General features: G+C 66.3%; 62 protein-coding genes (2 of these 62 running past the window's edge). 33 read left to right on the plus strand and 29 right to left on the minus strand.

Features of this window, described 5'->3' with window-relative positions:
* A protein-coding gene (locus ACFEMD_RS04955; RefSeq protein ID WP_394739837.1) for a hypothetical protein crosses the window boundary here: on the minus strand, positions 1-323 show its 5' end (the start). Its footprint begins 979 nt before the window's first position; 323 of the gene's 1,302 nt are visible here — the first part of the coding sequence; it begins with the start codon at positions 321-323; its stop codon lies off the left edge, out of view.
* Positions 324-387: 64 nt separating this feature from the next.
* Between ACFEMD_RS04955 and ACFEMD_RS04960 the strand changes: the two genes are divergently transcribed.
* On the plus strand, positions 388-768 hold the full coding sequence (locus ACFEMD_RS04960; RefSeq protein WP_394739838.1) for a universal stress protein: 381 nt from the start codon (positions 388-390) through the stop codon (positions 766-768).
* A gap of 84 nt (positions 769-852) precedes the next feature.
* Here the strand turns inward: ACFEMD_RS04960 and ACFEMD_RS04965 are convergent, their stop codons facing one another.
* The gene (locus ACFEMD_RS04965) at positions 853-2,361 is read right to left on the minus strand and encodes an MATE family efflux transporter (RefSeq protein ID WP_394739840.1); all 1,509 of its coding nucleotides are present in this window, start codon (positions 2,359-2,361) and stop codon (positions 853-855) included.
* An 87-nt stretch (positions 2,362-2,448) separates the two neighbouring features.
* The gene (locus ACFEMD_RS04970) at positions 2,449-2,850 is read right to left on the minus strand and encodes a universal stress protein (RefSeq protein ID WP_394739841.1); all 402 of its coding nucleotides are present in this window, start codon (positions 2,848-2,850) and stop codon (positions 2,449-2,451) included.
* 148 nt (positions 2,851-2,998) lie between these two features.
* On the opposite strand from ACFEMD_RS04970, the gene ACFEMD_RS04975 reads away from it, so the two are divergent.
* From ACFEMD_RS04975 to ACFEMD_RS05000, 6 genes are all read left to right on the plus strand, one after another.
* Positions 2,999-4,195 (plus strand): DegT/DnrJ/EryC1/StrS family aminotransferase, encoded by a 1,197-nt coding sequence (locus ACFEMD_RS04975; protein WP_394739842.1) that lies wholly within the window; start codon positions 2,999-3,001, stop codon positions 4,193-4,195.
* A 126-nt stretch (positions 4,196-4,321) separates the two neighbouring features.
* The gene (locus ACFEMD_RS04980) at positions 4,322-5,749 is read left to right on the plus strand and encodes an NAD-dependent epimerase/dehydratase family protein (protein ID WP_394739843.1); all 1,428 of its coding nucleotides are present in this window, start codon (positions 4,322-4,324) and stop codon (positions 5,747-5,749) included.
* A 296-nt stretch (positions 5,750-6,045) separates the two neighbouring features.
* Positions 6,046-6,282, plus strand: coding sequence for a hypothetical protein (locus ACFEMD_RS04985; protein ID WP_394740495.1), 237 nt, complete (start codon positions 6,046-6,048; stop codon positions 6,280-6,282).
* Positions 6,279-6,632, plus strand: a complete 354-nt coding sequence (locus tag ACFEMD_RS04990; RefSeq protein WP_394739844.1) for a type II toxin-antitoxin system PemK/MazF family toxin — start codon at positions 6,279-6,281, stop codon at positions 6,630-6,632. The genes ACFEMD_RS04985 and ACFEMD_RS04990 overlap by 4 nt, the downstream gene beginning before the upstream one ends.
* Before the next feature lie 261 nt (positions 6,633-6,893).
* Positions 6,894-7,139: an AbrB/MazE/SpoVT family DNA-binding domain-containing protein gene (locus tag ACFEMD_RS04995; RefSeq protein ID WP_049896611.1), complete on the plus strand. Its 246-nt coding sequence runs from the start codon at positions 6,894-6,896 to the stop codon at positions 7,137-7,139.
* 53 nt (positions 7,140-7,192) lie between these two features.
* Positions 7,193-7,519 (plus strand): PIN domain nuclease, encoded by a 327-nt coding sequence (locus ACFEMD_RS05000; protein WP_394739845.1) that lies wholly within the window; start codon positions 7,193-7,195, stop codon positions 7,517-7,519.
* Positions 7,520-7,883: 364 nt separating this feature from the next.
* On the opposite strand, the gene ACFEMD_RS05005 is transcribed toward ACFEMD_RS05000, so the two are convergent.
* Positions 7,884-8,672, minus strand: a complete 789-nt coding sequence (locus tag ACFEMD_RS05005) for an NAD(P)-binding domain-containing protein (RefSeq protein WP_394739846.1) — start codon at positions 8,670-8,672, stop codon at positions 7,884-7,886.
* A 217-nt stretch (positions 8,673-8,889) separates the two neighbouring features.
* On the opposite strand from ACFEMD_RS05005, the gene ACFEMD_RS05010 reads away from it, so the two are divergent.
* Positions 8,890-9,249: a winged helix-turn-helix transcriptional regulator gene (locus tag ACFEMD_RS05010; RefSeq protein WP_394739848.1), complete on the plus strand. Its 360-nt coding sequence runs from the start codon at positions 8,890-8,892 to the stop codon at positions 9,247-9,249.
* Between the two features lie 305 nt (positions 9,250-9,554).
* Here ACFEMD_RS05010 and ACFEMD_RS05015 read toward each other — a convergent pair whose 3' ends face one another.
* Together ACFEMD_RS05015 and ACFEMD_RS05020 are read right to left on the minus strand one after the other, a co-directional pair.
* On the minus strand, positions 9,555-9,881 hold the full coding sequence (locus ACFEMD_RS05015) for a chorismate mutase (RefSeq protein ID WP_394739850.1): 327 nt from the start codon (positions 9,879-9,881) through the stop codon (positions 9,555-9,557).
* Entirely contained in the window at positions 9,878-10,747 is an 870-nt protein-coding gene (locus ACFEMD_RS05020) for a shikimate kinase (RefSeq protein WP_394739852.1), read from the minus strand. Before ACFEMD_RS05020 ends, ACFEMD_RS05015 begins: the two co-directional genes overlap by 4 nt.
* Positions 10,748-10,884: 137 nt before the next feature.
* Between ACFEMD_RS05020 and ACFEMD_RS05025 the strand changes: the two genes are divergently transcribed.
* Positions 10,885-11,316 carry a DUF5796 family protein gene (locus tag ACFEMD_RS05025; RefSeq protein ID WP_394739853.1) on the plus strand — a complete coding sequence of 144 codons (432 nt, stop codon included), beginning with the start codon at positions 10,885-10,887 and terminating at the stop codon, positions 11,314-11,316.
* Positions 11,316-11,561 (plus strand): DUF7508 domain-containing protein, encoded by a 246-nt coding sequence (locus ACFEMD_RS05030; RefSeq protein WP_394739855.1) that lies wholly within the window; start codon positions 11,316-11,318, stop codon positions 11,559-11,561. The genes ACFEMD_RS05025 and ACFEMD_RS05030 overlap by 1 nt, the downstream gene beginning before the upstream one ends.
* A gap of 42 nt (positions 11,562-11,603) precedes the next feature.
* Here the strand turns inward: ACFEMD_RS05030 and ACFEMD_RS05035 are convergent, their stop codons facing one another.
* Positions 11,604-11,738, minus strand: coding sequence for a DUF7128 family protein (locus ACFEMD_RS05035; RefSeq protein ID WP_005559003.1), 135 nt, complete (start codon positions 11,736-11,738; stop codon positions 11,604-11,606).
* A 106-nt stretch (positions 11,739-11,844) separates the two neighbouring features.
* Between ACFEMD_RS05035 and ACFEMD_RS05040 the strand changes: the two genes are divergently transcribed.
* Positions 11,845-14,046: a CDC48 family AAA ATPase gene (locus ACFEMD_RS05040; RefSeq protein ID WP_394739857.1), complete on the plus strand. Its 2,202-nt coding sequence runs from the start codon at positions 11,845-11,847 to the stop codon at positions 14,044-14,046.
* 164 nt (positions 14,047-14,210) lie between these two features.
* Complete coding sequence (locus ACFEMD_RS05045; RefSeq protein ID WP_394739858.1) at positions 14,211-14,423, plus strand: hypothetical protein; 213 nt, start codon at positions 14,211-14,213, stop codon at positions 14,421-14,423.
* A 9-nt stretch (positions 14,424-14,432) separates the two neighbouring features.
* Here the strand turns inward: ACFEMD_RS05045 and ACFEMD_RS05050 are convergent, their stop codons facing one another.
* The 4 genes from ACFEMD_RS05050 to ACFEMD_RS05065 all read right to left on the minus strand — a co-directional run bounded on the left by ACFEMD_RS05050 (position 14,433) and on the right by ACFEMD_RS05065 (position 20,735).
* Positions 14,433-15,173: a protein sorting system archaetidylserine decarboxylase gene (locus tag ACFEMD_RS05050; protein ID WP_394739859.1), complete on the minus strand. Its 741-nt coding sequence runs from the start codon at positions 15,171-15,173 to the stop codon at positions 14,433-14,435.
* 126 nt (positions 15,174-15,299) lie between these two features.
* Positions 15,300-17,327, minus strand: a complete 2,028-nt coding sequence (locus ACFEMD_RS05055; protein WP_394739860.1) for a PAS domain-containing sensor histidine kinase — start codon at positions 17,325-17,327, stop codon at positions 15,300-15,302.
* A gap of 81 nt (positions 17,328-17,408) precedes the next feature.
* Positions 17,409-20,234: a DEAD/DEAH box helicase gene (locus ACFEMD_RS05060; RefSeq protein ID WP_394739861.1), complete on the minus strand. Its 2,826-nt coding sequence runs from the start codon at positions 20,232-20,234 to the stop codon at positions 17,409-17,411.
* Between the two features lie 78 nt (positions 20,235-20,312).
* Positions 20,313-20,735 carry a hypothetical protein gene (locus ACFEMD_RS05065; protein WP_394739862.1) on the minus strand — a complete coding sequence of 141 codons (423 nt, stop codon included), beginning with the start codon at positions 20,733-20,735 and terminating at the stop codon, positions 20,313-20,315.
* 245 nt (positions 20,736-20,980) lie between these two features.
* Here ACFEMD_RS05065 and ACFEMD_RS05070 point away from each other — a divergent pair, with 245 nt between their 5' ends.
* Together ACFEMD_RS05070 and ACFEMD_RS05075 are read left to right on the plus strand one after the other, a co-directional pair.
* The gene (locus tag ACFEMD_RS05070; RefSeq protein ID WP_394739863.1) at positions 20,981-22,021 is read left to right on the plus strand and encodes a PGF-CTERM sorting domain-containing protein; all 1,041 of its coding nucleotides are present in this window, start codon (positions 20,981-20,983) and stop codon (positions 22,019-22,021) included.
* 106 nt (positions 22,022-22,127) lie between these two features.
* Complete coding sequence (locus ACFEMD_RS05075; RefSeq protein WP_394739864.1) at positions 22,128-22,394, plus strand: hypothetical protein; 267 nt, start codon at positions 22,128-22,130, stop codon at positions 22,392-22,394.
* Positions 22,395-22,404: 10 nt separating this feature from the next.
* Here the strand turns inward: ACFEMD_RS05075 and ACFEMD_RS05080 are convergent, their stop codons facing one another.
* Positions 22,405-22,752, minus strand: coding sequence for a thioredoxin family protein (locus ACFEMD_RS05080; protein WP_394739866.1), 348 nt, complete (start codon positions 22,750-22,752; stop codon positions 22,405-22,407).
* A 235-nt stretch (positions 22,753-22,987) separates the two neighbouring features.
* Between ACFEMD_RS05080 and ACFEMD_RS05085 the strand changes: the two genes are divergently transcribed.
* The 3 genes from ACFEMD_RS05085 to ACFEMD_RS05095 all read left to right on the plus strand — a co-directional run bounded on the left by ACFEMD_RS05085 (position 22,988) and on the right by ACFEMD_RS05095 (position 25,182).
* A complete protein-coding gene (locus ACFEMD_RS05085) occupies positions 22,988-23,290 on the plus strand; it encodes a hypothetical protein (RefSeq protein WP_394739867.1) in 303 nt (100 codons plus the stop codon).
* Between the two features lie 179 nt (positions 23,291-23,469).
* Positions 23,470-24,825: a type I glutamate--ammonia ligase gene (glnA, locus tag ACFEMD_RS05090; RefSeq protein ID WP_394739868.1), complete on the plus strand. Its 1,356-nt coding sequence runs from the start codon at positions 23,470-23,472 to the stop codon at positions 24,823-24,825.
* 66 nt (positions 24,826-24,891) lie between these two features.
* Positions 24,892-25,182: a hypothetical protein gene (locus ACFEMD_RS05095; RefSeq protein WP_394739869.1), complete on the plus strand. Its 291-nt coding sequence runs from the start codon at positions 24,892-24,894 to the stop codon at positions 25,180-25,182.
* Positions 25,183-25,188: 6 nt separating this feature from the next.
* Here the strand turns inward: ACFEMD_RS05095 and ACFEMD_RS05100 are convergent, their stop codons facing one another.
* The 5 genes from ACFEMD_RS05100 to ACFEMD_RS05120 all read right to left on the minus strand — a co-directional run bounded on the left by ACFEMD_RS05100 (position 25,189) and on the right by ACFEMD_RS05120 (position 29,879).
* Positions 25,189-25,470, minus strand: coding sequence for a hypothetical protein (locus ACFEMD_RS05100; RefSeq protein ID WP_394739870.1), 282 nt, complete (start codon positions 25,468-25,470; stop codon positions 25,189-25,191).
* Positions 25,471-25,508: 38 nt separating this feature from the next.
* The gene (locus ACFEMD_RS05105) at positions 25,509-25,994 is read right to left on the minus strand and encodes a molybdopterin-dependent oxidoreductase (RefSeq protein WP_394739871.1); all 486 of its coding nucleotides are present in this window, start codon (positions 25,992-25,994) and stop codon (positions 25,509-25,511) included.
* 66 nt (positions 25,995-26,060) lie between these two features.
* Complete coding sequence (locus ACFEMD_RS05110) at positions 26,061-26,852, minus strand: metallophosphoesterase (RefSeq protein ID WP_394739872.1); 792 nt, start codon at positions 26,850-26,852, stop codon at positions 26,061-26,063.
* A gap of 7 nt (positions 26,853-26,859) precedes the next feature.
* On the minus strand, positions 26,860-28,608 hold the full coding sequence (locus tag ACFEMD_RS05115) for a hypothetical protein (protein WP_394739873.1): 1,749 nt from the start codon (positions 28,606-28,608) through the stop codon (positions 26,860-26,862).
* A complete protein-coding gene (locus tag ACFEMD_RS05120; RefSeq protein WP_394739874.1) occupies positions 28,605-29,879 on the minus strand; it encodes a Single-stranded DNA binding protein in 1,275 nt (424 codons plus the stop codon). Before ACFEMD_RS05120 ends, ACFEMD_RS05115 begins: the two co-directional genes overlap by 4 nt.
* A gap of 126 nt (positions 29,880-30,005) precedes the next feature.
* Between ACFEMD_RS05120 and ACFEMD_RS05125 the strand changes: the two genes are divergently transcribed.
* Positions 30,006-30,215: a hypothetical protein gene (locus ACFEMD_RS05125; RefSeq protein WP_394739875.1), complete on the plus strand. Its 210-nt coding sequence runs from the start codon at positions 30,006-30,008 to the stop codon at positions 30,213-30,215.
* 21 nt (positions 30,216-30,236) lie between these two features.
* Here ACFEMD_RS05125 and ACFEMD_RS05130 read toward each other — a convergent pair whose 3' ends face one another.
* Both ACFEMD_RS05130 and ACFEMD_RS05135 read right to left on the minus strand, forming a co-directional pair.
* Entirely contained in the window at positions 30,237-30,725 is a 489-nt protein-coding gene (locus ACFEMD_RS05130) for a hypothetical protein (RefSeq protein WP_394739876.1), read from the minus strand.
* Positions 30,725-31,018 carry a UPF0175 family protein gene (locus ACFEMD_RS05135; RefSeq protein ID WP_394739877.1) on the minus strand — a complete coding sequence of 98 codons (294 nt, stop codon included), beginning with the start codon at positions 31,016-31,018 and terminating at the stop codon, positions 30,725-30,727. The genes ACFEMD_RS05130 and ACFEMD_RS05135 overlap by 1 nt, the downstream gene beginning before the upstream one ends.
* A 306-nt stretch (positions 31,019-31,324) precedes the next feature.
* On the opposite strand from ACFEMD_RS05135, the gene ACFEMD_RS05140 reads away from it, so the two are divergent.
* Positions 31,325-31,990, plus strand: a complete 666-nt coding sequence (locus ACFEMD_RS05140; protein WP_394739878.1) for a 2,5-diamino-6-(ribosylamino)-4(3H)-pyrimidinone 5'-phosphate reductase — start codon at positions 31,325-31,327, stop codon at positions 31,988-31,990.
* Between the two features lie 45 nt (positions 31,991-32,035).
* Positions 32,036-32,569, plus strand: coding sequence for a peptide-methionine (S)-S-oxide reductase MsrA (gene msrA, locus ACFEMD_RS05145; RefSeq protein ID WP_394739879.1), 534 nt, complete (start codon positions 32,036-32,038; stop codon positions 32,567-32,569).
* 129 nt (positions 32,570-32,698) lie between these two features.
* Here msrA and ACFEMD_RS05150 read toward each other — a convergent pair whose 3' ends face one another.
* Complete coding sequence (locus ACFEMD_RS05150; RefSeq protein ID WP_278291909.1) at positions 32,699-32,938, minus strand: DUF7127 family protein; 240 nt, start codon at positions 32,936-32,938, stop codon at positions 32,699-32,701.
* Positions 32,939-33,119: 181 nt separating this feature from the next.
* On the opposite strand from ACFEMD_RS05150, the gene ACFEMD_RS05155 reads away from it, so the two are divergent.
* Positions 33,120-33,350, plus strand: a complete 231-nt coding sequence (locus ACFEMD_RS05155) for a CBS domain-containing protein (RefSeq protein ID WP_394739881.1) — start codon at positions 33,120-33,122, stop codon at positions 33,348-33,350.
* A gap of 357 nt (positions 33,351-33,707) precedes the next feature.
* Entirely contained in the window at positions 33,708-34,403 is a 696-nt protein-coding gene (locus tag ACFEMD_RS05160) for an ABC transporter ATP-binding protein (protein WP_394740496.1), read from the plus strand.
* 37 nt (positions 34,404-34,440) lie between these two features.
* On the opposite strand, the gene ACFEMD_RS05165 is transcribed toward ACFEMD_RS05160, so the two are convergent.
* Positions 34,441-34,797, minus strand: a complete 357-nt coding sequence (locus ACFEMD_RS05165) for a helix-turn-helix domain-containing protein (RefSeq protein WP_394739883.1) — start codon at positions 34,795-34,797, stop codon at positions 34,441-34,443.
* Between the two features lie 97 nt (positions 34,798-34,894).
* Between ACFEMD_RS05165 and ACFEMD_RS05170 the strand changes: the two genes are divergently transcribed.
* From ACFEMD_RS05170 to ACFEMD_RS05185, 4 genes are all read left to right on the plus strand, one after another.
* Positions 34,895-35,578: a cob(I)yrinic acid a,c-diamide adenosyltransferase gene (locus tag ACFEMD_RS05170; protein WP_394739885.1), complete on the plus strand. Its 684-nt coding sequence runs from the start codon at positions 34,895-34,897 to the stop codon at positions 35,576-35,578.
* A 94-nt stretch (positions 35,579-35,672) separates the two neighbouring features.
* Positions 35,673-36,563, plus strand: a complete 891-nt coding sequence (phaZ, locus tag ACFEMD_RS05175) for an intracellular short-chain-length polyhydroxyalkanoate depolymerase (protein ID WP_394739886.1) — start codon at positions 35,673-35,675, stop codon at positions 36,561-36,563.
* Between the two features lie 120 nt (positions 36,564-36,683).
* Positions 36,684-36,893 (plus strand): hypothetical protein, encoded by a 210-nt coding sequence (locus ACFEMD_RS05180; RefSeq protein ID WP_394739887.1) that lies wholly within the window; start codon positions 36,684-36,686, stop codon positions 36,891-36,893.
* Positions 36,894-36,941: 48 nt separating this feature from the next.
* The gene (locus ACFEMD_RS05185) at positions 36,942-38,534 is read left to right on the plus strand and encodes a cobyric acid synthase (RefSeq protein ID WP_394739888.1); all 1,593 of its coding nucleotides are present in this window, start codon (positions 36,942-36,944) and stop codon (positions 38,532-38,534) included.
* Here the strand turns inward: ACFEMD_RS05185 and ACFEMD_RS05190 are convergent.
* A complete protein-coding gene (locus ACFEMD_RS05190) occupies positions 38,531-38,902 on the minus strand; it encodes a CopG family transcriptional regulator (RefSeq protein ID WP_394739889.1) in 372 nt (123 codons plus the stop codon). The genes ACFEMD_RS05185 and ACFEMD_RS05190 overlap by 4 nt on opposite strands.
* A gap of 119 nt (positions 38,903-39,021) precedes the next feature.
* On the opposite strand from ACFEMD_RS05190, the gene ACFEMD_RS05195 reads away from it, so the two are divergent.
* Together ACFEMD_RS05195 and ACFEMD_RS05200 are read left to right on the plus strand one after the other, a co-directional pair.
* Complete coding sequence (locus ACFEMD_RS05195; RefSeq protein WP_394739890.1) at positions 39,022-39,273, plus strand: MTH865 family protein; 252 nt, start codon at positions 39,022-39,024, stop codon at positions 39,271-39,273.
* 161 nt (positions 39,274-39,434) lie between these two features.
* Positions 39,435-41,414 (plus strand): bacterio-opsin activator domain-containing protein, encoded by a 1,980-nt coding sequence (locus ACFEMD_RS05200; protein WP_394739891.1) that lies wholly within the window; start codon positions 39,435-39,437, stop codon positions 41,412-41,414.
* A 160-nt stretch (positions 41,415-41,574) separates the two neighbouring features.
* On the opposite strand, the gene hutH is transcribed toward ACFEMD_RS05200, so the two are convergent.
* A complete protein-coding gene (gene hutH / locus ACFEMD_RS05205) occupies positions 41,575-43,191 on the minus strand; it encodes a histidine ammonia-lyase (protein ID WP_394739892.1) in 1,617 nt (538 codons plus the stop codon).
* Between the two features lie 92 nt (positions 43,192-43,283).
* Here hutH and ACFEMD_RS05210 point away from each other — a divergent pair, with 92 nt between their 5' ends.
* Complete coding sequence (locus ACFEMD_RS05210) at positions 43,284-43,637, plus strand: hypothetical protein (RefSeq protein ID WP_394739893.1); 354 nt, start codon at positions 43,284-43,286, stop codon at positions 43,635-43,637.
* A 92-nt stretch (positions 43,638-43,729) separates the two neighbouring features.
* On the opposite strand, the gene hutI is transcribed toward ACFEMD_RS05210, so the two are convergent.
* From hutI to hutU, 3 genes are read right to left on the minus strand one after another with little or no spacing between them, the layout of a single operon-like run.
* Entirely contained in the window at positions 43,730-45,007 is a 1,278-nt protein-coding gene (gene hutI / locus ACFEMD_RS05215) for an imidazolonepropionase (RefSeq protein ID WP_394739895.1), read from the minus strand.
* Complete coding sequence (hutG, locus tag ACFEMD_RS05220; protein WP_394739896.1) at positions 45,004-45,990, minus strand: formimidoylglutamase; 987 nt, start codon at positions 45,988-45,990, stop codon at positions 45,004-45,006. The genes hutI and hutG overlap by 4 nt, the downstream gene beginning before the upstream one ends.
* Positions 45,987-47,738 (minus strand): urocanate hydratase, encoded by a 1,752-nt coding sequence (hutU, locus tag ACFEMD_RS05225; RefSeq protein WP_394739897.1) that lies wholly within the window; start codon positions 47,736-47,738, stop codon positions 45,987-45,989. Before hutU ends, hutG begins: the two co-directional genes overlap by 4 nt.
* A gap of 85 nt (positions 47,739-47,823) precedes the next feature.
* On the opposite strand from hutU, the gene ACFEMD_RS05230 reads away from it, so the two are divergent.
* From ACFEMD_RS05230 to ACFEMD_RS05245, 4 genes are all read left to right on the plus strand, one after another.
* Positions 47,824-48,474: a helix-turn-helix domain-containing protein gene (locus tag ACFEMD_RS05230; protein ID WP_394739899.1), complete on the plus strand. Its 651-nt coding sequence runs from the start codon at positions 47,824-47,826 to the stop codon at positions 48,472-48,474.
* A 196-nt stretch (positions 48,475-48,670) separates the two neighbouring features.
* Positions 48,671-48,988 (plus strand): RPA12/RPB9/RPC11 RNA polymerase family protein, encoded by a 318-nt coding sequence (locus ACFEMD_RS05235; RefSeq protein WP_394739901.1) that lies wholly within the window; start codon positions 48,671-48,673, stop codon positions 48,986-48,988.
* 384 nt (positions 48,989-49,372) lie between these two features.
* Positions 49,373-49,678 carry a hypothetical protein gene (locus ACFEMD_RS05240; RefSeq protein ID WP_394739902.1) on the plus strand — a complete coding sequence of 102 codons (306 nt, stop codon included), beginning with the start codon at positions 49,373-49,375 and terminating at the stop codon, positions 49,676-49,678.
* Positions 49,679-49,758: 80 nt separating this feature from the next.
* Complete coding sequence (locus tag ACFEMD_RS05245; RefSeq protein WP_394739904.1) at positions 49,759-50,571, plus strand: zinc metalloprotease; 813 nt, start codon at positions 49,759-49,761, stop codon at positions 50,569-50,571.
* A gap of 23 nt (positions 50,572-50,594) precedes the next feature.
* Here ACFEMD_RS05245 and ACFEMD_RS05250 read toward each other — a convergent pair whose 3' ends face one another.
* The 3 genes from ACFEMD_RS05250 to ACFEMD_RS05260 all read right to left on the minus strand — a co-directional run.
* Positions 50,595-50,942 carry a winged helix-turn-helix domain-containing protein gene (locus ACFEMD_RS05250; protein WP_394739905.1) on the minus strand — a complete coding sequence of 116 codons (348 nt, stop codon included), beginning with the start codon at positions 50,940-50,942 and terminating at the stop codon, positions 50,595-50,597.
* A gap of 139 nt (positions 50,943-51,081) precedes the next feature.
* A complete protein-coding gene (gene otsB / locus ACFEMD_RS05255) occupies positions 51,082-51,933 on the minus strand; it encodes a trehalose-phosphatase (protein ID WP_394739906.1) in 852 nt (283 codons plus the stop codon).
* A gap of 1 nt (position 51,934) precedes the next feature.
* On the minus strand, positions 51,935-53,488 hold the 3' portion of the coding sequence (locus ACFEMD_RS05260) for an alpha,alpha-trehalose-phosphate synthase (UDP-forming) (RefSeq protein ID WP_394739908.1). Its footprint extends 96 nt past the window's final position; the window shows 1,554 of its 1,650 coding nt (coding positions 97-1,650); the start codon falls outside the window, past its right edge; the stop codon is at positions 51,935-51,937.

The raw sequence follows: 53,488 nt of genomic DNA on the forward strand, positions 1-53,488 counted from the left end.
TCGGGCTCGAGATCGGTCACCGCCGCCCGGTGGCGGAGCAGTTCGGAGTCGCCGAACGGGTCGACGTCGCTTCGGGCACTCGATTGGGGACCGTCGTCGGCTGCCAGCTCGACGGAGACGCCGTCGGGGTTGTCCGCGTCCTCGAGCCACTGCAGCGTGATCGCGCTTGTCGGATCGCGTCCGCGCCACGTTGCGATCAGCGTCGACAGGTCGCTCGTCGGCGTCTCGTCGTCGCCGAACTCGAAGCTCGCACAGCCGGCGGCGCTGACGACACCGAGCCCAGCGACCCGGAGCACTCGACGGCGCGTGTGGTTCGCTTCCATGTGGAGACGAGGACGCTACGGCCGCCGCGCGTAACTTCTTTACTCGGCATCGCCCAGAACCGGTATGCGACTGCTCGTCGGTACCGACTCCGTGCACACGACCGCAGCGATCTGTGACTACCTCGAGCCCAGACTAGCGGAGACCGACGAGGTTCGAGTCGTCGCGACGGCCGAACCAGGCGACGGGACGGCCGAACGTGACGGGAGGGAAGCGCTGAACGTTGCTCCCGTTCGACTGGCCGCGGCCGGAAGCGTCGAGACCGAGTTCCGGGATGGGGGGACCGTCCAGGAGCTGCTCGAGGCCGCCGCGGCCGTCGAGGCGGACGAGATCGTGATCGGCGCAAGCAGCGCCGATTCGGAGGCGGCCGTCGGATCGACGACGCGAACGCTGCTCGAGCGAACCTCCCGTCCGGTCGTCGTCGTTCCGGTGGCCTCCCTCGAGTAACTCATACGGTTTACTGTACGTCAGTACCGGCGCAACCGCCGCACGGGTCGCGGTTGCGCCGGTACATCGTTACAGCAATCCGTATCAGTCGTCGCTGGGCGCCGCGCCCGGACGATACCCCCGACTGATCGCCTTCCAGCGCCCGGTCGAGAACCGGTAGTAGTTGATCGCGGCGGGCGCGGCGGTTTCGGCGATGAACGCGAGGTACAGTCCCGTCAGCCCGAGCGCGGGGATCGAGATTCCGGGCGTCGCTACACCCAGGACCGGGATCGTCACGGCGGGGATCGTCAGCCCTGCGGCGCCCAGATACGCAAGCGGAATCGCGAGCCCGAACATCCCGACGAGCTGGCTGTAGAACGGCCACCTGGTGTCGCCGCTGGCCTTGAGCGCGCCCTCGGCGCCCGTCGAGATCCCCTTGAGGACGATCGCCAGGCAGGCCGCGTAGATCAGCGCGACGGCGGTCGGGACCGAGAGCTCGGCCGGATCGTCGGTGAACAGGAGGACGATCGGTTCGGCGAACGCGAAGACGATCGCCGCCGCGACGACGTAGACGGCGACGGCGAAGAGGACGATCTCACGGCCGTAGCGCTCGGCGGTCCCCTCGCGGCCGTTGCCAAGCTCCTGGCCGACGAGACTCGAGGCGGCGAGGCCGAAGCCCCAGCCGGGCGTGTTCATCAGTCCCCAGATTCGCCGGGCGATGACGTAGGCGGCGACGACCTGCGGGCCGAACAGCGCGACGATCGCGAGCATGGGGAACTCGGCGACCGTCCAGACGGATTTGGTTCCCATGACGGGGAGGCCGATCGAGGTCAGATCTCGGATGGTCTCGCCGTCGAAGTAGCCGCCGAACGGATCGACGCTGAACGGGAAGGTCCCGATTCCGGGGAGCCACCCTGTAGTGAGCCCGACCGCGAACGTCGCGGTGACGACGACGTTCGCCAAGACGGTCCCGAGGGCGGCGCCCGCGACGCCGAGTCCGAGTCCGAAGATGAGGACGGCGTTGAGCACGATGTTCGCGGCGGCGCCGCCGGCCCGCACGACCATCGGCGTCCAGGCGTCGTCCATTCCGACGAACGTTCGACTCCCGATGAGGTTCAGCCCCGCGAAGGGCACGCCGAGGCCGACGATCTGGAGGTAGGTCGCGCCCTTGGAGATCGTCTCGGGATCGTTGCCGATGATCGAGATCAGCTCGGTCGGGTACGTCCAGAACAGCGCCGTCACCGGGAGCGTCAGCAACACGACCAGCACGGCGCTCGAGCGAACGGCCTGTCCGAGCGAGTCGAAGGCCTCGGCGCCGTAGCGCTGAGAAACGAGCGCGATCGTCCCGCCGGCGATCCCGCCACCGATGGCGAAGGCCAGCCCCCAGAACGGAGCGGCGAAGCCGACGCCGGCGATCGCCGTCGAGCCGACGGCGACGCCGACCATCGCGACGTCGACGGCGTTTTTCGACATCCGCGCCAGCCCGGTGAGGACGCGGGGCCAGGCGAGGTTCGTCGTTCGGCGCGCTCGCTCGGAGCTGATGAGCCCGAACCGGGCGAGCGCCAGCCCGATCCAGAGGATTACCAGTCGGATCGGATTCGGAGACCGGACCACGAGAATCTATTATCCGTAGCCGACTGCGGTAAAAGTGCTTTCTCGACGCGGCAGGGGGAACCGCTTTCGAATGCGAGGGACTAACGCTCACTCGACGACGAGCACCGGTCTCGTCGAATCGGTCGCGACCCGATCGGAGACGCTCTTTCGGAGGAAGCGATCCAGTCCGCGGTTGCGACCCATGACGATGAGATCGACGTCGTGGTCGTCGGCGTACTGGAGGATCGCCCTGTGTCGAAGGCCGTGTGTCACCGTCGTTCGGACGTCCTCGAGACCCGCGTCGGCGGCCCGCTCGGCGACGTAGTCGACGGCCTCCTCGCCGGCGACCTCCAGATCCTCGAAGTTCATTCCCGGCGCGATCGCGGTCGAGTTGACGACGTACAGCGCGTGAACGGTCGAGCCGTGGACCCGGGCGAGCTCGATCGCCTCGTCGATCGCCCGATCGGTGTTCTCCCGGCCGTCCGTCGGAACCAGTATCGAATCGTACATGGGCGACGGTTCGGTCAGGACGACCAAAAACGGTCGGTCGGCTCGGGCGTCGAGCCCGAGCGGGAGCCGACGGTCGTCGACCGAAACGACCCCGTTCGATCGGGTAGTGAACGGCTACTTACCTTTCGGGTTCCCGAACCGGTTCGCGATGAGCGACGACATCCCGCTGTTCGAGATCGCCTGGGACGAACACGACGTGCAGAACGCCGTCGACTCCATTACGCGGGGCTCATACTGGGCCAACGGCCCCTACGTCGAGGCGTTCGAGGACGGCCTCGAGCGCTACCTCGGCGTCGAGCACGTCGTGACGGTCAACTCGGGGACGACAGCGCTGGTCGCGGCCCTTGAGGCCCACGGGGTCGGCGAGGGCGACGAGGTCGTCGTCCCGGCGTTTACCTTCATCGCGACGGCCAACGCCGTTCGTCTCGTCGGCGCCGAACCGACGTTCGCCGACATCGAACCCGACACCTACGGGCTCGATCCGGGGGCGGTCGCCGACGCGATCACCGAGCGGACGGCCGCGATCGTTCCCGTCCACCCCTACGGCGCGCCCTGTCGGATCGCCGAGATCGCCGCGGTCGCGGCCGAGGCGGACGTTCCGGTGATCGAGGACGCCGCCGAGGCGTTCGGGAGCGCCTACCGGGGGAAGGCGGTCGGGACGATCGGCGAGACCGCGGCGCTGAGTTTCTGTCAGAACAAGATCCTGCCAACCGGCGAGGGCGGCGCCGTCGTCACCGGCGACGACGACCTCGCCCGCCGCCTCGAGCGGTTTCGCTCCCACGGGCGAGCCTCGGCGGAGTACTTCGACTCGGCCGCGAGCGGCGACTACGTCGGGCTCGGCACGAACATCCGAATGTCGGATCTCGTCGCCGCGGTCGGCTGTGCACAGCTCGAGAAGGTCGACGAACTGATCGCCGAGCGCCGACGCGTCGCCGAGCGGTACGCCGCTGGTCTGTCCGGAATCGACGGCGTCGAACCCCACCCTGAGCCGGCCGAGGGGCGCCACGTCCGCCAGCTCTACACCGTGACGCTGGCTCCGGGCGTCGACCGCGAGGCCGTTATCGAGACACTGGCCGAACGCGGGATCGCCTCGAAGATCTACTGGGACCCGCCGGTTCACCTGACCGACGCGTACCGGGACCGACACGAGCCCGGTTCGTTGCCCGTAACCGAGGCCGTTAGCGGGTGCGTTCTCTCCCTACCGATGTCTCCCGTTCTCGACAACGACGCCGTCGGCCGGGTCGTCGACGGCCTCAAGTCGGCTCTCGAGTCGCCACGAGTCGCGGGCGTCGCCGATCGACGCGGGTCCCGAACCACCGACGACGGTCTCGAATCCGGACGGTAACGGAGTGCCGACTGTCGTTCCAGCCGACGCATAACAAAGGCCGTTATTCCGATTTGACGATAGTAGGCGCCGACCCGTCTCTCGGACGAGGACCGATCGTGACGGGGGCGCACCGAACTCGCAACTATGAGATGGGTACCAATCACGAGCGACGGGACGTCGATCCGGGAGGCGATCGCCCGCATCGATCGCATCGACGGACGCGGCGTCGTCGTCCTCGACGACCGGGATCGACTCGTCGGCTCCGCGACGCACGAACGACTCAGGGCGGCGCTGTTCGACGGGACGACGCCGAACGCACCGGTTTCGTCGGTTCTTGACGAGCCGACAGGATCGACCGCCGAAGCGGCGTCGGCTCCCGCACTCGAGGACGGTCGGAGCATCGACGGAGTACTGAAAGAGGTTACGAACGGAAACGAACCAACTATCGGATCGAACGCAGAGGCTGTCGAAACCGTGCTCGTGGTCGGCGGCGCCGGCTACGTCGGCTCGGTGTTGTGCCGACGGCTGCTCGAGGACGGCTTCGCCGTCCGCGTCCTCGACCCGCTCATGTACGGGAACGTTGGTATCGCCGCGCTCGAGGATCGCGACCGGTTCGCGCTGTACCGCGGCGACGCCCGCTCGGTCGGCGACGTCCTCGAGGCGATCGAGGGGGTCGACGCCGTCGTCCACCTCGGTGGGATCGTCGGCGATCCCGCCACCGCGCTCGAGCCCCGAAAGACCCTCGAGTACAACCTCCACTCGACGCAGCTGCTGGCGTCGATCTGCAAGTACCACGGGCTTAACCGGTTCCTGTTCGCCTCGACCTGTAGCGTCTACGGACGGACCGACGGGACCGGGCGGTGTACCGAGGACGACGCCCTCAACCCGGTTTCGCTGTACGCGCGGGCGAAGATCCAGTCCGAGCGGGTCCTCCGGGAGCTCGCCGACGAGCGGTTCGCCCCGACGATCCTCCGGATGGCGACGGTGTACGGCTACTCGCCGCGGATGCGCTTCGACCTCGTCGGGAACGTGTTGCCCGCGAAGGCCCACGAGGAGGGCGTCGTTCCCGTCTTCGGCGGCGACCAGTACCGCCCGAACGTCCACGTTGAGGACGTCGCGCGGGCCTACCGGGCGTGTCTGACCGCCCCCTTCGAGGACGTCGCCGGGGAGACGTTCAACGTCGGCTCGAACGAGCAGAACTACCGAATCGACGAACTCGCGACCGTCGTCGCCGACGCCTTCCCCGACGCCAGCATCGAGTACCACGACGATCGAGCCGACGAGCGCAGCTACCGGGTCGAGTTCGAGAAGCTCCGCTCGAGGCTCGACTTCGAGCCCACGCGAACGATCCGCGATCACTGCCTCGAGCTCAGGGCCGCCTTCGAGGCCGACGCGTTCGGAACGCCGACGGCGACGAGATACAGCAACTGTGCGACCCTCGAGAGCGCGCCGTCGTACGAGGAGACCGACGCGGTGATCGAGGGCGTCGAACCGCCCGTCCTTGAGGAGCGAGACGAGTCGGTCCCGCTCGAGGCGGAGATCGGGGAACGGCGGTCCGGCGGAACTCGCTGAGTCCGCCGAGGAAGACGCGACGGGATCGACTATCGATGCGGTCCACGCAGCGATTGCGGAACCACGTGGTATGGGCGCGCTCGCACCGGAGCGAGACGACAGGACCTCGAGGTGGAACGAGTCCCGCTAGAATCGGCTGCTGAATGACGTAGCAGTATTTCCGCCGCGTGCTACCGATTCGTATGATGTTCGACCTGGTTCAGGTAGATGAAATCCATGGTGCAACTCGCAGAAAACAGCTACTGTGGGTAATAGTGGGCAAACTTATTCCAGAGTGGGCCGTAGTAACTGCTATCATGAAAGTTGACGCCAACGACCTGCGAACGAACGAGACCGACGACCGGGGTCGAATCTATCTCGGAACGGAGTATGCGAACAAGCGCGTGACCGTCGCCATTGTCGAGATAGAACCCGACCGCCCCGACGAGGACGAACTGGCTGCCGCGTACCGTGAGGCTTCCGAGAGTGCGGAAGCGCTGGCGGAGGAGTGGGATGAAGCGTCAGACGAGGCGTGGAACGGACTGGATGGATGAGCGAGGATACGGAGGTTCGGCGCGGTGATGTCGTAATCGTCCGATTCGACCCCGCTGAAGGACACGAAATGAAGAAAACTCGTCCTGCGGTGGTTGTACAGAACGATATCGGGAACGAAAATTCCAGCACGACTATCGTCGCACCCGCGACAGGAACGTACAGAGGGTACCCCTTCGAGATACTGGTTGAAGCAGCAGAATCGCCGTTCGAGAAGGATTCTTCGGTCCGCCTCGACCAAATTCGGGTCGTCTCTATCGAGAAACGGATTCACTCGGTGATCGGGAGTCTCGACACAGAGACGATGGAAGCAGTAGACGAAGCGTTGAAACTGAGTCTCGGACTGGACTAACGTACATCGTGTACTCTCCCGAAGAAATCCCGTCGTTCACGACGGGATTCTCTCGCTGCAAGAAGATAGCGGTCGGAAGATCCCCACTCCCGATCACTCGATACGAGGGGTGAGAACGCCAACTTCGACTAGCGATTTTCCCGCTGCTCTACTTTGTTCAGATAGACAATATCCAATGTGCGAACAGATGAAACACTGGTGACTTACCATCAATTTCCTATTGGTGGTGAGATTCTTTGTCTATGCACCATAGTCATATCTATGTCAGCAGAAACGGACGGACAGGGGAGGCTGTACATCCCCAAAGACGTACGAGAAAAATACGGCGAGAAGTATCACATCGTCACATACGAGGATAGAATCGAACTCGTTCCGGTCGCGGACGACCCGCTCGCTGCAGTCCGCGAGGCGGCAGGTGAATTGCGTGACGCGTCCACCGAAGATATTCGAGCAGACATCGAAGCGGAAGCGAAAGCGGAAGCCCGCGAGAAAGGGGACGATAGATGACGGTCTACGTCTAAACCGACTTTTTACTCGCTCTCGCCAAAGACTCAGACTGGTTGCAGCAATCAGCAGAAGAAGCACTCGACGAGTATGACGTAGAAACGTCGGCCTTCTCCTATCTCGAACTCCTTCTCGCCCGAGAACGGTACGAGTTTGATTACGTTCCACTTGTGGCAAATCTGCTCGAACTCGTCCCTGTCCGGGACGAGGAAGAACGACAAATCGTTCTGAAGACCGTCAACTACTACGACGAGGGAATGACGGCGTTCGATGCGTTCCACGCCGCGACTGCAGAAACACGGACGCTGAACGTACGCTCATCAGAGAAAGACTACGAAGACATCGAGGTGGAACGAGTCCCGCTAGAACCGGCTGATGAATGACAATATCTCTATCTTGTGCTACCGATTCTCGCGCTGCTCGACCTTGTTCAACTTAACAAAATCCACCATACATTCGCACGAACGATAGTTGTCAATCAAGAGGCTGGCTTGACATTCACCGATCAGCACAGGTGAAAGCGTTATCGGAGTAGCCATCCACCTGTCCGATAGTTGTTAAACTCAGATAATAACTGATTATTAGTGGCTGGAAATAGGTTCCAATCAAGCTATTGATTGATGAGTTGCTCCGTTCCTTGCCGAAAGTGTTATAGGATTTTCAATTCACTCATATTCAGTTCATTGGCCAGTTCGGCTCTGGTGAATCCCATGACGGCATAGACTTCAACCGGAGAGCTTGTGAGTCTTAACTAAAGGGGAATGACTTAACATATTGGCTGATAAGTTGTTCTGTCCCCTGATTAAGATGTTCTGAGAGAGACTCTTCACTCATGTCTAATTCATTAGCTAGTTCTTCGATTGTGACTTCCTGCGAAGGGCTGTAATAGCCGTGTTCATATGCAGCCACAGTCGCTTTGAGTGTCGCTAACCGTGTCCGTGCCTCACTCGCGGTCAGTGAGCCAGTATAGATCGGCGAACCCGGTTCTATGTGACGGCCTCCCTCAGTAAGTGGACCTGTATCCACAGGAGTGAATCCAATATCTTCGATAAGACTCGAAACTACACTTTTCGCCTCATTATCATCCCCAGCGATAAATATCGCAAAACGATCATTCGGATCGGCCTCAAGCCGTTGTCCGTCTCGAAGGTTTTCCCAATAAATAGAATTGAATGCCTTGATGACTCTTGAGTCTTCGAGATGATCCGCAATGAGGTCCGTATGTGTCTTCCCTACGTCGGTTAGTCCATCACGCCCCGGATAATAATTTGAGGCACTGATAACGATCTTATCACTGAGAGTGTCCGCAGGGAGGGATTTGTATGCATTGAACGGAATCGCCTCCATGACGACTTCGCCGAAATCGGCTGCCTCAGAGACGGTCCCCGCATGAGCGTTGCTTCCCAGATCGTCAACGAGATCGGTGAGTGTTTCTGGCCCCCGAGAATTGCTAATCATAACCTCGTGGCCTGCTTCAACGAAGTTCTGAGCGGCTGTACTCCCGACATTCCCTGCGCCAATCATTCCGATTTTCATCAATGGTCTCCCGTTCCAGCCTATGAGTGGGGACGTGAAAAGCTACCAAGTTAGGAGTCTGGTTGCTACTACCGAGAGTGGAAGTGAGGGGATCAACGTATCAATCCATACCCGTCTCAATTGAAACCTGAAGTACGTAGCTCGCTCCTCTCGTAGTATCCCAACTGAGGATACTCCTCTTCGGAACCTCTATCACTACGAATTTCGTAGTGGTGCTATGAGTAAGGGCAAAGGAAGTCAAGGGTCAAAACGGGGGGAAGGGGTTGATGAGAGTACGCTCTTCTCACTGCTTGGGAAGGCACATACCTTAGCAATCCTCAATGAAATTGTCACTACAGACAAGCAGTCGATCCGTTTCGGTGAACTCCAAGATTCGCTCGAACTTTCACCGAATACACTCTCTCGACGACTCGATGAACTTGTCGAAGTTGGATTTCTTGAACGTACACAGTACGACGAAATTCCTCCACGAGTAGAGTACGAAGAAACAGAAATGGTAAACGACCTCACGCCAGTTTTTCGAGGACTAGAGATATGGATGGAACGGCACGGATCAGATCAACTTGAGTGTTCCTGAGAATCAATAGTTCATAAAGCCGTTAGCTAAAGCCTGTTCGGGACTCAATGTAATAGAGTGAGACGTATATATGGCCATTCTTCCAGCTAGATTGTCTTGCCCAATACATAACCTACGCTTAGTACGGTCCGGTAGACACTATCGAAAACCGGTAGGAACCTTGGCAGTCAATACGCACGTGTAGTGTCCGCTGGTTCTGGTGATCGGTCTACTGCTCAATCCGTTCAACACGAACCAACTGAACAGCAACCGGAAGATTTCTAATCACTTATTGGCGCTACACGCGCTTAGAAACCCGATTAGTGCTATCTGGTACTCCTTTGCTCAACCTTGTTCAACTCGATCAGCAGCCGGAAGATCGCCTTCACGAGGTTCGCGTCGACGTCGAACTGCTCGGCGTTGTGGCCCGCCCGCTCCATCACCTGCTCCTCCTGTTTCTCGTCGGTCGTCGGCAGCCCCTTCTCGTCTTTGACCGCCGCGATCGTGTCCGCGACGTAGGTTCGCTGGGCGATCAGCTCGACGATCTCGCGGTCGATCGTCTGGATCTCCTCGCGGAGTTCGTCGAGGTCCATCTCTTCGGGCGTTCGATCCGTCGACTCGGTTCCGTTCGCGTCGGTATCGTTGGGTGTCATGTGGTTCGTGTCCCGTCGGTTCGCGTCGCCAGTAATCGTGTCGTTCCGTTCCGTTCGTCCCACCGCTCTCGGATCTCCTCGAGCGTCTCCCGATCGCCGACGGCCACGTAGCTCGGTCCCGTTCCCGACAGCGAGACGCCGGCGGCGTCGGGCATCGCCTCGAGCATCGGTCCCGTCGGGAACTCGAGGGCGCCACAGAACGCGAAGCCGTTGACCGTCATGGCCTCGCCGTAGCGGCCCTCGAGGGCCAGTTCCTCGACGAGTTCGGCCATCGGCGCGATCCGCTGGCAGGCCGAGACGTCGGCGTCGGCGCTGTAGGCCTGCTCCGGCGGGGTGTAGACCAGCGCCTCCCAGTCGACGGGTTCGCGGGCGAGCAGCTCGTCGTTCGTGTTGTCGGTGACCGTCATGCCGCCGAGCATGCTGGCGCTGGCGTCGTCGAACGCGCCCGTTGCCGTGACGCCGGCGTCGCGGGCCGCCCGCACGCCGAGCCGGCAGGCGTCGATCCGGTCGACGGCGTCGGTGATCTCGAGGGCGTCGAGGGTCGCGAGCACCGTCGCGTTGGCCGCGGCGCTGGAGCTCTTGAGCCCGGCGGCCATCGGGATCTCGCTTTCCGTCCGGACCCGAGCGCCGACGTCGCCGGTGAGCCCCGCTGCGTCGGCGTACTCCTCGAGCGCGAGTTCGACGCAGCGCTCGACGAGCCCGGTGTCGGCATCGGGCCGCTCGGCGACGGTGCCGACGACCTCGCCGTCGGTCGTCAGTTCGACCGACGCGGTCGTCTCGAGATCGATCGCGAACGCCGATCCGCGACCGGTCGCGAGCGCGTTCAGCACGGTTCCGGCCGCCGGCGCAACAGCCCGGCCATCCATACCGATCCCTCTCGCCCGGGCCGTATTTAGGCTGGCGATCACGGCGAGTAGTGGCTCCGGTCGAGCGCGGGCACGCCTCGGCGTTCGGCCGGGACCGCGAACGCACCGTTTTTCTCCGGCCCGGTCGAACCGGACGTATGAGCCAGCGCAGCAACGTCGCACCCAGCACGATCGGCGTCGACTTCGTCGAGGGCGGCGTCGTCGTCGAGTACCTCGACGGACGGGACGTCTTCTACCACGGCCCGCCGAAACCCGTCGAGCGGACGGTGAAGACACCTCCCGGAAAGGAGGTCCACGTCCTGGTCACGGATCCCGACGGCGTCGAGGGCGTCATGACCTACGTCAACGACCGCAACACCCAGGCGGAGATCCTCGAGTCGACCGGCGTCGGGCGGGTGATGCTCGAGGGGGACGACGAGGAGGTGCTGTTCCCGGGCGTGACGGTATCGACGACGGCCTACGCGATCCAGGTCGAGGCGGAGCCGTCGGCGGTCGACGGCCGCGTCTTCGTCTTCGCCGAGGACGAGATGAGCGAACACGCCTACGAACTCGTCGAGGCGGTCGACTGATGCCCCTACAGAAGTCCTGGCGGGAGCTGGATCGGGACGCCGTCGCCCGGGCGCCCGACCGCCCCGGCGTCTACGAACTCGGCGACGGCTCCGGGGCCGTTCTCGCGGTCGATCACGGCGTGTTGCGGGACGAACTCAAGACGGCGCTCGCCTACGGGGACGGCGACCGCGTCCGCTGGACGGAGACGCACACCCTGGAACAGGCTCGAGAGCTCGCGGCCGACCACCGCGACCGCCTCGAGTAGCCGACCCTCGCCGTCAGCGGCTCGGGCGGACGCCAGTCCGGTTTACTGGATGTATGACGGGTCGCTGCCGTCGCAGTGTTTCTCGTGTTCCGTCGCGTCGGACTGCTCGTCGAACAGCAGTCCGCAGGTTTCACACTCGAACCAGGTGGCGTCGTCCCGTTCGGTCTGGACCACCATGCCCGAATCTGTGATACGGACCCCCAAAGGCGTTTCTCCGGCATCGGTCGACGGTTCCGTCGGCTCGAGGACAATTCTCAAGAGCACGGACGCGAAATCACCCTTCATGAGCGGGTCCGACGCTGACGCAGTGGGGCTATCGGTTCGGGCGGCCGAGAAACGCGACGCCGGTCGGGGCGTCGCGCGGATCCCCGAACGCGCACGCCGGGAGCTGGGGGTTTTGAGCGGCGACACGGTCGTGATCGAGGGCGAGAAGACCACGGTCGCGAAGATGTGGCCCGCCGATCCGTCGGTCCCCGAGACCGCGATCCAGATCGACGGCGACACGCGCGCGAACGCCGGCGTCCACGTCGGCGACACGGTCGCGGTTCGTCCGAAGGATACCTCGACGATCCAGGAGGCGACGCGGGTCACGTTGTCGCCCCCGCCGTCGATCACCGACGGGGAACGGCAGGTCGCCGAGCGCGACGCTGCCAAAAAGCTCCGGAACCGGCCCGTCCGAGCCGGCGAGCAGATCCGGATCGAGGGCGTCAGCCAGAACCCATTTACCGTCGTCGACACGACGCCCACCGGCGACGTCCGGATCTCGAGTACGACCACGGTTCGGATCGTCGGCCCCGACGCACGGGCGAGCGCGGCCGGCGACAGTTCCCGAAGCGCGAGTTCGAACGCCTCGAGCGAGAGCGCGGAGGGCGACTCGGTCTCGACGGAGGGAACGACGGGACCGACCTACGAGGACATCGGCGGGTTGGACGAGGAGCTCGAGCAGGTCCGGGAGATGATCGAACTCCCGCTGTCCGAACCCGAGCTGTTCCGGCGACTCGGCGTCGAACCGCCCTCCGGGGTGTTGCTGTACGGTCCGCCGGGAACGGGAAAGACGTTAATCGCCCGCGCGGTCGCGAACGAAGTGGACGCGTCGTTCGAGACGATCTCGGGACCCGAGATCATGTCGAAGTACAAGGGCGAGAGCGAGGAACAGCTCCGGGAGGTGTTCGAGCGGGCCCGGGAGAACGCGCCGACGATCATCTTCTTCGACGAGATCGACTCCATCGCGGGCGCCCGCGGCGATGACGAGGGCGCCGAGAACCGCATCGTCGGCCAGCTGCTGACGCTGATGGACGGGCTCGACGCCCGCGGCGAGGTGATCGTCATCGGCGCGACGAACCGCGTCGACGCGATCGACCCCGCCCTGCGACGGGGCGGTCGCTTCGACCGCGAGATCCAGATCGGCGTTCCCGATGAGACGGGCCGCAGGGAGATCCTCGAGGTCCACACCCGCGGGATGCCCCTCGCCGACGACGTTAGCGTCGACACCGTCGCCCGCCGAACGCACGGGTTCGTCGGCGCCGACCTCGATGCGGTCGCCAGCGAGGCCGCGATGGCCGCGATCCGCGAGCGACCCGCCGACGCAGACGACCGCGAGGAGTGGAACCGCGATCCGAAGGTAACGAGGGCCCACTTCGACACCGCCCTCGCCTCCGTCGAGCCCTCCGCGATGCGCGAGTACGTCGCCGAGTCGCCCGATACCGACTTCGAGGACGTCGGCGGGCTCGAGGACGCGAAGGAGACGCTCCGGGAGTCGGTCGAGTGGCCCCTGACCTACGATCGACTGTTCGAGGAGACGAACACCGAACCCCCTTCGGGCGTCCTGCTGTACGGCCCGCCCGGAACGGGGAAGACGCTGCTGGCCCGTGCGCTCGCCGGCGAGACCGACGTCAACTTCGTCCGGGTCGATGGCCCCGAGATCGTCGATCGCTACGTCGGCGAGTCCGAGAAGGCGATCCGGAAGGTGTTCGAGCGGGCTCGCCAGGCCGCGCCGTCGATCGTCTTCTTCGACGAGATCGACGCCATCACCGCAGCCCGGGGTGCGGGCCAGAACGAAGTCACGGAGCGGGTCGTCTCCCAGCTGCTCACGGAACTCGACGGGATGCGCGAGAACCCGAACCTCGTCGTGCTGGCCGCTACGAACCGCAAGGACCAGATCGATCCCGCTCTCCTCCGACCGGGTCGTCTCGACACGCACGTGCTCGTCGGCGAACCCGATCTCGAGGCCCGCGAGAAGATCCTCGCGGTCCACGCCGGCGACAAGCCCCTGGCCGACGACGTCGACCTCGCGGAGCTGGCCGCCGAGCTCGAGGGGTACACCGGCGCCGACCTCGAGGCGCTGGTTCGGACGGCGTCGATGAAGGCGATCCGCGAGGTCGCGACCGCCTACGACCCCGAGGAGGCCAACGAGCGGGCCGACGAGGTGCTGATCGAGCGTCGCCACCTCGAGGCAGCGCGCGAGGAGACGACCGCGTCCGGCTGAGGCCGTGTTCGATCCGCCGACGCCCCGCCGAGACGCTCGTCATCGTTGCGGCATGACCGGAAAACGCTCCCCGTTTTATATCGCCTGGAATAGCCGAAAGGATCGTTTTCCCGCTCCCTATCGAATCGGTACAATCGTGATGATCGATCAAGAGGGCGATCGTGATGACTGACTCGGAGAACGGAGTCGAACGGGCAGCGGCGATCTGCGAGCGCTGCGGGGACGCTATCGCGGTCCGGATCGACGCCGACGGCGAGATACGGCCGATCGGAAACGAGAAGGGGGAGTGCTGTTCCTGCGCGGAACCCGACCTTCGCACCATGAACGACGCGACGGAGGTTCTGGACGATCCGCGGTCGACCGAGCGTTCGGAGTAGCCGTTTTCGCTACGGGGGTGCGGCCGCGGCGTCGCCGTCGTCGGGTTCGTACTCCGAGCTCTCGAGTCCCGTCTCGAGCAGCGCGTCCTCGGCCGGTTCGACGACGACGGTTTCGCCGGCAGTCGTCGAGTCGCCCGGCTCGACAGTGATGTCCTCGCGATCGACGCTCGGGGGGAAAACGAGGTCGACGCGGCTGCCGAAGGCGATGTGGCCCAGACGCTGTCCGCGCTCGAGGTCGTCGTCGGGTTCGACGTAGGGGAAGATCCGGCGGGCGAACGCGCCGGCGACGAACGTAACCGTCGACGCCGCCCCGTTCCGGTCGGCACTCGAGTCGGTGTCGTCGGCGACCTCGAGATCGGGGAGGTGGGGCGAGTCGGCTTCGAACTCGACGTGGACCCGCTCGTTTCGTTCCGACTCCTTCGAGAACGCCGGGCGATGCGCGCCGGAGACGTGTTCGACGTCGGTCACTCGACCCTCGAACGGCGCCCGGACGACGTGGACGTGCCAGACGTTCATGAAGATCCCCAGGCGAACGCGTTCATCCTCCTCGCGCAACACCGAGACGGTCCCGTCTGCGGGGGCGACGACACCCGTCGGCGGCGGGTTTCGGTCGGGGTCGCGGAAGAAGGCGAGCGTCGCGACCCCCGCGAGGAGGGCTGCGACGCTGGCCGCGACGCTGAACAGCAACGCGAACGGTGCGGCGAGAAGGGGCGGAAGCGCGTACTTCCAGGCCCCGGGAGCGACGTTCATACCTCGAGCCATGCGAGCGAGTCGTATGGTCGTTACGGACGGGTCATACGGTTTACTGTACGTCAGTTCCGGCGCAACCGCGACCCGGGCGGCGGTTGCGCCGGGACATCGGTACAGCAATCCGTATCAGGATTCGGTCGCGGGGAGCGTGAAGGCAAACGTCGCGCCCTCCCCGGGCTCGGAGTCGACGCGGATTCGCCCGCCGTGGCGCTCGACGATCCGACGACAGATCGCGAGCCCGATCCCCGTCCCCTCGTACTCCTCGTGGCCGTGTAGTCGCTGGAACACCTCGAAGACGCGCTCCTGCTCGGCGGGGTCGATCCCGATCCCTTCATCGCGAACGGAGAGTCGCCACCGATCCCCGTCGCGGTCGGCGCCGACGTGGACGCGGGGCGGTTCGTCCCCGCTGTACTCGATCGCGTTCGACAGGAGGTTCTGGAGCAGTTGCCGAAGCTGGCTAGCGTCGCCCTGCACGGTCGGCAGCGACTCAGCCGTGATCTCGGCGCCCTGTCGCTCGGTCATCATCTGTAGATCCGTCAGCACGTCCTCGAGGACGGTCTCGAGCTCGACCGGTTCGAACGGATCGCCCTGCGAGTCGATCCGCGAGTACGCGAGCAGCCCGTCGATCATCTCGCGCATCCGATCGGCGCCGTCGACGGCGTACTCGATGAACTCCTCGGCGTCCCCGTCGAGATCGTCCGCGTAGCGGCTCTCGATCAGTCCGAGGTAGCTCGAGATCATCCGTAACGGCTCCTGGAGGTCGTGGGAGGCCGCGTAGGCGAACTGTTCTAAGCGCTCGTTCGAGGCCTCCAGCTCCCGAACCGTCTCGTTGAGCCGACGCTCGTAGCGCCGACGCTCGAGGGCGGTCGCCAGGATCGTCGCGACGCTGTCGAGGAAGTCCACGTCGTGATCGGCGAACTCGCGGGGACGGTCGTCGTAGGCCGCGAGGACGCCCCACGAGTCGGCGATCGGTCCGATCGCCGCGCCGATGCCGCTGTGGAGGTCCGGATCCGAGAGCAGCGGTGTGCCGTCGAAGCGATCGTCCGTCTCGAACGCCTCGACGACGATCGGTCCGTCACCCCCGCGTGCGGCGGCCGCCAGCGAGTCGGCCGGCGACGCCGACGCAGTTTCGCCCTCGGTGAGCGCGTCGCCGCAGCCGGTGGTGGCCCGGACGCGGAAGCTCGCGTCGTGACTCCGCGAGCCGGTCGCGTCGGTCTCGAGGACGGCACAGCACTCGACGTCGAGCGCCGCGGCGACGAGGTCGGTCGCCTTCGCGAGCAGTTCGTCGATCTCCCCGTTTTCGAGGGCGTACCGGCTGAGGTACGCGAGCGTCTCCAGCTGGGCGACTTTCGCCGTCAACGCCTCCTCGGCCTCCTTTCGGGGCGAGACGTCCCGGAAGAGGCCGACGAAGTACCGATCGCCGTCGTGGAAGAAGTCGTTGAGCGAGACCCCGAGGGGGATCTCGTGGCCGTCGCTGTGCTGACCCGGGAGCTCGACGTAGGTCCAGTCGAGGTTTCGCTCCCCGGTCTCGAGGTAGCGCTGGAGGGCGTCGAGATGTCGCTGACGGAGGCGGGAGGGGATGATCTCGACCTTGCTCGCGCCGACGAGCGCTTCGGGGTCGTAGCCGAGGATCCGTTCGACGGCGGGGTTGGCGTACCGGATCTCGCTGTTCGTATCGAGGACGATGATCCCGTCGGGCAGCGCGTCGGCGAGCGCCTCGAACGTCCGTCCGTAGGTCGGCTCGGCAGTCGCCTCTTGTGCCGGGCGCGGATCGATGATCCCGATCGCACTCGGTTCCGAGTCGGGATCCTCCGTCGGCAGTCCCTCGAGGTGAATCTCGGCGTCGACGACGGTATCCGAGCGGGTTTGCACCGAACCCATCGTCGACAGGGACGCTCCACTCGGCCCCGCTAGCACCGTCTCGAGCGACGCGCTCCCCTCGTCGAGAAGCGCCGAAAACTGCCGCCCGACGAGTTCCGATCGATCGTAGCCCGACAGGGAAGCGAACGCCTCGGTGGCGTCCTCGATCGTTCCCGCCGGACTCAGTCGGATGCTCGGAACGTCCGCGGCCTCGAGCAGCGAGAGTCGAGTACCGGCCGACCGCATCGGCTGCGTCGCGTTCTCGACGGGATCGTCGGGAGGCCCCGAGTCCATAGACGTGGAATCAAGCCGGTTCACGGATAAGGCCGTTGCCGGAAACGGACGACCGGTTCGATGCCCGCGAGTCTCGGGCGCTCAGTCCCAGAACGACTGCGTGCGGGCGTACTCGCGTTCCTTCGAGAGGATGTCGCGGTAGAAGTCGGCCTCGTTCTCCCGGAGCTTGCTGATGATCCGGGCCGCGTTGTGCGGACCGACCCCGCGGGCGGCCATCGCGATCACGGCTTGCTTGCCGTGACTCTGGACCAGACTCGCGCTGTGGAACGCCCGTTCGGTCATCTCCTCCTGCTCCTCGTCCTTCTCCTCGGCCCGAACCGCCTGCACGACCTCGTCGGCCCACGGGTTCAGCGACGCGATCCGGGTCGAGCCACAGTCGGGACACTCGGGCTGGTCGGCGACGCGGCCGACCTTCGTCTTCACCTTCCACTCGTGGCAGTGCGTACACAGCAGGATGACCCGGTCGTCCCGAATGCGCTCCTTGACCGTCTCGATCACGCTCGCGTCGGCGTTCTCCGGCGCGAGCAGCTCCTTGCCGGACGAGCGACCGCCCATCCCGATGGCGGTGTGGCCGCGATGGGTGGCCAGCTCGAGTTCGTCCGACTGGATCGCCTCGAGCACGCGTCCCGCGTGCGCGACGTCCAGGTCCTCGTGGAACACCTCGCGGATCGACTCGTCGTACATCGGAGTGTCCTCGAGAGCCTTCAGCAGCCGTTCGTTCGACGTTCGGCCCGATCCCTGCCAGCGCTTGAGCGCGCCGAACTTCGCCGAGACCTGTGCGAGCCGGAACGCCAGCGCGTCCGACCCCTTGAGTCCGAGCTCGACGATCGTTCCGACGTGGTCGGGGTCGGTGTCCTCGAGCACCGCCAGCACGTCGCTCGTCGCGATCGACGTCGGCACCTCGACCTCGATTCGGTACGGATCGGTCTCGAGACCCACGGAGGAGCCGGCCTGCTGGCCCAGCAGCGACGAGAGCACACGGCCGAGCGTCTCGTTTGTCTTGTGGCCGAACGGGGCGTTGAGCACGATCGTTCGGCCCTGACGCTCGAGCACGAGTCGGTCGGCCGTCGGCATCGGCGCTTCGCTCTCGACGTGGTCCGCGAGCTGCGAGCAGGCCTCGGTGAGCGTGTGCTCGTCGGCGGGATACCGACCCGCGAGCTCGCGGCCGACCGCGGCGGCATCGGCGCCCTGCCGAAGCTGCGGTTCGGCCACGGCGCGAATCTCACCGACCTCACCGGCGACCGCAGCGGGAACCGGAATCTCCTGTCCGATCCAGGACGGCACCTCGCCGGCGGGATCCTCGATCGGGCTCACCTTCACCCGGCCCTCGTCGTCGTCGATCTCGGCGATACGCCACATCTCGCCGCGCTGGATGAACACCTCGCCGGGCTGGGCGAAGTTGACGACGAACTGCTCGTCCAGGGTGCCGATCTGGCTCCCCGACGCGATGTCGTGGACCTCGTAGGTCTCCTCGTCGGGGATCATCGAGAGGTTCGCGTAGACGTACTGCCAGGTGCCGCCGGTCGTCTCGATGCGGTCCTCGCTCTCGTCGAACCAGACGATCCGGTTGCGGTGGAGTTCGCCGAGGATCTCGCGGATCGTCGCCTCCGTGACGTCCCGGAACGGGTAGGCGCGGGTGATCGTCTCGACGGCGTCCTCGAGGCGGGTGTCGCCGCGGCTCTGGACGAACGCCGGCAGCTGGTTGGCGACGACGTCGAGGCTACCCTCGTGGATCGCGGCGGGTTCGACCTCACCGTCTCGAGCGCGCCGAGCGATCGACAGCGCCTCGAACGTGTCGTCGGGACGGGTCGTCACGATCGTCCCGCTCGAAACTTCGTCCTGGCGGTGGCCCGCGCGCCCGATCCGCTGGAGCAGGCGGGCGACCTGGCGCGGGCTCTGGTACTGGATTACGTGGTCGACCCGGCCGACGTCGATTCCCAGCTCCATCGAGGAGGTACAGAGCAGCCCGTCGAGCTCGCCGGCTTTGAACCGGTCCTCGACGTCGATTCGGGCCTCCTTCGAGAGCGAGCCGTGGTGGATTCCGATCGGCAAGTCGAGTTCGGTAAACCGCGAGCCAAGCGCCTCGGCAGTCTGGCGCGTGTTGACGAAGATCAGTGTCGACTCGTGTTCGTCTACGAGGTCCCGGATCAGTCGGACGTGACTCGCCGTCGAGGCGTCGGTAACGAGCTTGCCGGACAGCTCCTCGTCCTCCTCGGTGATTTCGGGATTGCGGACCGTGACGTCGACGTTACTCCCGACGTCGATCTCCCGGATCTCGCAGGCGCGCCCGCCCGTCAGGAACCGCCCGACGGAGTCGGGATCGCCGACGGTCGCCGAGAGCCCGATCCGCTGCATGTTGCCGGCGAGATCGTGTAGTCGCTCGAGTCCGATCGCCAACTGTGCGCCCCGCTTGGAGGCCGCGAGCTCGTGGACCTCGTCGATCACGACGTGGGAGACGTCCGCGAGCGCCTCCCGCAGTCGCTCGCCGGTGAGCATCGCCTGGAGGGTCTCGGGCGTCGTCACCAGGATATCGGGCGGATCTTCGGCCTGCTTGCTCCGCTGGTACTGGGTGGTGTCGCCGTGGCGGACCGCGACCTCGAGGTCGAGGTACTCGCCCCACCACTCGAGGCGCTCGCGCATGTCGCGGTTGAGCGCCCGCAGCGGTGTGACGTAGAGCGCGCCGAACCCCTCGGGACGGTCCGCAACGAGATGGTCGAAGACGGGCAACATCGCCGTCTCGGTCTTGCCGCTCCCGGTCGGCGCGATCACGAGCGTGTTCTCGCCGGCCGACAGCGGCGGGATCGCCAGCCGCTGGGGTGCCGTCGGCGTTGAGAACCCGCGCTCGGAAAGCGCCCCGCGGACCGTCGAGCCGAGGTGCGTGAAGGCGGCGACGTCTCCCTCAGTCATCGGCGCGTCTACGGACGTAGGGCGGATAAGCGCCACGTTCTTCGTCCTCGTTGGCGGTCGGACGGCCGACGACCTCCCTCACTTCTCCCGATCGTCGTTCCGGAGCTCCTCGGCGAGATCCTCGTCGAGGGAGAGCTCCCCGGGCGTCGCCGGCTCCTCCTGGACGTTCTCGGTCGCCCACTCGTCGATCGCCTCGCTCGAGCGTCGCTCGTCGGCGACGCCCGCGTTCAGCCGATCGTCGTCGATTGGTTCGGCTTCGCCGTCGGTCCGCTCCGACGAGGATTCCCCTCGAGGCGTCGACCGCCCCCGACGGTGCCGTACACGGTCGGCGACGGCGGACGGCGCGTTCGACTCGAGACGCCGGGCGATCGCATCGGCGGCCAGGACGGCCCCGACGCCGACGATCGCCAGCCCGACGGCTCGAGCGCCGAGCGATCGGTCGGCCGCGGATGGCTCCGGTCGCTCGTTCGACTCCGCTCTGCGAAGCTGTCGAAGACTCATCGAGTGTTCTATTGGGGGTATCGGCAAGTCGGTTCGGCCCGCGAGAGCAAGCCCGCTAGCAGCCTGTTAACCCGCTGTATCAGGCAGTTAAGGCCAGTTTAGGGACTGAATAGTATACAGGCATCACCGATACCATCTGTTTAGATGAAATTCAGTAAATCAAGAATATCTCGTCTAGGTATGTTTTCCCGTTCGACGATCGACTCCGAAATGGGATCGAGCGGACGGCGAGAAGGGGGTAGCCAATGAGCCGCGACGGCCGAACCGTCGTCGTCCTCGGCGTCCTTGCAGTACTCGCGGGCGTCCTCACCGCGACGCTTTTCGTCGGCGGAACCGCCGCCGTCGGCTCCGACGACGCCTCGAGCGGGGGCGCCCTCGAGACGAACGCAGTGCAGTCTTCGACGACCGCCGTCTCCGAGCCCGCCGCCGACGTGCCGGTTCCGGAACCCGGCGATGAGTACTACGAGGCGGCCGCGCCCGACGGAAGCTGGATCAGCTACATCAATCCCCGAGACGAGTACCGAAGTCCGTATCTCGGCGACGGCTCCGGGAAGATCTGCGTGACACTCGTCAACGAGGCGGGCGAACCGGTCGTCGGCGAGAGCGTCCCGAACACGACCGCGACCGTGCCGACCGGCGACGAACTCGAGTGGCACTCGGGGGCGGACCCGATGGTCGTCGAGTACTCGCTGACCGACAACTACGATCAGCCGCTCGATTCGGATCAGTTCGGAACCGTCTCCGAGCTCCCGCAGGGTGACGGCTACATGGACTCTCACTGCATCGAGATGCACGGTCAGCCCGAGGACGGAACCATCGAGTACGGCGAGGTCGAGATCGACGGCGAACACGCCGACGACGTCGAGGTCGTCGGCTACATCCAGCAGGCACACGAGGCCTGGGACACCGACGTCGATCCGCTCGAGGACGCCGAGTCCTACGAGGAAGCCGGCGGCGGCTGGACGTACAAGACCGACGGCTCGCACGGACAGGCCGTCGTCGTGCTCCAGCTGGCAGGCGAGGTCGACGGCTCGAGCGACGAACCTGAGGAGCGGACCGAGTCGACTACCGAGAACAGCACCGAGTCGAACGAGTCGTCCGAGGACGATGCCGGCGTCGACGACGACGACGGTGTCAACGGAGACAACGAGACGGACGACGACGCGAGCGACGGCGGCACTGGCGACGACGGAAGCGACGACGCCGACGGACTGCCCGGCTTCGGCGTCGGCGCCGCCGTGGTCGCGCTGGCTGCGATCGCCGTCGCGGTCTCTCGACGTCCGTAGTCCCGGTCCGAAACCCACGCCACACGCAGCCGCCCTCGAGCACGCTCGATCGGCGACACGCACTCCGTGTCATTTACCGCCTCCGACGACCGATCTCGAGGTAGCGATGACCGACGACAGCCCCGAATGGATGCACCCGGTCGACGAGGAGCTCCTCCGACTGCTCCGGGACGAGGAACTCTTCATGCCCGACCAGCTCGCCGAGGAAGTCGAGCCCCGCGCCCCCCAGGTCGCCTACCGGTGTCGCGAGCTCGCGAAGTACGGGCTCGTAACGAAACACGCGATGGGCATGTACGACATCAGCGACCTCGGCGAGCGGTATCTCGCGGACAAGGTCGATCCGAACGAACTCGAACCCCAGGACGACTCGTAGCTTCCCGGCCTCACTCCGCGACGGTCTCGGGAACGCGCTCCTCGAGGAAGGAGACGACGGCGTCAGTCTGTACGAATCCCTCGGCGAGCCGCCCGATCTCATCGCCGTCTTCGAACAGGACGAGCGTCGGCACGGATCGAATGTCGAAGCGATCGACGAGCGTGATGTCGTTGCCCGGGTTGAGCAGGGCGATGGAAACGTCGGTGACGCGAGTGACGTTCCCGAGCACCGGGACCATCGCGTTGCACCGCTCGCACCCCTTCGTGTAGAACTCCACGAGGGCGACGTCGTGCTCGTCGACGAACGCCTCGAGGTCCTCGCCGTCCTCGAGGCGCGCGGGTTTCGCTGACTCGTCCATACCCTAGGTACGGTCCCGCGACTGAAACCGGTAGCGCCGACGCGCGACGGGTGTTTTTGGCCGAAACGATCGAACCTCCTCCTGACCGTTCGAGCAGAGAAAGATATTTTATGTGGACACACGTCATCCAAAATTCCGAATGAAGGCGTTATTGTGTGACTAACTCCCTCGGATCAGTGCGAGAAACGATCATTGAGAAAAGGGGCTTTACGCGTCGATCCCCTACTGACTCGCAATGAGTATCAGTCACGACCGCAAGCCGCCCGACGGGGGGAAGACGACGCTGTACTGCTGGGGGTGTGACCACGCGAGCCCCGTCGGTGGTGACTGGGTTCGCGAACCGCGAGGCGAGGAGATCGCGCTCGTCTGTCCGGACTGCGAAACTGTTCTCGACGAGCGACCCCGCGGGAACGACGATCCCAGCCCCGTCGAGGCGTGGAGCCGGGTCGTCAGGACCTCGGTCTCGGTCTGGCGGGCGAGCGTCGGCGTCAGAGCGCGGGCCTCGGCGGGGCCTTCGCAACACCGCAAGGACCGATGATCGTCGGTATCGGTTCGACGTTCGAAGCTTTTCTCTCCGATTCCCCGCCGTCTTTCGACCCGATCCCCGTCTGACGATGGACTGAATTTATGATTGTCCAACTCTGCTTCGGCTCGAGTATATTCGCCCACAACAGTAGAGCTTTAATAGTGGGATCCGTTGGAGAAGTCGAGTAGAAAATGTCAGATGGGAACCTGACCACAGCAGAGCAGGACGTACTGGATCAGATCGAATCGAAGGGCGTCGACTTCCTTCGCCTGCAGTTTACGGACATTCTCGGCACGGTGAAGAACGTCTCCGTTCCGGCCCGCCAGGCCGAGAAGGCGTTCACCGAAGGAATCTACTTCGACGGCTCCTCGATCGAGGGCTTCGTCCGCATTCAGGAGTCGGACATGCGCCTCAAACCCGACCCCGAGACGTTCGCCGTCCTCCCCTGGAGGGACAAAGAGGACAGCGCCGCCGCACGGATGATCTGTGACGTGATCGATACCTCGACGGGCGAGCCGTTCGAGGGCGATCCGCGGTACGTCCTCAAGCAGGCGCTCGACCGCGCCAACGAAATGGGGTACACCGTCAACGCCGCCCCCGAGCCCGAGTTCTTCCTGTTCGAGGAGGACGAGGACGGCCACGCGACGACCGAGACCAACGACCACGGCGGCTACTTCGACCTTGCACCAAAGGACCTCGCCCAGGACGTTCGCCGCGATATCATCTACGGCCTCGAGGACATGGGCTTCGAGGTCGAGGCGAGCCACCACGAGGTCGCGCAGGGTCAACACGAGATTAACTTCGAGTACGACGACGCCCTCACCACCGCTGACAACGTCGGAACGTTCCGGACCGTCGTCCGGGCGATCGCCGCCCAGCACGGCTACCACGCGACGTTCATGCCGAAACCGATCCCGAAGGTCAACGGCTCGGGCATGCACACTCACATCTCGCTGTTCACCGAGGACGGCGAGAACGCCTTCCACGACGAGGACGACGAGTTCAACCTGAGCGACGAGGCCCACGCGTTCACGGCCGGTGTTCTCGAGCACGCGCCGGCGATCACGGCCGTCGCGAACCCCACGGTTAACAGCTACAAGCGTCTCGTTCCCGGCTACGAGGCCCCGGTGTACGTCGCCTGGTCGGACCGCAACCGCTCGGCGCTGATCCGCAAGCCGGCCGCCCGCGTTCCCGCGGCCTCGCGGGTCGAGCTCCGCTCGCCCGACCCCTCGTGTAACCCCTACCTCGCGATCGCGACCATGATCCACGCGGGTCTCGACGGGATCGAGAACGATCTCGAGTGTCCGGACCCCGTCCGCGAGAACATCTACGACTTCGACGAACAGAAGCGCGAGGAGTACGGCATCGAGACGCTGCCGTCGAACCTCGGTGCTGCCGTCGACGCCCTCGAGGAGGACGAGGTCGTCTACGACGCCCTGGGCGAGCACATCGCCGAGAAGTTCGTCGAGGCCAAGCGCCAGGAGTTCGAGGAGTACCTCATCGACGTCTCCGACTGGGAGCTCGAGCGCTACCTCGAGAAGTACTGAGCGACGACGACCCGCCGACGATCGATTCTTCGCGTTTTTTACGTTCGCGACCGAACGGGTCCGACGATGGAGCCGTCCGACAAACCGACGCCGCCGGACGACCTCGAGCCGGAGCTACGCGCGGTCCTCGAAGCGCTCGCCGACTCCGATCCAGAGACGATCCGGTCCGTCGCTGATCACGCCGACGCGCTTGCGAACTGGGCGGAATCTCGCCCGTCTGACAGAGACGACGACACGTACCCGAGCGGCGTCCCCGAGCGCGCGACGGTGTCCACGATGGCGGTCGACGGCGAGGAGTATCGCTACTACCAGTGGCGAGAGGGCGACGAGATCAGATCGAAAACCGAACGCGCGTGAGCGGCCCTACTTGTCGTCGACCCGAACCGTCGTCAGCGTCTCCCGGTCGCCGAGCAGTTCGAACGTGAAGCCGGCGTCGTCTCGCTGGACCTGAACGTCGAGTTCGGTGACGTCGGCCGTCACCTCCTCGCTCCGGGAGACGTCTCCGTTGCGATCCGGCGCCTCGACGTCGAAGTCGTCGTAGGAGACGTGGGTCGACTCCGCGATCAGTTCCTCGCTGTCGTAGACGTCGGCGTCGAGACCTGTATCTGACTCTCGGACCTCGAGTCGGTACGTTTCGAGCGACATACGCCACCCTTTCCGGGGACGAGGGATGGCGATTCGGCCTACATGCGCTGGCCGCCGGAGTGCTCGTCCGCCGACTCCCCCCATCGTTCGTATGAGTCGGGATCCTCGCCGGGAGCGAGCGTCGCCGCCTCGACGCGCGCGACGCCCTTGACCGTCCGGACGCCGTCGACGCCGGGCGCGACGAACCGCGTCGCGTGGTCGCCGACCATCGAGAGCGGGCGGCCGCCCTTCGCGACCGCGAGCAACCCCTCGAGGGCGTCCTCGACGGCAACGCAGGCTCGGAGCCCGTCCCGGGAGTCGACGAGCAGGTGGGTCGTCTCCGGCGAGGGCGCAGCCGACTCGAGCAGGGTCGGAACCGGCACGCCCCGCCAGCGTTCGGTGAACCGGTCGCCCGTGGCACAGACGATCTCGATCTCTCGGCTCCGGTGTTCGAGCGCGGCGAGGTCGGTCCCGTCGAGGGTCGTCGTTCGGGTCCCGACGAGACGGATCGGTCGCTCGAGCGCTCGGGTAGCAGCGTCGCTCATAGCCGTCGTTTGCGGCGGATCGGTACTACCCGTTCCGGGCGTTCCCAGTCGCTGGGATCGGCGTTGCTAGAGGTCGCGGTAGGGGCCGAGTCGGGTGCCGTCCAGCAGGTACGCCTCGCCCGCCGCGAGCCCGTCGGGGAGAAACGGCGAGAGAAACGACTGGCCCGGAACGTTCACCCACGTGCCGCCGACGAGATCGTTGAACGCCGGCAGCACGATCACTCGCGGGGGCGTTCCTCCGTCGAACCAGGAGAGGGCCGCGTACTCCGCTCGGTCCCGAAACGGCTCCGGATCGAGCCGACCGCGGAGCCACACCGGTTCGACTTGGCTGCCGCCGACCTCGTCCTCGAGGCGCACGCAGGGGTGTTCGTGGCCCAGACAGAGCACGTCGGTCTCGAGGGCCGACGGCGCGGGCCAGGTGTGGCCGTGGCAGACGCCGACCGATCCGATCGCCGTCCCGGCACCCGGAACCACCGTCGCGTTCCCGACCCAGTCCTCGATCCCGCCGTCGTGGTTCCCCTTCACCACCGTCGCCTCGACCGTCGACGGGAGCGACTCGAACAGCACCTCGAGTTCGCCGCGCTCGGCGCCGCCGGGATCGCCGATCGAGTGCATCAGGTCGCCGAGAACGACCAACCGGTCGACGCCGGTTCGCTCGAGCAGTGCGAGCAGTCGCTCGCGGCGCTCCGGCGCCCGGCTGGGGATGTCGACGCCGCGCTCGACGCGCAGGCCGGCCTCGTAGCCGGCGTGGTAGTCCGCGAGCAACAGCGCGCGCTCGTCGCCGACCGTCGCGACGGCGGCCGGCTCGCCGGGAACGGGTTCGACGGTCGGCTCCGGGCGGCTCGCGTCGTCCCCCATCGTCCGGTCAGATCGCCTTCAGCGTCCCGTCTGCGGGCTCGTAACACTGCCCGCCCATCAGGGCCTCCTCGATGGCATCCTCGACGGCGCCCTCGTCGACGCCGGTCTCGGACGCGACGGTTTCGACGACCGTGGATCGGTCCGCGCCGTCGCCGTCGTCCAGTTCGGACATCGTCTCGACGACCGCCGCCTCGAGGTCGACCGACGCCGGCTCCTCGTCCTCGTCGTCCGTGTCGGTCTCGTCGTCGGCGTCCGGCTCGTCGGCGCTCGAGACGGCATCCGTCTCCGGTTCGGGCTCGGGATCCGGTTCGGTCTCCGACTCGAGGTCCGAGGCCTCACCGAGTTCCTCGCCAGTCCCGGCGTCGGCGTCAGTGTCCGGCTCGGGGACATCGATGTCGTTCTCGCCGGGGTCGTCGACCTCCGTTCCGGTCGCGAACTCGGCGCCGAACTCCTTCTCGAGCTGTTCGCGTTCGTCGTCGTCCATCTCGTACATCCCGCCGCCGTCGAAGTCGCCGAGCTCCTCGTCGTCGCTCTCGTCGGCCGCGGACGTCGATTCAAGCTCGTCGTCGGCTCCGAACTCGTCGGGCTCGACGTCGTCGAACTCGAACTCATCGGTCTCGGTTGCGGTTTCGGTTTCCGCGGACGGGTCGTCGTTACCGATCTCGGTCTCGCCTTCGACGCTCGTCTCCGCGTCAGCCGGAACCTCCTCAGCGGCGGCGAACTCATCGGCAGTCGCCGTCGTCATCGACTCCGGCTCGTCCTCGCCCGCAGTTACCTCGCTCGGGTCGGGAGCGTCGGTCTCGGTGGACACCACGTCGGACTCGTCGGCGTCGAATGCCGGGTCCTCGCCGGCGGCGTCGGTCGGAACGTCCTCGCTCGCGGTGAACTCGTCGGCCGTGGCCGTCGCCACCGGTTCCGGCTCGTCCTCGCCCGCAGTTACCTCGGCGGGGTCGGGAGCGTCGTCCTCGGCAGCGGTCGCGACGGCGGATTCGTCGGGCTCGATCGAACCCAGGGCCGCCAGCGAGTCGAACGTCGCCCCGTACTCCGGGCTCGAGCCGTCGGGGTCGAGCGCGAGGCCGCTCACCTGGTCGCGCTCGCCCGCGACGACCTCGCAGGCCTCGAGCGCGCAGTCGCGGAGCGCGGCGAGGTAGTCCGGCGTCGTCCCGTAGTGGTCCATCGCGAGCGGGATGCCGTCGGCGAGGCCGGACTCGACGCCGTCCTCGGCAAGCGCGTCGGCGAGGGCGTCGCCGTCCGCATCGAAGGACGTCGCGGCCGCGTAGGCGCCGATCCGCTCGAGGGTCTGCTCGGCGGCGCTGACGACCCAGCGGTCGCGGGTGTCGGCGTCGACCGTCGCGATCGACTCGGGTCGGATCGAGGTGTAAACTCGGTCGGCGTCGTCGGGCTGAAAGGTCCTGGCCTTGCCCGTCACCGCGACGAACGCGGGCGGCTCGATCGACTCGAGGGTCGCCAGCTCGTCGGGCTGGTACTGGCCGGCGTAGACGACGAACGCGCCCGTCGGGTCGACGACGCGGGCTCGGACCATCTCGTCGTTGACCGACGTGACCTCGGTGAGCGTGCCGGCGACGAAGACGCGGTTAAGCCGTGCGCCTGTCGGCGTGATCACGTAGTTGGGTGCTCGCTCCTCGTCGCTTTCGGCATACGAGAGCGAGGCGTCGTCGTACTCGGCGGCGAACAGGCGGTAGGCGATCTCCCGTCCGGGGATCTCCTCGCCGTTCTCGTCACCGTTCGCGCTCACGCGTCCACCTCCTCGAGGAAGGCCGTCGCACGCGCGGCCGGGTCGTCGTCGCTCTCCTCGAAGGTCTCGGCGTCGAGATTGGCGCCGTACTCGTCGACCGAGAGGTGACCCCGCACGCGGTACTCGCGGCCGACGACGTTCTCACGGATCTCGTCGGCGACGACCTCCTGGTCCATCGCCTCGCGGGCGGCCTCGAGGGCGTCCTCGAGGTCCCCGCCGTAGACCTGCTGTGTCAGCTCGTCGTCGAGGATGGCCGTGACGGTGCCCGTGCCGTCGTCGAGGATCGCCTTCACCCGCAGGTCATCGATCCCGTCGACGTCGCCGTGGGTTCGACACTGGCCCTTCTGGATCACACGATAGCACTCCGGACAGCGCTGGATGAGTCCCGAGCCGTCCCGGATCGCGATCGCGTTGCCGACGAGTTCGACGTCGTAGATCCCGCCCGTGCGGACGGCCTCGCCGACGTCCATCGTCGTCGCGTCGCTGCCGACGTCGATCTCTCGATCGAGCGCGGAGACTCGCGAGAACTCCGAGACGTTGACCTCGGGGACGCCGCGGAACTCCTGGACGTAGGCGTTCTCGATGCGGACCGACGCGCCTGCCTCGATTTCGGGAACCGGATCCCAGTTCGTAAAGGGTAGTCGACCGCTCTCGTCGCCGAGGACGCCGCTCAGGATCTCCGTCTCGCCGTCGCGGCCGTCGATCGTCCGGCGCTCGCACTCGAGAACCGCGACCTCGAGGGTGCGCGCGCGGTCGCCCGCCTCGAGGTCGGTGAGTTCGGCCTCGCCGCCGCTTTCGTAGGGAACCTCGAGGGAGTCGCTCTCGAAGGAGAGCGCGGTGCTCTCGCCCACGTTGAGTTCGGGTTCGCCGTCCCACTCGCGGACGCCTGCGTTGCCCGCGGTGATCGTGTCACCTGCCTCGAAGCCGAAGTCCTCCCAGGCGGTGTAGTCGATCCGTCCGGTCTCGTCGGCCAGTTGGCCCTCCACGATAACGTGGTCGCTTCCCTGGTAGCGGATCGAGCGCTTCCCCGCCGTGAGGACGGTTCCCGTGACGGTCACTGAGCCGTCCTCGGGAGTGATGTCGGCGACGTTCTTCGCCGAGGGGGTTCCGCCCCCGCCGCTCGAGCCGTCGCCGTACTTTCGGCGCAGACTCTGTTTTGCCTCGTCGACCGGGACGCTGTACTCCACCAGGTTCTGCAGGTCCGATTTGACCTCCTCTTTGTCGACACCGAGGTCGGAGGCGAGCTCCTCGGCATGATCGTCGAGTTCCATCACCGGCACTTCGGTCGGGGGCTTAAAAAGCGTTCCCGGAACGCGCCGGAAGTGAAATCCGGATGGGGGACCCTCGAGACGGTGAACAAACGGTACGTTCATCCCGTCGGTTCGTGAACGACGGGTATGGAACGCATCGGCTCGGCGCTGGGCGGACTCGCCTTCGTCGCCCTGATCTTCGGCGGCCTCGTCGCCGTCCGAATCCTCACACGGGCGCTGTACGCCGTCATTTGGTTCGCCGAAACCGTCGCCACGTTCGGATTCGCGTTGCTCGTGGGGTACGTCGTGTACCGGATTCTGCTCGGCTCGAGCGACGATCCGCGGCGGGACGTGTGACGGACCGGTAGCGGGGGACGGTCAGTCGCCGAGCTCCTCGAGTTTCTGCTGGACCTGCGCGTACACCTTCGGATGGAGGTTCATCCCCTGATCGACGAGATCGTACAGGACGCCGCTGGCTTCGGTTGCGGATACCGTTCCGTCCTTCGCACACTTGAGCAACAGCGTCGTCACCCACCAACAGTCGACACCGTGCGTTCGGGCGACGTCTATCAGCCCCTTGTCGTTGGCGAGCAGGATCGAGTCGTCGTCGCCCGCGAGCAGGATCACCGATGCATCGGCGACGGCGACCCCTTCGAGGGACGCCACGTCCGCAGCCTCCGGCGGTGTCTCGGAGATGGAACCGTCCTCGAGGAACGCCTCGAGCGCAGCCGTTCCGCGTTTCCCCTCGATGAGCACCTCGGCTCGGACCGCCTCGGTCGTCCGTATCTCGTCGAACGTTGCGGAGATGAGATCGAGACGCCCGACCCACGCGAGCGGGATGAGTGCGGAGGAATCGACGACAACCATTAGATTCGATCGAGGTCCCGCTCGAGATCGTCGGTCGTGTACCCGACGTCGATCCCCTCCTTGCCGGCGATCGACAGCATTTCGACGTAGGTCACGTCCGCGATCTCGGCCGCCCGACGGAGCGTTACCTCGTGGTCGCGAAGCTGCTCGAGCGCCCGCTCTCTCCGCCAGTCCTCGAGTCCCTGTCGGATGAGCCGACGGAGCACCTCCGAGCGATCCGCGGTCAGTTCGGCCTCGAGTTCGGCGAGGAGTTCCTCGTCTTCTTCAGGGATCCGCGTAGTGACCGTCTTCATCGTGACGAGCGTGTACGTTACGATACGGGGTAAGCGTAACGGGGAGTCGTCGAAGTAGTTCTCACCAACGCGGTACGGAATTTTCGCGAGCGGAGCGAACGGAGAGCTCTTAGTCCAGTCGCTCGCGCCTACCAGTTCGCCACACAACCGAGTCACACCCACCTTTTGTACCTATTGTAGCTTCCTTGGGTGAACCAGCTCAGATAGGTGCCTATTGTACCGTATCTTCCGTCACTCCCATCCCGGCTCGAGTGCTCCGCCACGCTCACCCACGCCTTCTTTAGGACCCGTCTCCCAGCAGACGGTATGCACGTCGTCGTCAACGCCGCCATGAGCGCGGACGGGAAGCTCTCCTCGAGACGCCGCGAACAGATAGCCATCAGCGGCAACGAGGACTTCGCGCGGATGGACCGCCTGCGGGCCGACAGCGACGCCGTCGTCGTCGGCGTCGGCACCGTCCTCGCCGACGACCCCCACCTCACCGTCAAGGACGAGGCGCTGATCGCCGACCGACGCGACCGGGGCGACCCGGCCCATCCCGCCCGCGTAGTCGTCGACTCGACGGGACGGACCCCGCTGGACGCGGCCGTCCTCGACGACGCGGCGACGACCTACGTCTGTACGAGCGAGCGGGCGACGATCGACGATCGGATGGACCTCTCGAAGCAGGCGGAGCTGATCACGGCCGGCGACGACCGGGTCGACCTCCTGCGGGCGTTCGCGACGCTGCAGGGCCAGGGCCTCGAGCGAATCATGGTCGAGGGCGGGGGCGAGCTCATCTTCTCGCTGTTCGAGGCCGGGCTCGTCGACGAGCTGCGGGTGTTCGTCGGCCCGAAGGTCATCGGCGGGCGGGACGCCCCGACGCTGGCCGACGGCGATGGGTTCGTCGCGGAGTTTCCCACCCTCGAGCTCGAGGGCCTCGAGCGCGTCGGCGAGGGGGCGCTGTTGACCTGGCGAACGGCCGAGCGCTAACCGGGTCCCGTCAGGTCTTTGCACGCTCGTTCCCTACGGCCGTCTATGGAACGAGCCACGTTCGGCGGCGGCTGTTTCTGGTGTGTCGAAGCGGCCTTCGAGCAGCTCGAGGGCGTCGAATCCGTGACCTCGGGGTACGCCGGCGGTCACACCGAGAACCCGACCTACAGGGCGGTCTGTTCGGGATCGACGGGCCACGCGGAGGTCGTCCAGCTCGAGTACGATTCCGAGACGGTCGCCTACGAGGACCTGCTCGAGGGCTTCTTTACGATCCACGACCCGACCACGAAGGACCGCGAGGGGCCGGACGTCGGCAGCCAGTACCGCTCGGCGATCTACGCCCACGACGACGACCAGCTCGAGACCGCCCGAGCCTTCGCCGAGGAACTCGAAAAGGAGGGGCTCTACGAGGGAATCGTCACCGAGATCGAACCGCTCGACACCTTTTACGAGGCCGAGGAGCACCATCAGAACTACTTCGAGAAGAATCCCAACGACGCCTACTGCTCGATGCACGCGGCGCCGAAGGTCGAGAAGGTCCGTGAAAAGTTCGCCGCGAAGGCGACGCCCGAGAACTGATACGAATTGCTGTAGCGATTTGCCGGCGTAACCGCGACTGGGCGGCGGTTACGCCGGAAATGGCTCCAGTAAACCGTATGAAACTCGAGCGACGCGGTCGCTGGGGAGACGCCGACCATCCGCAGCCCGTCACTCGGAGATCGTCAGGATCCCGTTGTTCGCGGACACCTCGGTCGCGCCGGCGGGCAGATCGAACTGGAACTGTCGATCGTCCATGACGACGATCACCGTCTCGTCGACGACGTCGACGGACATGTCGGCGGCGTCGGAGCCGAAGTCGACGGTGATCACGTTGCCGTTCTCGTCCTCGATTTCGCGGACGACCGCATCCTCGGTGTGACCGTCTCGGAGCTGTTTTGGGACTCGCATGGTCCGGCTAGGCACCCACCAACCGTAAGCACTACCCCCGCAGCATCCGGCCGTCCGATCCGACGTGTTTCGCCGGTCAACCGCCGGAAACAGAGGGCCGCCAGCCGCTCCGTACCGCATCGGTCTTGCGCCCACTCGAATGCCGTGGCGTCACAAGGACTGGCGGCGTGAGTCGACCCGTATGTCAGTCGGCAAACTCGTTCCGGGAAACGTCGTAACCGCACGGCCAGACAACGACCTCGAGAGCGTCGCCGAACGCTTCGCCGAGGAGCACGTCGGCGCCGTCGTCGTCACCGAGGACGGCGAGCCGACCGGGATCGTCACCCTCGACGACCTCGTGGCGACGATCGGCGAACAGCTCGAGAACGTCTCCGAGACGATCGAGGTCCAGTCGCCGGGCTACAGCCTCTGACGCCCTCCGACGACTGACCACGTAGGCTCTCACGCTGCACCCGTGTCACGTCGCCGTCGACTCCGGTTCGTTCTCGACCGCGGTTGCACCAGGTAGGGACTCCCTTCGGCTCGATGCCCGCAGTTTTGGCCACCGAAGGCACCGCGTGGCGGCGTCTCCTCTCCGCTCGGCGACTGTTCTCGAGAGCCGAGGGAACGTCCGCCCCGGGGCGATAAACTCGTCCTTGCGATATAGAAACCGCACCGAAACAATGTGGCGCGGCACCGTCGACCTCTGCGAGACTCCGTGACGATCAGCAACCGAGCGCTTCGAGAGACCGCATCACCGACACCGAACCGCGCCAATGAGAGCGAACCGATGGCGGCCGTTCGGCTCGAGGGCGTGGGCCACGAGTACGGGACCGGGGGCGGGTTCCGCGCCCGGTCGGATCGAACGGTGACGGCACTCGAGGACGTCTCGCTGTCGGTCGAGGCCGGCGAGATCGTCGGCCTCGAGGGGCCGAGCGGGAGCGGAAAGTCGACGATCCTCCACGCCGTCGCCGGACTGCTGGTGCCGACGGCGGGGACGGTCGCGCTACACGGAACCGACGTGGCGTCGCTGTCGGACCGTCGGCGGACCCGCCTCCGGCGCGAACGCGTCGGGATCGTCTTCCAGCGGTTTCACCTCCTCCCCGCGCTGTCCGCGCGGGCGAACGTCGCGCTCCCGCTGGTGCAGGCCGGGGTCCCGAAGGGACGACGACGCGAGCGGGCGAGCCGGCTGCTCGAGCGAGTCGATCTCGAGGACCGGACGACGCACCTGCCGGGCGAACTGAGCGGGGGCGAGCGACAGCGGGTCGCGATCGCGCGGGCGCTGGCGACCGATCCCGACGTGATCGTCGCCGACGAGCCGACCGGCGAGTTAGACACCGCGACCGGGGAGACGGTGCTCGAGGCACTGACCGATCTCGGCCGCGAGCGGGCGATGCTGGTCGCCTCGCACGACACCGAGACCCTCGCTGTGGCCGATCGGGTGGTCACGCTCCGCGACGGGCGAGTGGTCTCGGGCGAGCGATGACGCTCTCCGAAGTCGTTCGAAACGGTACTCGATCGGTTCACGAATCCTGGGTCCAGAGGCCAACCAGCGGGTTGCTCGAGTTCTCGACGTCGACCCGGAGCAATCGGTCGTCGTCGAGCCCGATCGCGACCCGATCGAAGTCCGCGACGTACCGGGATTTCCGGCTTCGGCTCCGGCCGACCCCGACTGTCTCCCTGACCAGTCCCGCCTCGGTCAGTCGATCGAGCTTCCGGTAGGTCGTCGAGAGGGGACGGTCGATCTCCTCGGCCGTCTCCGCGACCGTCCGTGGCTCCTCGAGAGTCGCGATGATCGCCCGACAGTCGTCGTCGGTCAGCACGCCGAAGACGTGCTCGCGCGAAGGGGCGTCGTCCGGCGAGGAGAACTCGAGTGGCATACGGGTACACCCGGCTTGGAAGCGGAGCCTAAAGACACGTTTGGTCGGCTACCTGCGATGTGGTAGCTACATGTAGCCGGCGCTCCAGAGCCAGCGTATGAGCGACGACTCTGAGAACGTTCTCGAGAGCACGCCGGGAGCGGGTCGGACTCCCGAAGCCGAACGCATCGAACCCGCGGCGCCCGAGGAGTTCGGGCTCGTCCAAGTCTGGTGGGGCGACGGCAAGGGGAAGACGACCGCCACGCTCGGGATGGGGATGCGCGCGGCCGGCCACGGCTACCGGGTTCACCTGCTCCAGTTCATGAAGGGCGGCGCCTCGAGCGTCGACGCGGTTCGAGGCGAGTACAACGCGATCGAAGCGCTGTCGGGGATGAGCTACGAGAACCTCGGCCACTACGGCTGGCACGGGATGGCCGACGGCAGCGAGGACGCCGACCACCAGGCGGAGGCCGAAGCGGGTCTCGAGCGCGCCCGCGAACTGCTCGCGGCGGCCGACGACGCCGACCTCTCGGCGCCCCTCGACCTCGGGGCCGACCCCGAGGCGGGCGTCCACATGCTGATCCTCGACGAGGTGCTGTACGCGGCCGATCGCGGACTGATCGGCGAGAACGACGTCCTCGACTTGGTCGACGCCAAACCCGACGGCCTCGAGCTGGTGCTGTCGGGCAGCCACGAGGAACCGACCTACCTCGAGGACCGCGCGGACCTGATCACGAACGTCCGGAAAGTCAAGCACCCGATCGAGGACGGCCAGCGCGCGCGGCAGGGAACCGAGTACTGAGCCCTCGCCGTCTGCCGATCGCGTGGGCGGGTACGCGTCGTCCTCCTCGAGGGGCGCCAGTGTACTTATCTTGTTCATCGTACAGTAGCGGCGTATGGCAGTCACCCTCGAGACCGTCGACCTCCCGAACGGCGAGACGATCGGCTACCGCGAACGCGACGGCGGATCGGTTCCGGTCGTCCTGCTCCACGGGAACATGACCTCGTCGAAACACTGGGACGTCGTCCTCGAGGCGATGGACGACCGATACGAGCTGTACGCGATGGACATGCGCGGGTTCGGCGAGTCGAGCTACGAGGAGCCGATCGACTCGCTGGCAGACTTCGCCGAGGACCTCGCGCTGTTCGTCGACGAACTCGGCCTCGAGCGGTTCCACCTCTGGGGGTGGTCGACCGGCGGTGGGGTCGCGATGGAGTACGCCGCCGCCCATCCCGACCGGGTACGAAAGCTCGTCCTGCTTGCGCCCGCCAGTACGCGGGGTTACCCGATCTATCGAAAGGACGAGAACGGGGATCCGACCGACGAGGTGCTGACGACCCGCGAGGAGATCGCAGCCGATCCCGTCCAGGTCGCGCCCGTCCTCGAGGCCCACGAGCGGGAGGACGCGGCGACGATGAAGGCCATCTGGAACCAGCTCATCTACGTTAACGACGAGCCCGATCCCGAGCGCTACGACGAGTACGTCGCGGACATGTTCACCCAGCGGAACCTCGTCGATGTCGACTACGCGCTCACCCGGTTCAACATGAGCGACGAGCACAACGGCGTTACAGAGGGCTCCGGACGGGTCTCCGACATCGAGGCCGACACGCTCGTTCTGTGGGGCGAAGACGACTTGGTTATCACCGAGGCGATGATCGAGGAGACGCTCGCGGATCTCGGCGAGACGGCGACGTTCGTCGAACTGGAAGGCTGTGGACACTCGCCGCTTATCGACGACCGCGAGCAGCTACTGCGGGAGGTCAAGTCGTTCCTCGGGGACTGAGTTAGGACGGTGGTCATGGATCGGGTTCGACCCGTCGATCCGAAAACCTGTCAGGTGCGCCGAAAGCGCCCTTCGCCTGCAAGGACAGGGAAAACTGACCACGGCTGCGATCGGATACACATGAAAGTCGTCTACAAGCCAGGCAACGCGTACGAAGAGATCAACTGCTACGACTTCCGGGAGTACGAACACGGCGTCGTCCTCCACAACGAGGAGGGGTATAACATCGGCTACGTCCCCCACGAGATCCTGAGCCACATCGAGCCCCACGCCGAGGAGGAGGTCGGTTTCGAGAGCGATGACCAGGAGGAACCCGAGGACGAGGAGTAGCCGGCAAACCGACAGGTCGATAGCCCGCGCCGCTCGAGTTCCACCGGAATGACGCGGACGCTTCTCGTCGCCGGCACCGCGAGCCACGTCGGCAAGTCGACCGTGGTCGCGGGACTCTGCCGACACCTCGCCGACCGGGGCGTCTCGGTCGCGCCGTACAAGGCACAGAACATGAGTAACAACGCCCGGGTCGTGGTCCGCCCGGAGACGAACGACGACTCGGACGGGGACAGTACGAGCGACGGAAACGACCGATGGGGCGAGATCGGCGTCTCCCAGTTCGTTCAGGCTCGAGCAGCCAGAATCGCGCCGACGACCGACTGTAACCCCGTCCTGTTGAAGCCTCGCGGGGACGGCGAGAGCCAGCTCGTCGTCGGGGGCCGGGCTCGCGAGCACGTTCCCGCGGGCAGCTACTACGAGGAGCACTGGCACGAGGCCCGCGAGGCGGCCGAGGAGTCCCACCGCCGGCTCGAGACGGACCACGACGTGATCGTCGCCGAGGGTGCGGGTAGCATCGCCGAGATCAACCTTCACGATCGGGATCTGGCGAACCTCGAGACGGCCCGCTTCGCCGACGCCGACATCCTGTTACTCGTCGACATCGAGCGCGGCGGGGCCTTCGCGAGCCTCTACGGGACGATCGAACTGCTTCCCGACGATATCCGCGAACGGGTCGTCGGCGCCGTCATCACCAAGTTCCGTGGCGACCCTGCGCTGCTCGAGCCCGGCATCGAGGAGATCGAGTCCCGAACCGGGGTTCCGATCCTCGGCGTGCTCCCCTACGACGATCCGGGGCTGCCCGAGGAAGACAGCGTCGGCCTGCCCGGGCCGGGCGAGCGAGGCGTTCTCGGCGACGACGACGGCGTCCCCGCGGAGCGACGACTGACGATCGCGGTGCCTCGGCTTCCACGGCTCTCGAACGCGACCGACCTCGAGGCGCTTTCGGCTGAGCCCGGCGTTTCAGTCGAGTTCGTTCCCCTCGGGGAGAGCCGGAAGGACGAGAATCCGGATCCACTGGCCGACGCCGACGCGGTCGTCCTCCCCGGAACGAAAAACACCGTCGACGATCTGCGGGCGCTTCGGGCGTCGGCCGTCGGTCCGGCCCTCGAGCGATTCTCGGGCCCGGTCGTCGGCCTCTGTGGCGGCTACCAGCTACTGGGCGAGCGGATCACGAACGCCGCACTCGAGGGGGTCGGCGACGAGGACGTCCTCGAGGGTCTGGGCCTGCTCCCGGTCGAAACCCGATTCGAGTCCGAGAAGCGCCTCGAGCGAACCGCCGTGACCGTCGACGGCTCGGCCTCGCCGCTGCTCGCAGCCGCCGACGGCGCCACGGCGCGGGGCTACGAGATCCACGCCGGCCGCACGCGGGCGCTCGAGGGGGTCGATCGACCGCTCGGCGAGACCGGCGCGGCTCGCGGCTCCGTGCTGGGAACCTACCTGCACGGACTGTTCGATTCGGCGCCCGTTCGGGCGGCGTTTCTCGAGGCGGTCGCGGCCTCGGCGGGGATCGACCGTCCCGACGGTTTCGGATCGGCCGAGGGCGGACCGGACGGGCGACGCCCCGCGGATCGGGCCGCGTCGCTGGTCGCCGAGAACGTCGACCTCGAGAAACTGGGCGCGCCGTTCGACGCGGAACCCTAGGTGCGGTAGGTGCCGAGTAGCTCCTCGAGCACGAGACACTCCTGTTCGGTCGGTTCGTAGCGGTCGTCGATGAACTGCTCGGCCGCCTCGTAGTCGCCGCGGAGTCCGTGTTTCCGGACGGTGATGACCGCTTCGAGGAAGCGAGTGCCGCCGTCGGCGGCGGACTCGGTCTCCTCCGGGATGTCGAGTTCGGCCTTGATCTCGTCGAAGTTGAACGTCTCGACGTCGTGGTCCGGATCGACGAGCGTGAGCACGTACTCCGCGGAGAAGCGGTAGAACTCGGACTTGCTCTCGAACATACCGTCGTCGACGAGGGCGTCGATCTGATCGACGACCGCGTCCGGATATCTGACGGTATCTTTCGCCATACCGAAACCCTTCATACCGGCGACTCATTACTGTTTCGGGCGTCGAGAAACGAACGCCCAGTCAGCTGCTTGGAGTTCACAACAGGTTTATTATTTATCATCCGCAATAGGGGGACGCGATGGCAGACGAATCCGAACTCCGTGACCAGATGATCGACGCGTTCGAAGGCGCAGACTACCCCATCTCGAGCCCGATGGACCTCGTTCCGGCCCTACCGAACGGCCCCGGAACGAAGTTCGAATCGGGCGACTTCTCGATGACCGCGATGGAGCTCAACACCAAGACCTCGGGCGGGGATTTCCCGTACGAGGATCCCGAGACGTTCGTCGACGACATCATCGAGGACCTCAAGGAGCAGGGCGAACTCTAGATCGACGAGGCCTCCGCGACTCGGCTCCTTGAGATCCAGCCGTCGATCGTCGTCGGTCGGGACGACTTCTCCCGGCTATGAGTGCTACGAATGGCAAGCACTTACATCGCTGCCCGGTGATCCTTCTCGAGTACGCAATCAGTCCGGAAAACCGAGATGCCATGCAAGACGTAACCAACGACGCCACGGTCGCCCTGATCACCGAATCGCCCGACAGCGAACTGTCGGCGGCGATCGAGACGATCTCCTCGTTCGACGTCCGAACGATTCCCCCCGATCGAGCGCTCGAGTCGCTCCGGGAGACCGCCAACGGAGACGAGGCTCCCTCCGGAATCGTCCTCGAGGTCGACGATCCGGCGACGATCCGATCGGTCCTCGATCAGGTGCAGTCGGCGGTCCAGGTGACGCCGATCGTCGTCGCGCCCACAGAGGGGAGCGAACGTACCGCGGTAGCGGCGCTGCGAGCGGGCGCGACCGAGTACGTTGCGGCCGACGAGCCCGAGGCGAAGGTCGACCGGATTATCGACGCGATCACCGAGCTCCCGGCCGATGAGACCCCGGAGTACCACCGTATCCTGGCGAACGAACTCCCCGACGAGGCGTTCGTCATCGGGGAGGACGGCACCTACCTCGAGTCGAAGGTTCGCCCGGATACGGCGACGCTGTACACGACTGCGGCCGGCGAACTCGTCGGCAAGTCCCTCGAGTCGGTGTTTCCCGCGGACGTCGCCGAACGACTGCAGTCGCGTCTCGAGCGGGCGATCGAGACCGGCGCGATTCAGTCCATCGAGTACGGCGCCGATACGACCGAGGGCTGGCGCCGGTACGAGGCGCGGGTCGTCCCCATCGAACGACGGATCGGCGGCCAGCGCGCGGTCGTCTGGCTGGCCAGGGATATCACCGAGCGGGCCCAACGCGAACGGCGCCTGCAGTCCCGTCAGGACCGGCTCGAGACGGTCAACCGAATCAACCAGGTCGTCCGGCAGGTGATCGAGACCCTCGTCGAGGCGCCGACCCAGGCGGCCATCGAGCGGAAGGTCTGCGAACAGCTCGTCGAGTCGGAGCTGTACTGCGGCGCCTGGATCGCCGAACGGACGGGCGAGGGTGAACTCTCGTATCGGACCGGTGCCGGGACGGCCGAGACCTACCTCGAGGCTGTCGAGAGCTGCGATCCCGAGGATCAGCGGCCGGCCCAGCGCGCCGTCAGAAGCGGCGAGATACAGGTGATAGACGACGTGCTCGACGACGAGTCGATTCCAGAGAAGCTTCGCGAGGCGGCTCGGGCGGACGGAATCGACGCGGCGGTCGTCGTCCCGATCAGCCACGGCGGGACGACCTACGGCGTCCTCGCCGTCGTCGCGAACCGAAACGACACCTTCAGCGAGAGCGAGCGAAGCGGGTTCCAGCTGCTCGGCGAGACGACCGGCTTCACCATCAGTGCCGTCAAGAACCGCCAGCTACTGTTTTCCGACACCGTCCTCGAACTCGAGTTCCGGATCGACGGCGGCGAGACGCTCGCGTTCGACCTGACGACGGAGTACGACTGTACGATCGCGCTCGAGTGGGCGGGCTCGACCGCCGACGGTCGGATCTTCCAGTACGTGACCGTCGACGGGCTCGACGGCGAGACCGTCCTCGAGGAGGCCGAGGATCACGATTCCATCGAGGAGTGTCGGCTCATCTACGACGGCACCGACAGCTGCACGCTCGAGATCCGAATGGGGGAGTCAGGCGTCCGCACGCTCGCCCACCACGGCGCGACGATCCGGGACATCGTCGTCGAGAACGGCTCCGCGTCCCTTCTGATCGAAGTCCCTCGAGACGCCGACGTCCGCGAGGTCGCCGAGGCGCTGAAGTTCGTCTACGAGGATACCAAACTCGAGGCGCGTCGGGAGGTCGACCACCCGGTCAGAACCGCCGCTGAGCGCCGCGACGACGTGTTCGGTAAGCTGACGGACCGACAGCTCACGACGCTTCGGCTGGCCTACTACAGCGGCTTCTTCGACTGGCCACGGGAGAGTACGGGCGAGGAGATCGCGGAGGCGATGGACGTCTCGCCCCCGACGATGCACCAGCACCTCCGGAAGGGGCTGAAGACGGTTCTGGGCGAGCTCTTCGAGGAGAGCGGCGGCACTGTATAGAAACCGGCGGCGAGGGAAACGGTAGGTGGTGGTGTTTCGAACGGTCCCCATCGTGCCGGTGCCTTCGACCGACGAAGGCGGGTTCGAGTAGGTGCTCGAGCGGGATAACAGTGCGCAAATCGACCGACGGGACGAGGGTTGCGCCGTCGGTCTATGACGATTAGTCGTCGTCGATCGACGGCGAGTCGTCGGTGGCGCGCTCGATCGTCTCGTCGAGCAGCCCTCGTTCGAGCAGTGTCGCGACCCGATCGACATCGGTGTGAACCGGCCGATCCGCCTCGAGCGACGGGACGACCTCCCGGATCAGGTCGTAGACGGCGCTCGTTCCGACACCGAGTGACAGCGGCTCGTCGGTCTCGAAGGCATCGTCGACGTAGTCGGCGGCCTGGGCGCCACAGACGAGTTCGGCCGCGACGACTTGCGTAGCGTTCTCGACGGCCCGCCGGGTATTGAGCGCGGACTGGCCGCTCATGCTGACGTGATCCTCCTGGCCGCCGCTGACCGGCGTGTTGTCGGCCGAGGCGGCGCCAATCGAGCGCAGCTCGTTGAGCAGCGCGGCCGCGGTGTACTGGGCGATCATGTACCCCGACTCGACGCCGCTGTCGGCGGCAAGAAACGGCGGGAGGTGTGGTTCCTGTAGGTTGGGGTTCAGCAGGCGGTCGATCCGTCGCTCGCTGATCGCCGCCAGGTCGGTCAGCGCGAGACGAGCGTACTCGAGACGCAGCGCGAGCGGCGCGCCGTGGAAGTTGCCCCCCGAGAGGATCGCCGCGCGGTCGGTGCCTGACGCGCGGTCGTCGACCCTGTCGCCCGCGAACACCAGCGGGTTGTCGGTCGCGCTGTTGAGTTCGGTGGAGACGGCGTCCCGAAGGTGACCCAGGGCGTCCCGGACCGCCCCGTGAACCTGCGGGAGACACCGTAGCGAGTAGGCGTCCTGCACCCGGTCGCAGTTGCGGTGGGCCTCGACGATCTCGCTGCCGGCGGTGAGTCGTCGAACTTCGCGGGCGCTCTCGAGTTGGCCCGCGTGCGGGCGGGCCTCGTGGATCGCTCGAGCAGCCGTCGCCGTCGTTCCGAGGGAGGTTTCGATCGTCAGCGCGCCGGCCGCGTCCGCACCGCGCACGAGCCGTTCGCCGTCGACGACCGCGAGCGCAGCCAGGCCGGCGGTCAGCTGGGTGCCGTTAATGAGCGCGAGTCCCTCCTTGGGCTTCAGCGAGAGGGGCTCAAGGCCGATCTCGGCGAGCGCGTCGTCGCCGGAGCACCGCTCTCCGCCCTCCTCGTTCGATCCCTCGACGATCGCTTCGCCCTCGCCGATCAGCACCAGCGACATGTGGGCCAGCGGCGCGAGGTCACCGCTGGCGCCGAGACTTCCGCGGGATCTGATGACCGGATGGACTCCCTCGTTACAGATCGCGACGAGGTGGTCGACGACGGTCTCGCGGATGCCCGAGTAGCCCGTCACGAGGGCGTTGATTCGGGCGACCATCATCGCACGGACCTCCTCGCGCTCGAGTTCGCGGCCCGCGCCCGCGGCGTGGCTGCGAAGCAGGTTCGTCTGGAGCTGTTCGATCTCCTCGGGTGGGATGCGTTCGTCGACCAGCTCGCCGAATCCGGTGTTGAGCCCGTAGACGGCCTCGCCGCTCTCGATCACGTCCTCGACGCGAGCGCGGGACTCCCTGAGTCTCTCTCGGGCCGCTTCGTCGATCTCGAGCTGGGCGTCGTCGCGCGCGACCGCGGCGACGTCCTCCGGGGACAGCGACTCGCCGTCGAGCACGACGGTCATCGGAACCCACCCCCGATCGCCGCCGTCGCTCGTGGGCGGCCCGCACACGAACGCCCAACGGGGATACGTGGGGGATCCCAAGCCGGGGTTGCATGCCAAACGCAGCAATCGTTATTCTCGCTGGAACGGAATCGGCGTCCGACCTCGGCCGCGTCGTCAACGGGCTTCAGACTGCCAAGGAGTTCGACGATGCCGGCGACGATGTCGAGATCCTCTTCGACGGTGCCGGCACCCAGTGGGTCGGCGAACTCGAGGACGAGGACCACGACTACCACGCGCTGTACGCGCAGGTCGCCGAGCACGCGCAGGTCTGTGACTACTGTGCGGGCGCCTACGACGTCGAGGACGAGGTCGAGGCGAGCGAGGCCGAGCCGGCCGGCGAGTACGAGGGACACCCGAGCATCCGCTCGCTCGTCAGCGACGGCTACGAGATCATCACCTACTGAGGCACTTTCCTGCGGTTTCGGTTCGATCGATCGTCCGACCGGCCCCGACGTGGTTGCGGTCGCGTTCGGTGCCACTGCGGTACTCGCGACCGTCATTCGACGACCACCTCCCCGGCCTTGACCACCGCATCGACGGCCGTCGTGTCGAACCGGTAGGCCAGATGGGCGAACGACGGCGCCTCGAGCACGACGGCGTCGGCCGGCGCGCCCTCCCGGAGCGTCCCCGTCCCGTTCTCGAGTCCGAGCGCGAGCGCCGCGTTCCGCGTCGACGCGAGCAGCGCCTCCGCGGGCGTCATCCCCATCTCGACGGCGCCGAGGGTCTGCGTGAACTCCATGCTCCGGGAGTGACAGTTGGGGTTGAAGTCGGTCGCCAGCGCGACCGGTGCGCCGGCCTCGAGGAACGTCCGCGCGTCGGCGTAGTCCTCGCCGAGGCCGAACGCGGTTCCGGGTAACAGGACGGGCACGACTCCGTTCTCGACCAGCGCGTCGACGTCGTCCTCGTTCGCGTGCAGCAGGTGGTCGGCGCTCGCAGCGCCGAGTTCGGCCGCAAGTTCTGCCCCGCCGAGGCGAACGAACTCCTCGGCGTGAACCTTCGGCGTCAGGCCGCGTTCGAGTCCCGCCTCGAGCACCCGCCGGGACTGGTCAACGTCGAAGACGCCCTCCTCACAGAAGACGTCGCAAAAGGTCGCGATTCCCTGCTCGGCGACCGCGGGAAGCTGCTCCTCGACGACATCGTCGACGTACTCGTCGGTACCTCGATCGTCGGGGACCGCGTGGGCGCCCATGAACGTCGCCACGAGGTCGACCGAGTGGGCGGCGTCGGCGCGGTCGATCGCCTCGAGCTGTCGCAGTTCGGTCTCGACGTCGAGCCCGTACCCCGACTTGACCTCGACAGTCGTCGTCCCGTGGGCGAGCATCGTCTCGAGGTGCCCAGTGAGGTTCGCGACTAACTGGTCGTCGCTCGCCTCCCGGACCGCTCGGACGGTCCGGAGAATGCCGCCGCCCTCGGCGAGGATTTCCTGGTACTCCTTCCCTCGTAACTTCGCCTCGAACTCGTCGGACCGATCCCCCGCGAAGACGGCGTGGGTGTGGGGATCGACGAAACCGGGGACGACGGCTCGCCCGTCGGCGTCGATCGCCGTCTCGGCGTTCTCGGGCGGATACTCGCGGGTGACGGCGTCGCTCGAGCCGACGGCAACGACCTCGCCGTCGACCGCGGCGATGGCGGCGTCCTCGCGGATCTCGAGGGGTGTATCGTCGGATTCGTTCCTCGATGGCCCGACGACGAGTTCGCCGATCCCGTAGACGACGCAGGTGTCGCCGTTCGCGCTGCCCCTCACGGCGTCGACGTCCTCGGCTGGCCCGCTCATCGTCGTCCCTCCGTGTACCCCGCGAGGAAGTGTGCGATCGCCCGGGCCGCCGCGTCGGCCGTCAGTCCCTCTCGATCCAGCGGCGGCGCGCACTCGACGACCTCGAAGCCGACGATCCGGTCGTCGCTCGCGAGCAGCCGCAGCAGCCGAAACAGTTCTCGAGTGCGCAGCCCGCCGGGCGTCGGTGCGCTCACACCGGGTGCAGCGCTCGCATCGAGGACGTCGCAGTCGACGCTGACGTAGAGGGCGTCGACGTCGCCAACGGCCTCAAGAGCCCGATCCGCTGCGGCGACGACGTCGTCGCCGACCTCCTCGCTCGTGACGACCTCGCCGCCCCGTTCGCAGCAGTAGTCGTGGTACGCGGTCGAGGTCTCGAAGTGACGAGTGCCGACGCAGGCGTAGCCCTCGAGGCCGTCCTCGAGCAGCTGTCGGTACGGCGTTCCGCTCGTGGGCTCGCCGTCGACCGCGCGAACGTCGAGGTGGGCGTCGAGATTGATCACGCCGACGGTACCCGACTCGAGCAGCGGCGCGACGTTGGGGTAGGTCAGGGAGTTGTCCCCGCCGAGGAAGACCGGAAGCGCGTCGCGCTCGTGGACGAGCCGAGTCGTCTCGTGGAGTTCGGTCTGGACCGCCGAAACTCGCTCGCCCGTGTCGTCCTCGAGCGTCTCGACGAGCGAGCGTACGTCGCCGAGGTCCGCGACCCCATCGAGAGGACCGCCGTCGAAGTGATGGGACTTGGTTCGGGCGAGCGAGCGGCGGATCGCGGGCGGCCCCTCGCGGGCGCCCTGTCGGCCGATGACCGCGCCGTCGTAGGGTTCGCCGACGAGGACGGCCTCGAACGCGCTCTCCGAGAGGTCCTCGAGAGCGACCCGTTCGACGACGTCACCGAACAGTTCGTCGTTCGCGTCGCCGCCCGCGAGGGCGTCCCAGCCGCCGGTCGACGCCCAGTCCGGGTTGGTCGCGAACCGATCGGTGCCGCTCACGAGCGATCGCCCTCCGCCATCGGGACGTGGACGTTCGACTCGCGGGCCTCCGCTATGGCCTCCTCGTAGCCAGCGTCGGCGTGACGGATCACACCCGTTCCGGGATCGGTAGTAAACACCCGTCTCGCCTTCTCGGCCGCAAGTTCCGAACCGTCGAGCACGATGTGGTTGTTCGTGTGCAGCGAGTTGCCGATGCCGACGCCGCCACCGTCGTGGACGCTGACGATGTCGGCGCCGGCCGCGCAGTTGAGCAGCGCGTTGAGGATCGGCCAGTCGGCGACGGCGTCGGTGCCGTCGCGCATCGCCTCGGTCTCGCGGTTCGGGCTCGCGACGGAGCCGGCATCGAGGTGGTCCCGCGTGACGACGATCGGCGCCGAGATCTCACCCTCGGCGACGAGGTTGTTGATCCGCAGGGCGAACCGGGCGCGCTCGGTGAGCCCCTCGTCGCCCGCTCCGTCGGTGCTGTACCCGAGCCAGCAGACCCTCGAGGGCAGGCCCTGAAACTCGACCTGCTCCTGTGCGAGGTCGATCCAGCGGTGCAGGTGATCCTTCTCGGGGAACAGCTCGCGAACGGCGTCGTCGGTCCGGTGGATGTCGGCGGGGTCGCCCGAGAGGGCAACCCAGCGAAACGGTCCCTTGCCGCGACAGAACAGCGGCCGGATGTAGGCGGGGACGAACCCGGGGAAGTCGAACGCTGCGGTGTGGTTCCGGTGGGTCGCGACCTGTCCCCGGATGTTGTTGCCGTACTCGAAGGCGATCGCGCCCTCCTCTTGCATCTCGAGGATGGCGTCGACGTGGCGCTCCATCGTCTCGAGGCTCGCTTCGACGTAGGTTTCGGGATCCTCCGCGCGAAGGTCGTCGGCCTCGGCGACGGTGTAGCTCGAGGGGTAGTACCCCTCGAGTTCGTCGTGGGCACTAGTCTGATCCGTGACGACGTCGGGAACGAAGCCGCGCTCGAGCATCGCCTCGAGCATATCTGCGGCGTTCGTGTGGACGGCGACGCTGTATGGCTCGCCGGCCTCGGCGGCCGCTTGGGCGGTTTCGATCGCCGCCTCGAGGTCGTCGGTCTTCTCCTGGCAGTAGCCCGTCTCGAGGCGCCGATCGATCCGCGTCTCGTCGATCTCGGCGGCGATGCAGACGCCGCCATTCATCGTCACCGCCAGCGGCTGGGCGCCGCCCATCCCGCCGAGGCCGCCCGTGACGACGATCCTGCCCTCGAGCCCCTCGATGTCAGGGTAGTGCTGGCTCGAGAGCTCCGCGAGGGTCTCGTAGGTGCCCTGGATGATCCCCTGCGTGCCGATGTAGGCCCACGAGCCGGCGGTCATCTGGCCGTACATGATCTTGCCCTCGGCCTCGAGTTCGTGGAAGTGCTCCCAGTCGTCCCAGTTGCCGACGAGGTTCGAGTTCGCGATCAGCACTCGGGGGGCCCGCTCGTGGGTCTCGAAGCGGCCGACGGGTTTGCCCGACTGAACCAGTAAAGTCTCCTCGTCGCCCAGCTCCCGGAGTTCGTCACAGATCGCGTCGTAGGCGTCCCACGACCGGGCCGCACGACCGGTGCCGCCGTAGACGACCAGGTCCTCGGGGCGTTCGGCGACCTCGGGGTCGAGGTTGTTGTTCAGCATTCGGAAGGCCGCCTCCTGGCGCCAGCCCGCACACTCGAGGTCCGTCCCCGTCGGCGAGCCACGATACTTTTGCCACTGATCGCTCGGGTCGGCCTCCCCGAGCGTCGATCGTCGGTCGCTGTCCATACCGATAGCACGATGCGAGGAACCAACACCATCGGTGTTCCGTACGGAAGTGGGTTTATAGTAGTTCAGCTGCATACCGGTACGCGTGTACGAGGCGACGTTCGCTATCGCTGACTCGAGCGCCTACACCGCGCCGACCGACGGCACCGACTGTCGGATCGAACTCTGGTGTAACGATCACGCGGACCTCCTCTACGTCGTCGGCTCATCGGTCGAACCGGTGCTCTCCCGGGTCCGGGCAGACATCGGGATCGAGGACTGCGTTCGCGGAGACGGCGAGACGGTCGTCATCACCAGTTCCTGCCTGAAACGACACGAGACGTCGCACATCGAGCGCTACCTCGAGTCCCACGACTGTCTGTTGCTCCCGCCGCTGCGGTACGAGGACGGACGCAAGCACTGCCGGATCCTCGCGCTCGACTCCGAGAACCTCACCGATCTCTACGCCGCTCTCCTCGAGGACAGGTTCGACGTCGAGGTCCTGCGCAAACGCGAGATCGGCGTTCCCGCCCGGTCGTCTCCGCTGGTGTCCCTCGAGGAGACGCTGCCGGAGCTGACGGCCCGCCAGCGTGAGGTTCTCTCGCTGGCGGTCGAAACGGGTTACTACGAGATCCCACGAGAGACGACGAGCGAGCAACTCGCGGCCGAGCTGGGAATCAGCCGACGGGCGGTGGACGACCACCTCCGACGGGTCGAGCGAAAGCTGCTCTCGGCGCTGCGCGCCTCCCTCTACTAATCGATCGGAGTACGGACTCGGGATTCGGAACGACCGCTGAAACCGAATCGAGCGACTCGGTAACATGCCAGGCAAAATCAAACGTTTCCTGTTGCCTCTTCGATAACTCAGTACAGTCAGCACGAGCAGTTGCCCGAAATCCACGACGGATCGGAAGTTAACACATATATCTGACAACCGTGTCTTCGTACGTTATATGCAATTCTGTGACGAGTGTGGTTCGATAATGCACACGGAGGGCGACGCGTGGGTGTGTCGCTCCTGTGAGAACGAGGAGCCGCGGGACTCGCAAGCAGAAGCGGCGATGGCGACCCAGGATGGACAGTGGGACGACGGGGCACCCGCCGTGGCCGACGCGACCCAGGGCTCCACCGAGACGATGCAGGAGCCCTGTCCGGCGGACGACTGCGACAGCGACCGGGCCTACTCCGAGTTGATGCCGAAGCCGGGCGGCTCCTACGAGGTTCGGCTGTTCACCTGCGTCGAGTGCGGCCACAAGTGGCGCGAGTCCTGACGGCGCATCTCGCGTGTACAGACCACACATTACTCGTCGACTCCAACCCAACTCCAACAACGTTCTTGAGGCTATCAACACTCTCTGTCACAAGAGCCTTCGTTGGGATGGTCATTCCCCCGGTTGTCGGTTCGGTAATCGTTGGAACACTCTCTCCAGAAACAGAACCGAAGACGGGGCAGCGTTCGGACTCCGCAGTAACCCAAAACACTCGAGCGACCGTCAGTCGACGCGATCAGTTCCGGACTGGAGACACTCTCCCGCGTATAACTGTCGCAACTGTTAACCCGACCGCCGATAGGGTCGGCCCGACTCGGTTCGAGCGATGAGCGACCGAGGACGAGGGCGGAAAGGGGCCGCTCGAGCGCCGCCAGTGGAGGGAGCGTGATCGAGGATCTGCGGACCGAAACGGTTCTCGAGGGGTCCGACGGGAGCTACTACACCGGCTGGGAGGTTACCCGCCGGCTCCGATCGGGCGCGTGGAACCCCTGCCTCCGACAGGACGACCCCGATCGACGGCTGGTCGAAACGGAGTCGGGCGAGCTACTGCTGCTCGCTCCGATCGATCCCGCGACGCTGCCGGCTCGAGCGGAGGTTCGGCTCGAGGGCGAGGCCGCCCGCGTAGTCCGGACGCGACGGCGGTGTCGTCGGCCCCGAAACCGACGGTACGGGTTCCCTGACGGTCAATAGTCCGAATGTAACCGTTTTAGGGCGAGCCATCGTAGTTCGTAGGGGTCGCCAAACGCACGCCGAGATCGATTTCAGCGAACATGAACGACGAGGGAGCGAGCGACGGGAGTCCGACCCTGACGCGGCGCCAGCTACTGGTCGGGCTGGCCGGGTCGACCGCCTCGGTCGCCACCGTCGGAACGCTCGGCTACGCGAGGCGGGAACCAAGCGACCGCCTCGAGGTCCGACTCTGGTTTTCCGAGCGAGCCGCGGGGTACGACGGGATCGCCGACCGCGTTCGCGACTATCTCGAGGTGTTGCTTTCCGACGAGTACTGGGAGCTCGAGCTGTCGGTCGGCGGAACGGTCGCGGTCTCGACGGAGGACGGCGCCCGCGTGACCAGCGGCGGCGAGTGGCCCACGACGCTGGTCTCGGGGGCGGTCGGAATCGGCGACGTCGACCCGGTTTCGGACGTCAACCTGCTCGTCACGGACGGCCAGATGACGACCGCGCCGACCGGGTTCGCGCTGCCCCGCGTCGCGTCCGTCGGCGGCGCTCGCTACCTCGCGACACTACCGCCGATCGCGGAGCTCGGAACGGTTCGGAACGGCGAGGTGGTCCACCGGACCGTCCCCAACGAGCGCCCGACCCGGACGGTTCAGATCCTGTTGCACGAACTCGGGCACGCGCTCGGACTCGATCACGACCACGGCGTCGCCTTCACCAGCGGGGAGACCGTCGTCGCGACGCCGATGCTTAGCAGTTACGCCTGGGATCCCGACTACGAGCACGATCGATCGCGCTGCGGTACCGTCTATCCGTCGACGGCGGGACGTGACCGGGCGCTGAGCCTGACGTTCTCGGCGTGCTCGAGACGGGAGCTCGAGTCCTACAGCGGCGGCTTGACGCTGTAGCTGGCCGGGAAGCGACGAGGAATCTACTCCTCGTCGGTCTCGTTCTCGCCGCGGGCGAAACTCCCCTGCCCGCCGGCCGACTCGTCGACCTCCGGGGATGGCCCCTCGATGAGCGACTCGAAGTCGTCGGTCTCGTCGTACTGATCGCGGTAGACCAGCGCCGCCTGGCCGAGCGACGTGATCTCGTAGAGGCCGGAGCGCTCGGCCGGACCGATCTTCTCGACGAGCCCGTAATCTTCGAGCACCGGCAGTCGGGTGTTGATGTTCTTGCGGCTCTTGCCGGTGTGGGCCGCCAGGTTGGTCGCGACGTTGCGTCCCTTGTCCTCGAGCTCCTCGAGGATCAGGAAGTCAGTGGGTTGTCGTAATTTCACTCTCGGTCACGCTCGTGCCTGCCACTATATTTCCAGTGGTGACTAATTCTTTCGACTCCGACCGGTCGACCCGATTCGAGTGACATATTCGACGTCCCAGCGTCCCTGGATCTACAAAAGCGGACTCTCGTCTGTCGGCTCACCCACTGTCAGCAGTCCGAGTCGTGGAGGCGACAGGGTTGTCCCGAACGTGTTCGACACCCGTCGTCGCGAACCACTCGAGCAGCGAGGCGACCTGCTCGGGCGAGCGGACGCGCCCCGACGCGGCCGTCGGCGTGTCGTCGCCGACGCGGACGCCGACGCCCCGGGGTTGGACGGTTCGAAACGCGGATTCGTCGGTGACGTCGTCGCCGATGTAGATCGGCACCGTTCCGTCCGAGCGGTCGGCGACGAGCATTCCGACGGCGTTTCCCTTCCCCCAGTCGATCGAGGGGCCGATCTCGAGGATCGCCTTTCCCGTCGAGAGCTCGAGGCCCTCGCCGCCGAACCGGGAGACGGTCTCGCGGGTGAGTCGCTCGACCTGCGGTCTCGCGGGTTCGGGCACCGACCGGTAGTGGACCGTGGCGGTCAGGCGCTTGTTCTCGACGCGGGCGTTCGGAACCGGATCGAGGGCGATCTCGAGGGCCTCGCAGACGGCGTCGACGCGCGCGGCGCGCTTTCGAGCGATCGGGTGGACCGCGACCGAATCGCCACGCTCGAGCTCGAGCCCGTGGTTCCCGGCGTAGATCCGCGGGCCGTCGACGCGCTCGCGGACGTCGGCGAGCCCGCGCCCGCTGACGATCGCAGTCGTCACGGCCGGGTCGTCGGTGAGCCGCTCGAGGGCGTCGCTGACGGCCCGCGTCGGAGCCGCCTCGTCGGGGTCGTCGACGATCGGTGCCAGCGTGCCGTCGAAGTCGAGACACAACAGGAGTTCCGTCGCCTCCTCGAGTCGCGTCCGGATTCGGGGTCGTAGCTCGTCGATCGGGTTCGGCTTCGTTCGCTGCTGTTGCATGTTATATCTGTGGGGTCCGCGCGCCGGGATCGTCGTCGTTCGACTCGCTCGGGTCGTGCAGGCGTCGGATCGAGTCGAACTGGCTGTCCATCCACGCCTCGAGGTCGGCCTCGAACACGTCGGTTCGCATCGACCGCATCCGACGCCGTCGCTCGCTGGCCGGCATCGCCAGCGCGGTCTCGAGTTCGGCGGCGAACGCGTCGGTGTCGGTCGGATCGATCGTCACCGCGTCGGCGCCGAGCCGTTCGTGGGCGCCGGTTCGCTCGCTCAACAACAGGACGCCGTCGCCGTGGGGTGCACCCGGCGACGATTCGCTCGCGGGTCCCTCGCCGACGCAGGAGGCGACGAACTCCTGGGCGACGAGGTTCATCCCGTCCAGCAGCGGGCTGATGATCATGACGTCGGCCCGACGGTAGAGGCCACAGAGGTTCTCCTGGGGGACGTACTCCTCGGTGTAGACGATCGGCTGCCAGTCGTCCGTGCCGAACCGGCTGTTGATCCGGGTGACCTCGCTTCGGACGAGGTCGCCGAGCCGTTCGTAGGCCGGAATGCCGGTTCGAGAGGGCGTCGCCTTCTGGAGGAACGTGAACTCCCCGCGTCGATCGGGGTTGCGCTCGAAAAAGCGCTCGAGGGCGGCGAGACGTTCAGGGATCCCCTTCGAGTAATCGAGGCGGTCGACGCCGAGTCCGAGCGTGACCTCGGGAGAGACGCCGAACTCCTCGAGCAACGCGTCCGGATCTTCGACTGCTCGGGCGTGTTCGTCGTAGGTTTCGGCGTCGATCCCCATCGCCGCGGTCGCCAGCCGGGTCGTCCCCTCGTCGTAGTCGACGAGCCACTCCTCGTGGTCGACGACCGCGCCGTCGAGGTACTGCTCGACGCACTCGAGGAACAGCCGCGCGTACCGATCGACGTGAAAGCCGAGCAGGTCGTTGCCGAGCAGCCCCTCGAGGAGCTCCTCGCGGACGGGACACTCCGCGAACGTCTCCGGCGTCGGCCACGGGATGTGCCAGAAGTGTGCGATCGTCGCGGCCTTCGGGATCCGCTCGCGGATCAGCCGCGGCGCGAGCCCGAAGTGGTAGTCCTGAATCCAGACGACCGACTCGGCGCTGGCGTGTTCGGCGACGGCGTCTGCGAACCGCTCGTTGACGGTTCGGTACCACTCGAAGTCGTTCGCCCAGTCGTCTCGCTCCTCGATCAGGTCGGGGAACTCGTGACAGAGCGGCCAGAGAACCTGGTTGCTGAACCCGTAGTAGTAGGAGTTCACGGCCTCCTCCGAAAGGTCGATTCGGTGGAGGGTGTAGGCGTCTTCCCCGGGCGGGACGGAGACGCAATCGTTCGCGTCGGTGACCGCGAAGTCGGCCTCGCCGTCGCCCCAGGCGATCCAGGTGCCGTTGGCCTCCTGAACGACCGGGTCCAGGCCGGCGGTTAGTCCGCCGGCGGGCTCGTCGACGACGATGGATCCGTCGTCGCCCTCCGGTTCGGACTCGTGCTCGTACTCGTGGCGGTACGGCTGACGGTTCGAGACGACGATCAGCGATCCCGGACAGCCCGGACC

It is taken from the genome of Natronococcus roseus, assembly GCF_043677095.1.
Taxonomy (GTDB): Archaea; Halobacteriota; Halobacteria; order Halobacteriales; family Natrialbaceae; genus Natronococcus; species Natronococcus roseus.

Coding starts and splice junctions, on each gene's coding strand:
- glnA (WP_394739868.1), top strand. CDS start 23,470: ATGTCAGATGGGAACCTGACCACAGCAGAGCAGGACGTACTGGATCAG.
- ACFEMD_RS04990 (WP_394739844.1), top strand. CDS start 6,279: ATGAGCGAGGATACGGAGGTTCGGCGCGGTGATGTCGTAATCGTCCGA.
- hutU (WP_394739897.1), bottom strand. CDS start 47,738: ATGGACAGCGACCGACGATCGACGCTCGGGGAGGCCGACCCGAGCGAT.
- ACFEMD_RS05170 (WP_394739885.1), top strand. CDS start 34,895: ATGAGCGACGACTCTGAGAACGTTCTCGAGAGCACGCCGGGAGCGGGT.
- ACFEMD_RS05030 (WP_394739855.1), top strand. CDS start 11,316: ATGCCCCTACAGAAGTCCTGGCGGGAGCTGGATCGGGACGCCGTCGCC.
- ACFEMD_RS05080 (WP_394739866.1), bottom strand. CDS start 22,752: ATGGACGAGTCAGCGAAACCCGCGCGCCTCGAGGACGGCGAGGACCTC.
- ACFEMD_RS04985 (WP_394740495.1), top strand. CDS start 6,046: ATGAAAGTTGACGCCAACGACCTGCGAACGAACGAGACCGACGACCGG.
- ACFEMD_RS04975 (WP_394739842.1), top strand. CDS start 2,999: ATGAGCGACGACATCCCGCTGTTCGAGATCGCCTGGGACGAACACGAC.
- ACFEMD_RS05140 (WP_394739878.1), top strand. CDS start 31,325: ATGCACGTCGTCGTCAACGCCGCCATGAGCGCGGACGGGAAGCTCTCC.
- ACFEMD_RS04970 (WP_394739841.1), bottom strand. CDS start 2,850: ATGTACGATTCGATACTGGTTCCGACGGACGGCCGGGAGAACACCGAT.
- ACFEMD_RS05005 (WP_394739846.1), bottom strand. CDS start 8,672: ATGAAAATCGGAATGATTGGCGCAGGGAATGTCGGGAGTACAGCCGCT.
- ACFEMD_RS05160 (WP_394740496.1), top strand. CDS start 33,708: ATGGCGGCCGTTCGGCTCGAGGGCGTGGGCCACGAGTACGGGACCGGG.
- ACFEMD_RS05040 (WP_394739857.1), top strand. CDS start 11,845: ATGAGCGGGTCCGACGCTGACGCAGTGGGGCTATCGGTTCGGGCGGCC.
- hutI (WP_394739895.1), bottom strand. CDS start 45,007: ATGAGCGGGCCAGCCGAGGACGTCGACGCCGTGAGGGGCAGCGCGAAC.
- ACFEMD_RS05245 (WP_394739904.1), top strand. CDS start 49,759: ATGAACGACGAGGGAGCGAGCGACGGGAGTCCGACCCTGACGCGGCGC.
- ACFEMD_RS05120 (WP_394739874.1), bottom strand. CDS start 29,879: ATGGAACTCGACGATCATGCCGAGGAGCTCGCCTCCGACCTCGGTGTC.
- ACFEMD_RS04995 (WP_049896611.1), top strand. CDS start 6,894: ATGTCAGCAGAAACGGACGGACAGGGGAGGCTGTACATCCCCAAAGAC.
- ACFEMD_RS05070 (WP_394739863.1), top strand. CDS start 20,981: ATGAGCCGCGACGGCCGAACCGTCGTCGTCCTCGGCGTCCTTGCAGTA.
- ACFEMD_RS05075 (WP_394739864.1), top strand. CDS start 22,128: ATGACCGACGACAGCCCCGAATGGATGCACCCGGTCGACGAGGAGCTC.
- ACFEMD_RS05100 (WP_394739870.1), bottom strand. CDS start 25,470: ATGTCGCTCGAAACGTACCGACTCGAGGTCCGAGAGTCAGATACAGGT.
- ACFEMD_RS05055 (WP_394739860.1), bottom strand. CDS start 17,327: ATGGACTCGGGGCCTCCCGACGATCCCGTCGAGAACGCGACGCAGCCG.
- ACFEMD_RS05210 (WP_394739893.1), top strand. CDS start 43,284: ATGCCAAACGCAGCAATCGTTATTCTCGCTGGAACGGAATCGGCGTCC.
- ACFEMD_RS05010 (WP_394739848.1), top strand. CDS start 8,890: ATGAGTAAGGGCAAAGGAAGTCAAGGGTCAAAACGGGGGGAAGGGGTT.
- ACFEMD_RS05200 (WP_394739891.1), top strand. CDS start 39,435: ATGCAAGACGTAACCAACGACGCCACGGTCGCCCTGATCACCGAATCG.
- ACFEMD_RS05195 (WP_394739890.1), top strand. CDS start 39,022: ATGGCAGACGAATCCGAACTCCGTGACCAGATGATCGACGCGTTCGAA.
- ACFEMD_RS05130 (WP_394739876.1), bottom strand. CDS start 30,725: ATGGTTGTCGTCGATTCCTCCGCACTCATCCCGCTCGCGTGGGTCGGG.
- ACFEMD_RS05135 (WP_394739877.1), bottom strand. CDS start 31,018: ATGAAGACGGTCACTACGCGGATCCCTGAAGAAGACGAGGAACTCCTC.
- ACFEMD_RS05235 (WP_394739901.1), top strand. CDS start 48,671: ATGCAATTCTGTGACGAGTGTGGTTCGATAATGCACACGGAGGGCGAC.
- ACFEMD_RS05125 (WP_394739875.1), top strand. CDS start 30,006: ATGGAACGCATCGGCTCGGCGCTGGGCGGACTCGCCTTCGTCGCCCTG.
- msrA (WP_394739879.1), top strand. CDS start 32,036: ATGGAACGAGCCACGTTCGGCGGCGGCTGTTTCTGGTGTGTCGAAGCG.
- ACFEMD_RS05150 (WP_278291909.1), bottom strand. CDS start 32,938: ATGCGAGTCCCAAAACAGCTCCGAGACGGTCACACCGAGGATGCGGTC.
- ACFEMD_RS05025 (WP_394739853.1), top strand. CDS start 10,885: ATGAGCCAGCGCAGCAACGTCGCACCCAGCACGATCGGCGTCGACTTC.
- ACFEMD_RS04960 (WP_394739838.1), top strand. CDS start 388: ATGCGACTGCTCGTCGGTACCGACTCCGTGCACACGACCGCAGCGATC.
- ACFEMD_RS05050 (WP_394739859.1), bottom strand. CDS start 15,173: ATGAACGTCGCTCCCGGGGCCTGGAAGTACGCGCTTCCGCCCCTTCTC.
- ACFEMD_RS05020 (WP_394739852.1), bottom strand. CDS start 10,747: ATGGATGGCCGGGCTGTTGCGCCGGCGGCCGGAACCGTGCTGAACGCG.
- ACFEMD_RS05110 (WP_394739872.1), bottom strand. CDS start 26,852: ATGGGGGACGACGCGAGCCGCCCGGAGCCGACCGTCGAACCCGTTCCC.
- ACFEMD_RS05035 (WP_005559003.1), bottom strand. CDS start 11,738: ATGGTGGTCCAGACCGAACGGGACGACGCCACCTGGTTCGAGTGTGAA.
- ACFEMD_RS05060 (WP_394739861.1), bottom strand. CDS start 20,234: ATGACTGAGGGAGACGTCGCCGCCTTCACGCACCTCGGCTCGACGGTC.
- hutH (WP_394739892.1), bottom strand. CDS start 43,191: ATGACCGTCGTGCTCGACGGCGAGTCGCTGTCCCCGGAGGACGTCGCC.
- ACFEMD_RS05185 (WP_394739888.1), top strand. CDS start 36,942: ATGACGCGGACGCTTCTCGTCGCCGGCACCGCGAGCCACGTCGGCAAG.
- otsB (WP_394739906.1), bottom strand. CDS start 51,933: ATGCAACAGCAGCGAACGAAGCCGAACCCGATCGACGAGCTACGACCC.
- phaZ (WP_394739886.1), top strand. CDS start 35,673: ATGGCAGTCACCCTCGAGACCGTCGACCTCCCGAACGGCGAGACGATC.
- ACFEMD_RS05095 (WP_394739869.1), top strand. CDS start 24,892: ATGGAGCCGTCCGACAAACCGACGCCGCCGGACGACCTCGAGCCGGAG.
- ACFEMD_RS04980 (WP_394739843.1), top strand. CDS start 4,322: ATGAGATGGGTACCAATCACGAGCGACGGGACGTCGATCCGGGAGGCG.
- ACFEMD_RS05165 (WP_394739883.1), bottom strand. CDS start 34,797: ATGCCACTCGAGTTCTCCTCGCCGGACGACGCCCCTTCGCGCGAGCAC.
- ACFEMD_RS05190 (WP_394739889.1), bottom strand. CDS start 38,902: ATGGCGAAAGATACCGTCAGATATCCGGACGCGGTCGTCGATCAGATC.
- ACFEMD_RS05045 (WP_394739858.1), top strand. CDS start 14,211: ATGACTGACTCGGAGAACGGAGTCGAACGGGCAGCGGCGATCTGCGAG.
- ACFEMD_RS05085 (WP_394739867.1), top strand. CDS start 22,988: ATGAGTATCAGTCACGACCGCAAGCCGCCCGACGGGGGGAAGACGACG.
- ACFEMD_RS05065 (WP_394739862.1), bottom strand. CDS start 20,735: ATGAGTCTTCGACAGCTTCGCAGAGCGGAGTCGAACGAGCGACCGGAG.
- ACFEMD_RS05180 (WP_394739887.1), top strand. CDS start 36,684: ATGAAAGTCGTCTACAAGCCAGGCAACGCGTACGAAGAGATCAACTGC.
- ACFEMD_RS05105 (WP_394739871.1), bottom strand. CDS start 25,994: ATGAGCGACGCTGCTACCCGAGCGCTCGAGCGACCGATCCGTCTCGTC.
- ACFEMD_RS05015 (WP_394739850.1), bottom strand. CDS start 9,881: ATGACACCCAACGATACCGACGCGAACGGAACCGAGTCGACGGATCGA.
- ACFEMD_RS05155 (WP_394739881.1), top strand. CDS start 33,120: ATGTCAGTCGGCAAACTCGTTCCGGGAAACGTCGTAACCGCACGGCCA.